Here is a 55,499-nt window from a genome sequence, read left to right on the forward strand (position 1 = left end):
TATTGGCGCGGCCGTGGGAATCCAGGTGGGTGAGCATGGGCCCGCTCCTTCGAAAAACAGGCCGCCAGTGTAACGCAAAAGGCCCCGCGGCAAGCCACTGGGGCTTGGCGCGGGGCCTCTTGTTAACCTGGTTCCCGGGCCTGGCTGGATGGCCGACCCGGTTCCTGCAGTTACTGAGTGATGGACTTCACGGAGACACCAACCGGGGTAGCGCTGGAGCGGCCGTAGATGTCTTCGAAGCGCTCGATGTCGTCTTCGCCCAGGTAGCTGCCCGATTGAACTTCGATCAGTTCGAGCGGGATCTTGCCCGGGTTGCGCAGGCGGTGAACCGAGGCGATCGGGATATAGGTCGACTGGTTCTCGGTCAGCAGGAACACGTTCTCGTCGCAGGTCACTTCGGCGGTACCGGATACCACGATCCAGTGCTCGGCGCGGTGGTGGTGCATCTGCAGCGACAGGCACGCGCCCGGCTTGACGGTGATGTGCTTGACCTGGAAGCGGCCGCCCTGGTCCACTGAGTCGTACGAGCCCCATGGGCGGTACACTTCACAATGGTTCTGGGTTTCGCTGCGGCCCATGTCGTTCAGGGTGGCAACCATGTTCTTCACGCCCTGGACCTTGTCCTTGTGGGCAATCATCATGGCGTCGCGGGTTTCTACCACCACGATGTTTTCCAGGCCGATCACCGACACCAGCTTGCCATTGCCGTGGATCATGCAGTTGCGGCTGTCCTGGATGACTACGTCGCCCTTGGTGACGTTGCCGTTGGCGTCCTTGGCGTGAACTTCCCACAGGGAGTTCCAGCAGCCTACGTCGCTCCAGCCAGCAGTCAGCGGCACCACGCAGGCGCGCTGGGTTTTTTCCATCACGGCGTAGTCGATGGAGTTGTCCGGGCAGCAGGCGAAGCTGGCTTCTTCGATCTCGATGTTGTCGCCATCACGCTTGCTGCGCTCAAGGGTGAGCAGGCAGTTGTCGTAGATGTCCGGATCGTGCTTTTTCAGCTCTTCCAGGAAGCGGCTGGCGCGGAACAGGAACATGCCGCTGTTCCAGAAGTAACCGCCTACGTCGACGAACTCCTGGGCGCGTTTTTCGTCCGGCTTCTCAACGAAGTGGGACACGCGGCTCACGCCTTCCGGCAGCAGGGCGTCGTTGGTGGATTTGATGTAGCCGTAGCCGGTTTCCGGGCGGGTTGCCGGCACACCGAACAGCACCATCTCGCCACGCTCGGCAGCCACAGTGGCCAGGGCCAGGGCGCGTTGCAGGGCTTTCTGGTCTTCGATCACGTGGTCGGCTGGCAGCACCAGCATCAGGTCGTCACGGCCTTCGTTGACCAGCTTCATCGCGGCCAGCGCTACGGCTGGGGCGGTGTTGCGGCCGAAGGGCTCGAGCAGGATGCCTTGGGTTTCCAGCTTGAGGGCCGACAGTTGTTCGTTGACGATGAACTTGTGGTCCTTGTTGCAGACCACCAATGGCTTATCCATGCCTTCGAACACCAGACGTTCCAGGGTTTGCTGGAAGAGCGTGTGCTCACCCGTCAGCGCCAGGAATTGCTTCGGGAACTGCTTGCGCGAAAGCGGCCAGAGACGGGAGCCGCTACCACCTGACAAGATCACCGGAATCATAGTGTTTCTCCAAGAATTACGTAATGAGATGACTGTGTTGTTCTACCGCTTCGTCTACTTGTTGTTCCATGCCGGCCGCCGTGCTGGCGGCCGCGCAACCCCCGCGATCAGCGGGTGGAAACAGGGCGCTTGACCCATACAGGGTTCAAGCTGCTGCCTTGGCCGGTTACATACAGGACCGTGGCGTCGCCGCGCTCCAGCGTGACCGCTGGAAGGTCCTTGACCTTGGTGGCGCCGTCGAACAGCGCGAACGTAACTTTGACCGGGTTGATTTCACGGTCGCCGCTGGCGTTAGGAGCAACGGCTGGAATCACTTCCTTGCCATCGGCGGTTTTCAGCGCGAGCGGCTTGTCGCTCAGGTTTTGCACGCGCACCAGGGCTTTCTGCTTGTTGTTGAACGCTTTCTCTTCAACCAGTTTGGAAGTGCCGGAAGCGCTCTTCACGATGGTGTAGTAATGGTCACCGGCCAGGTTTACCGGCAGGCTTTCGCTACCCAGCTTGGCGGTGTACTGGCCGCCTGGCATGAACTCGAAATCGTTGCTCCCCAGCGGGGCGATTTCCGACGGCTTGCCGGTACCGATGGTGGAAGTCACTTCCTGGTTGCTGGCGTTATATACCCGTACAAATGCAGAGCCTTTGGGCGCGGTTGGACCGTACAGCGCGCCGTCACCGGCCGCGAAGGCCTGGGTGGACAACAGACCAAACCCTACGGCCAGTGCACAGGCCTTGGCGATACGGGAAGTACGAAGGGCAGTCTTCAAAGTCTTTGCGGTCATGTGCGTTCCTCTCGGCTGATATGAAACGTGCGCCGTTTATTTAAAATTTTCAGTTGTTCTGGCCTACAGCCAGATTCTGATTGCTGTCTTGAGTTTTCTTCAGTTCCGCGACCCACGCAGGGTCGAAGCCGCTGAGATCATTCTTCATCGGCAAGTAACGCTCAGGGAATTCCCAAACGAGAACTTGCGGTGGGTTATTCTTGAAGCCGTCGCTCTGCAAGTATTTGAGCATCGGCAAGATCGGACCATGGCCTTCCTCGGCATAGTTCACGACATCGCTGTGCAACGACTCGCGCAGTGCGCCCAGGAAGTTCCAGTGCGGGTTGGCGCTGTAGCTCGTACCTACCAGGCCCACCGGAACTTCGGCATCACTGAAGAGGGCATCCTCGCTCTCCACAGCGCCTTCGACAGCGCGAGTTGTCTTTTGTTGCAAACTATCTGGCTGCGGAAGCAAATTTGTGAACAGCGGGTCGAGCGGCAGGAAAGATGTGAGGTCACCTTTGTACGGCTTGGGCTGCTCTGCCTCGGTTACATATTGAACCGGGGTAGTATTAATTGGCGAATGTGCCGAAATAGCGGCGCCAATATTACGTGCCACAACTTCCGCGCCCAGCGGTGTCCAGTGCGTATCAGTGCGCAGGAACACTTGCCCGGTTGGCTTGGCCTGCTGTAGCGGCGTCATCAAATCCGGAGCAAAGATGCCGGCCTGCTGCGCTTGCGCATGGAACTGTTCATACAGGTCCTTGTGCATGCTGGCAGGCTGAGTGTCGCCGAAGTGCTCTGGATACAAGCGGGCTTTGGCAGGAATGATTGCCATCACCAGCTTGATACCTTGTTGTTGCAAACGGTCGCGCACGCCACGGATCAGCTCGAAGTTTTCTTTCTCGATCTGATCCCCGTTGGCGACCGGCTTGAACTCTTCGTCAGTGAACAGCCACTGGTCCTTGCCCAGCACTACCCCCGGGCGGCCTTCATTGAACAGCTTGTAGTCCACTGCCGCCCACAGGTTGGTGCCCAGGCGCTTGATCGGAAACTCCTCGTCGTAGTGAGTTTCCACGGCTTTGGTCAGCTTGCCATTAAGGAAGGTCATTTGGGCCGTTCGCTCGAAGCTGCCGAACGACACCAGAGACCAGAGCCCCATCAGCACCAGAATGCCGAAGAAGATTGCGATGTAGAGAATGCGTAATGAACGTGTCATGGGCGGCTCGCTCAGAACTGGAAGTAAAGGAAAGGCGAGAAGCTCTGCGCCGACAGCTTCAGGATCGAAGCCACGAACAACAGCAGAACCAGCGTACGCATGAGATAGCGCGGCCAGTCAGCGACCCAGTACGCCGCTTGCACCTGGTGCCCCGCCGAATGCGCCTGCACGATGGCGGGCTGGTCGCCCGGTACAGCCTTGATCTGGCCAGGTTGCGCGGTGGCGGGGCCATTGGCCTCGACGCTGGCTTGCTGGGCAGCGGCTTTCTGGGCGCGGGCGTTGATCGGCGCGTAATAGAAGTCACGCAGGCCAAAGAAGGCCATGGTGATGTAAGCGACGATCAAGGTAGCGACTTGCAGGCCGGTGAGGCTGGCGCTGTTGAGCTCGGACAGTTGCCATTCGCCGAAGCTGAACATGGCGTGATACATGCGCATGGCGACATGCATGTTTTCTGCGCGGAAGATCACCCAGCCCAGTACCACCAGCAGGAAGGTGAAGATCCACTTGATCGGATTGAAACGGCGAGGCGCGGCATCGGTACCCAGCGCGCGTTCGATGGCCAGCCACAGGCCGTGCCACATGCCCCAGATGATGTAGGTGAAGTTCGCCCCGTGCCACAGGCCACCGAGCAGCATGGTGAGGAACAGGTTGCGATAGGTGGCAAAGGTGCCGCCACGGTTACCGCCCAGGGTGATGTAGAGGTAATCACGCAGCCAGGTGGACAGGCTGATGTGCCAGCGCCGCCAGAACTCGGTAATCGACTGGCTGATATACGGCTGCTTGAAGTTCTCCATGAAGCGGAAGCCCATCATCAGGCCCAGGCCGATGGCCATGTCGCTATAACCGGAGAAGTCGAAGTACAGCTGCGCGGTGTACGCCAGCGCACCCAGCCAGGCATCGCCCGTGGTGGGGTCTGACAGCGCGAAGGAATGGTCTGCCACCACCGCAATGGTGTCGGCGATGAACACCTTCTTGATAAAGCCCTGCATGAAACGTGTCGCACCCTCGGAGAATTTATCCAGGGTGTGCGTGCGGTGGTTGAACTGGTCCACCAGGTCCTTGAAACGCAGCACGGGGCCGGCGATCAAGTGCGGGAAAATAGCCACGAACGCCGCGAAGTCGATCAGGTTGCGGGTGGCCGGGGTATCGCCGCGGTACACGTCGATGATGTAGCTGATGGACTCGAACGTATAGAACGAGATACCGATCGGCAAAATGATGTGCGTGAGGATGAACGGCTCAAGACCGAACGAGGTGATGATTTCGTTCAGGCTGTCCACGCCGAAATTGGCGTACTTGAAGTAGCCCAGCACGATTAGGTCTACCCCGACGCCCAGCAGCAGCCAGCGCTGAGAGGTTTTCGTTCGCACGCCGTTGGCGCCGATGCGAAGGCCAATGAAATAGTTCCACAGCGTCACGGCTGCGAACAGCGCGAGGAAGTCGACGCGCCACCAGGCGTAGAACACATAGCTCGCCACCAGCAGCAGCAAGTTGCGATAGCGCGTTCCGCTCAGATAGTACAAGCCGAAGAAGATCGGCATGAACAGGAACAGGAACACGTTGGATGAGAAAACCATCCCGATCTCTCCTTGTTTTTCCTACACTGGGAGCCGCTATAGCCCCCCCATACCCCCCCGGCCGAAGCCAAGGGGAAAGTGCGAAGGGGGCAGACGCCTTAACTGCCCCCTCCCGCATTCACGCGACCAACCAGGCCTGTCAGAGCCCGTCGTCGTCGTTGTCACCCTTGCCGCCCTTCTCCCCTTTTTCATGTTGAGGGTCGAACGTGCGGGTCAGGTCGCCGCCGAGGCGGAAGGTCTTGAACGGTTCCATCTGCCGCTTGCGCGCGATGGTGTCCGGGGTGCAGTCATAGAGCGTGCAGTAGGGTTCGAGCCAGGCATACTTGCTGTCGATCTTCAGATCGGTCATGTCCTGGGTTTCGCCGTTTTTCTGCGCGAACTCTTGCGGCTCCTTCGAGCCTTCCAATACCCGGTCACCCAGGCGCTTGAGCGCGCCGTTGTTTTCAGGGCGCAGGTCCACACCGTTGGCCTGGGCGAAACTGGCGATCATGGCCAGCGGCGGCAAGGCGTAGTTGTGATAGGCCAGCGCGCGCTGCTTGCGCTTGAGTTCGTTTGGCAGGAAGCCCTGGTTGTCCACCTGGCTGGCGGCCACCTTGAACTCCTTCACCGACCAATCGAACAGGTCGCGCCGGTTGGTGACGATGGACGTCGCCATCACCGACCAGGCTGCCCAATAGGAGTGGTTGTTGATCTGCTCCAGCGGCAGGTTGCTCCAGTCGCTCACCACCTGATCGGCCATGCGGCTGAACCAGGCTTCGATCTTCTGGGTTTGCGCCTCGTGGCCTTGCAACGGGTGAGACTCGGAGAACTTGAGCCGCAGGTACGAGGACGACATGCTGCCCAGTGCCCACTTGCGCATGGATTTGCCGGTGTGGTTGAAGTCTTTCGACATCAGCGCATTGGCGTCCGCCCAGGTGCCCAGCCACTGCAGCGTGCAGTCCAGCTCGGCCGGCTTGCCGTCGCGCATGAACTGCATCACCTGTTTGCTGATACCACGCTCCAGCGTGGTGATCGGCTTGGTGGCATCACGGAAGGCTTCTTCCGAATCCTTGTTCAAGGTGGCCCGGGCCTTGTCCGAACCTTCGTACTTGCTGCGGAATTGCAGCGAGCCGGTGAACGGGGCCGGCACTGCCGGGCACTCGAAATCTCCGCCTTTCCCTGGCTTCTCGATGCCCTGGTAGTATCCCTGAGGTGGCACCAGGCCCGCGGCGTGCGCCGCGGAGCCGAACATGGCAAGGCCCAGCAAGGCCGGCGCCAGCAAGCGGCGAGCGGCCCGGGGGGTAAGACGAGAAGTCAACATATGCATTCAGCCCTCAGAGCCCGACTTGTGCGTTGCGCGTGGCAACACCGGGGAACACGTTGCGTTTGCAAAGCTTCGCTTCAACTTTCTGGGGCCCGGCCTTGGCGTCTTCCGGCCCGTGGATTTCCACGGCCAGCAGGTTCATCTTCGGCCAGTCCTCGTCATCGCGCAGTTCGAAAGCGAAGCGCCCATCCGTATCGGAAGTGGTCGGTTTCTCGATCTTGATGTCCTCGTGGCGGCCGTTCATGTACCACAGCGTTGCCTTGAGGTCTTTTACCGAAGGGTCGGCGAACTTGATGTCAACCTGATGATTCCAGTTTTCCAGGTCCTTGATGCCGTTCTGGCCGTTCACCAGCAGTTCGGTGGTCTGGTTAGGCTTGACCACGCCACTGGCTGCGAGCTCCGCTGGCTTGCCTTCGCAGCCATTGCCCATCAGCGCCATCATCTGGCGGTAGATGGTTTCCTGGTCCAGCGGGTACAGCGGGGAGAATTCCCACACCAGGATCTTCGGCGGCTTCTTCTGGAACTCTTCGCTGCCCAGGTATTCGAGCATCGAGCCTTCGAAACCACCGCCCGGGAAGGCTACGTTCAGCACGTCGGCACCGCTGTACTGCTGCAGGAAGCCCGCGAAGTTGTAGTTCTTGCCGCTGTGGCTGGTACCCACCAGGGTCACGTCCGGGCTGGCGGTGTCGCCGAACAGGTCGCCGTCGCCGGCCTCGCCCTTGGGCTCGGTGGTGAAGGTGTCCATGTACTGGATCGCATAGCTGCTGTTGCACAGCTGGCCGGCCATGTTCTGCAGGGTGCCGGTCTTGCCCATGCGCCCGGAAACCTTGGTCTCGTACTCTTTCTTTGGAATGCTGGCGTAGCCCGGCACCTTCTTCATGGTTTCGGCCACGATCTTCGCGGTGCGCTCGGCGCCATACGGCGTCCAGTGCTGGTCACCACGGAAGTAGAAGTCATGCGCCTGTTGCTCGTTGGTGAGCGGCGACAGGTCCGGCACGTGGTAGCCCATGGCCTGGAAGCGGCCCAGCATGTCTTTGTAGTTCTTCAGCGCGGTGTTGTAGTCGAAGCGCTCGCGGTCAGCCGGCAGCATGTGCGCGCGGTCTACCAGGCCACGGGTGGGCTGGTACACGATCACCACTTCCACGCCGCGGGCCTTGAAGGCGTCGTGCAGTTCTTTCATGCGACGGTAGCCTTCGGGCGACGTTTTGAACTCGGTGCGCAGGTCTTCCACGGTACGGAACAGCCAGTCACCCTCCCCCTTGATCAGGGTGGTGAAGTTCTTCTGGTACCGGGTTACGTAGTTGCGTGCATCGGCCGCGGCCGGGCACAGCTGGCAGCAGGGCTGCGCGGTAAACGTCGGCGGCTGCACCTCGGCGGCCTGCGCGCTCCCTGCGGCATACAGGGCGGCGGCCAGGCCTGACAGGCTGAGCAGCTTGATCAAATGTGAATGCATGGAAATGGTCCTTAATCCTGCGCCATGTCTGTCTGTTTCTCGACCGGGTCGATCAACACTGCTTTTTTCTGGCGAATCAGCAGGTCCAGAATTTCGGTTTGATGATCACCCAGGATCCCGGTCAGGCTGATGCCACCCTGCTTGGTAGGGGCCAGCATCGCTACGCGATACAGCTCGATACTCAGCGGGGAGTCGATCGCCAGCGGGTTGGTGCCGTTACCGGACAGCTCGCCGCCAACCACGATCATCGACACTTCGGCGTCGAAGGGGTCCAGGGCGATGTCGCGGTCGGTATCGCTGAGGTCCTTGATGTGGCCGTATACGCCAGTCAGCCCGTTGCCCATCGCCATGTTTTCGTACAGGCGGATGTTGGTGCTGTTGCGCACACGGATGCCGTGGCGCTTGTTGGCCACCAGCTTGTTGCCCCACAGCAGGTTGTCCCCGCTCTCGTACAAGGTGATACCGTCGGTGTGGTTCTGGTAGATCTCGTTGTAAGCCACCAGGTTGCCCACGCTGTTACGGTCAAGCACCACGCCCGAGAGGTGGTTGTCGTAGCTGCGATTGTTGATGATGAAGCTGTCGTTCACTTCCCGCGAAACGATGATCCCGTGCTTCTTCTTCGTCCCGTACACCGTGTTGTCGGCAATGATCAGCCCGTGCGAACGGTCGTGGGGGTCGATGCCGTAGATGATGTTGTCGTGGTAGGTGTTGCTCTTCACCACGAAGCCCTGGGTTTCGTAGCAGTAGTAGCCGTACCACATGTCCGAGAAGGTGGAGCCGATGATCCAGCCGGTAGGTTCGCTACGGCCCATCTGCACCTTCATGCTCGGGGTGTACTGGGAAATACTCACACCGTAGGACTTACTCTCGTTGTAACCGAAGCTTTTCATTTCGGTATTGACGATGTAGGTCTCGGTGCCGCCCCAGCTCACCAGGAACGGACGGAACTCATCCTTTTCCTTGAACCAGGCCTGGTCGTTCTTCGCTTCGCTCCAGCCGGTCACCTTGGTATCGAAGGTGAACAGCTTGCCGTCGTTGACGATGAACGAACCACCGTCCTGGGACAGGCGCAGCTCTTTCACGCGGCCGTCGATCTCAAGGGTGCCCTTGTGAGCGACCACGATCGGGACCCGTGCCAACCACACGCCTGGCGAAGTTTCGCGCAGGTATTGCTTGGGTACGGTTTTGCCCAGGTCGGCGAAGTTGACGTAGCCGTCATCGATGAAGATGGCCTGCGGAATACCGCGCTGCTTGCCAACCCACGCCATCATCTTGTTGTCACCGCCGATGAACGCCTTGAGCGGAAGCTCCTGCATCATACGGCGCATGCTTACCTTGCCCTTCTTGCTGCGGTCGACCTTGGCATGCGCGGCCTGGGCGGTATAACCGCTCAGGTCGGGCAGCTTGGGCGGCGCCAGGTCCAGGGGCTCGGTGGGCGCGCTGGCCACGCTGTAGTTCTGCGCGGCCTGCAGCTCCTTGGTGGTACCGGCTTTCACCACCGCCTGGGTCGCAGGCGCGGTGGCGGCCAGGGCGGAGCCACCGGCGATCAGCAGTGCTCCGGCCAGCACAGCGACTGGCCAGGCGTGCTTGCGCACCTGCGGCCGCACCTTGCTGTATGAATGCTTCATCTCATTGCACTCCCTTGGCGGTACCCATCAGAAACGCCAGATGACGTCGACGATGGCGCGATGCATGTAATTGTCCACGCCACCGGCATAGGCATCGCCGGGCTTGAACACACCGGCGCGCAGGCGCACCAGCGCGGACGGTTCGTCGAACGACTGGCTCAGGCTCGCGGGCAGCAGGCCTTGCTTGAAGTACTTGGTCACAACCAGGTCCATTTCTTGGCCCAGGTCTTTCTCGCCATCGTTGAGCGGCAAGGTGGACAGCGAAACATCACCGGTGGTGGCGTCCGTGGATTCGTACGCCGCGTTGATGTTGCTGCCGCCGATCGGCGAGCTGCCGTCCACACGCCAGAAGCGGTGGTAGATCAGGCTGGCGTCGTAGTCTTCCTGCATTTCCCAGGAGGCGAAGATCGAAGCGGTCTGCACGTTGGCCAGCTCAGCCTGGAAGGCTTCGCCGAAGCGGCTGATGCGCGAGCGGGTACCGGTCCAGCTGGAGCGGTTGCTCTGCAGGCCGTTCTGCTCGTAGTCCTTGCTGGCGCGGGCGTAGGCAGCACCTACTTGCCACTGAGGGTCCAGACGCAGGCGCACGCCCAGGTCGGTCGCCCAGCCATTGACGTTTTCGCCATAGGTGTCGCCCGCAGTGACGATGCCGTTGGTATCGGTGCGGTTGAACGTATCGCGATTGCCGGTGAGCCAGGTCAGGCTGCCCCAGTAGTTGATCTGGTTGGTGTTGCGATGGTTGTAGGCATCGCTGGTCGCTTCCAGGCCCAGCCAGGTCAGCTCGCCGTTGCTGGTCTTGTCCAGGTCGTCGATTTCTTCCCCGGCATTGGCCAGGTCGCCATCGTCATGCACATGGTGCGCGCGCAGGCCTACCCACTGGCTCGGCGCCCACTGGTAGGACACGTCGCCCCACACGTGGGTACGGTCCTTGTCATTGGGCGACAGGCGCGAGTAGTCGGTACGGTAGTCGCTGAAGCGCTGCCCTACCCCCACGTCTGCCTTGAGCAGGGTGGTGTCCAGGTTCCAGGTGAGCGACTCGATGTAGTTGTCGTGCCACTGGCCGTCATCCTGGCGCAGGCGCTGGCGGCCGAACTTGGTCAGCTCGCCCGGGTATGGCGTGAGCAGGCGGCTGTAACCCACCCAGAACTCGCGCAGGGCCAGGTAGCTGTCGTCCGCTTCACGGTCCTTGCTGTAGTAGCGGCTGTTGGTGGTGCCATTGACGTTGTCGTCGGGCTGCAACAGCGGGTCGGTCTGGATGGTGTCCGAGGCCGCCACGGCCTGGCCCATGAAGTACGCGCTCCAGTTGCCCCATTCGCCGTAGGCCCAGGGGCGCAGGTCGATACCCACACCCGCCACATCGCCGCCGGAGCGGGTGCCCAGGTCGCGGTCGTCTTCGGACTGGCCAGTGACTTTCACTTCCAGGCCGAAGTTATCGGTGGCGGTCAACGCCGCCAGGGTCGGGCAGGACCAAAGTGTCGCAAAGCCAAGGCCGATACCGGCCAGCATGAATTTGTTGAGCATCATAGGGATTGGTCCTCACCGACTGCTGTTTCTGGCAGGGCATGCAGCGCTACGGCGGCATTGTCCTGGCCGGAAACCGCGCCACGGGCGGCGGTTTCCTGCTGCAGCAGTTGCTGGGCTTGAGCCCGCATTTGCGGTGGTAGTTGTTCTTCGATTGTTTTGGCCAGGTCCAGTACTTCCTGGCGTGGCTGCGGTTGGAGCATCGCCTGGTTCTTGGCCAGTTGGCTGAACACATAAGCGTTCACCGGGTTCGGCAGGGTGCCCCGCCCGTTGAAATACAGCTGAGCCAGGGCGAAGTCTGCGCTGATCTGGCCACGGCGGGCAGCGACCAGGAGGTTATCCACGGCCTTCTGCGGCTCGACCATGCCCAGGTAGCCACGGCGGTAGATCTGGCCCAGGTAGTAGTAGGCGCTGACCTGATCCGGAAGCGCCTTTTTCAAGTGCTCCTCGGATTTGGCGGCGTCCGGCAATACCACCTTGCCTTCGTAGTAGATCTTGCCCAGCAGCAACTCGGCACGGCTCGGGTCAGCGTCATGGCCCTTGTCGATGTAGCCCATCAGCTGGTCGGTGTCGCCCAGGTCGGGGTAGTCGTATTGCAGCTGTGCCAGGCTGATGTAGGCGCCCGGGTAGGTACCCGAGGCGCTTTCAAGCAGGGCCTGGGCGGTTTTCGGATCAGGCGTGCCCAGGTCCGGGTTGGCCAGGATGCGGGCCACCGCGTCTACGCGGTTAGGCTGTACACGGCCAACGGCAAAGCTGTCTTGCAACCGCTTGACCAACGCAGCCTGGTCGTCCGTGCGGTTCTGCTTCTGGTAAACCGTCGCCAGTTCCACGTAGCACAGGTCGGTGGTATCGAGTGCAGCCTTACAGATGCGCTCTACTTCCGCCAGGTTCTGGTCGTAGGTGTTTTGTACGCGATACAGGATGATCTGGGCCAGGCCCGCTTCAGGATAGCCAGCGGCTTTCCATTCGTTGATCTTCTGTTGCGCGTTCACCTTCGGGAAGCTTTGGGGGTACTGGATGTACAGCAGCGCCAGGGACATCAAGGTGCCGCCCTCGCCACTGGCGAAGGAGTTCTTGAGCAGCCCTTCAGCCTCGTGGCGCTCGGCCTCGGTGCTGTTGGGCTTGGCAGCCAGCAGCTTGCCCAGGCGAGCGGCGGCGCGTGGCGAAGTAGGCGCGGCGGCGCGGTAGGTCGCCTCGGCCTTGGCCAGCTGCGCGGGGTCGCCGCTTTCAACCCAGATGTCAGCCAGGCCAACCTGGGCATCGGCGTAGCCCAGGTCTGCCAGCTGCTGGTAGTTCTTCTGCGCCAAAGCCACGTTGCCGTTTTTCATGGCTTCCTGGGCAAGGCGTTGGTCCGGCAGGCCGGCACAGCCAGCCAGCGCGAAGGCCACGGCCAGGCCCAGTACGGCAGGCCGATGCAGATGTCGTAGAGTGTCAGCCACGCTCATTCTCCTGACGCTCACTTAGAAGCCGTGGGCCATGGCTTTGTCGATCAGCCAGTCGATCGAAGGGCCGTGGGTGCTGGAAACATCCACAGGGCGGCCAGCGTATTTCACGTCCAGCGGCTGGTCTGGCTTGATGGTCACGCGCATGTCGGTGGACAAGTCGTCGGTCTTCAGGTTGGTGGCAGACACTACCTGGCCCGAACGCAGCTGGTCATCACCGGCTACACGGAAGTCAACCTTGGTGCCTGGGCGAATGTCGTCGATCTGGCGGTAGGTGTAACGGGCTTCGATGTTGGCGCTGGAGTTGCGTGGCACCAGGTTGAAGATCACGTCACCCTTGCTGGCGTACTGGCCGTTGGCAACCAGCTGTTGAGCCACGATGCAGTCGCATGGCGAGGTCAGGGTGCCGGTCATTTGCTTGCCGAACAGCTCGGTCACTTTCTGTGGGGTCAGGTCCTGTTCTTCCAGGTGGCCCTTGAGCACGTCCAGCATGCTGGTGCTGAAGCTGGCCAGCGGCGAGCCTTTTGGAGCCAGGCCGTTGGCGCCTACCAGGCTGGATACAGTGCCGTCACGCGGCATGGTGATGTTCATGCCTGGCGCGGCCACCACACCCGACTCAGCGTGGGTGACGAAGTACAGGTTGTAGACCGACTTGAAGATGTAACCGAAGGCCACCAGCCCGACGATGAAGATCCCCAGGCTGAAGGTCACGGCGCGCAAGCGGCCGAAGAACGACATGTCGTTGCCAGCGGCCTTGCGCTTGCGGGCCTTGGTGAAGTTGTCGCGCTGCAGGGTACCGAGCACGTCGCCCATGGTGACCAACTCACCACTCAGGTGAGAGGTGATCAGGTGACGCAGGGTAGCGATGTCGGCCTGTTCCAGGTTCTGGAACTGTGCGCCGACGCGGCCGTTGCCCTCGACCGAACGAGCCTGGAACTCGATGTCCATGCCCAGGCCCAGGTTGTCGATGACGAACATCAGGCGGCCACGGTAGATCTGCCCCTCGACCAGCGGGTTTTTAGGCATGAAGGAGAAACCACCGGCGGAAAGCTCTTCTACTTTCGCTTCCTGGGTTTCGCGGTTCGGCCCGATGAAACGGATCTTCGCTGGCAGGCGAACCCGTGCGAATTGGCGCTGGGCTTCGGACTCATGGACCACATTGGGGTTGACGGCTGTATTCATGGTTAATTTTCCTACTTAATCCATTGAGGGCTGGTCAGACGATCGCAAACAGGAACGCAACGAAGACGCTGCCTGCCGAGAACGTCATGGTCCGAGAAGACCAGGTGTTGAACCATTGTTGAAAACTGGCCAGATCGCGTTTCGTGGACGTGGGTTGCCGCGTCCAGGACTGGCGGTCGAGGCGGAAGAACACGTAGATCTTCATCAGCGCGCCGACGATCTGGTTGTAATAAAGAATGATCGGGTAGGCCGGCCCCACGGAGTGCCCGCTGAGCGACAGCAGGATGGTGAGAATCAGGCGGGTGATGCCGATCCACAGCAGGTACGCGAGCAGGAACGTGACGCTGTACTTGAACGTCGCGATCAAGGCCGCGGTCAGCCCCAGCAGGGAGGTCCACATGGACACGCGCTGGTCGAACAGCACCACCATGGTGAACAGCCCGAGGCGACGGATACCCAGGCCCATGGCGCGTGAGTTCTGACGCAGGTTGTTGCCGTACCAGCGGTACATCAGCTTGCGGCTGGCCTTGACGAAGCTCTTCTCCGGCGGGTGTTCGACCGTGTTGATGGTCGCATCCGGCACGTAGAAGGTGTCGTAACCCAGGCGCATCAGGCTGAACCAGCTGGACTTGTCGTCACCGGTCAGGAAGCGGAAGGTGCCCAGGCGCCAGTGCTTGAGCGAATCGCTCTCCACGTCGGCGATGAACAGCGGGTCGGTTACCACCGAGGCGCGGAACACGGACATCCGGCCGGTCATGGTCAGCACGCGCTTGGACAAGGCCATGGAGCACATGTTGATGTGGCGCTGGGCGAACCGCAGCTTGTGCCACTCGCTCATGATGTAGCTGCCACGCACTTCGCAGAACTCGTTGGTGGTCAGGCCACCCACGTTCGGCCACAGGGCGAACCAGGGCACAGTCTTGCGCACCACGCCTTCGTTGAGCACGGTGTCGCCGTCGATCACGGCCACTACCGCATGCTCGTCAGGCAGGTGCCGCGAAATCGCACGGAAGCCATACGCCAACCCGTCCCGCTTGCCGGTACCGGCGATGCGCACGAAGTCCAGGCTCACCCGCTCAGGCGGGTTCATCTTGGCCCAGAGGGACTTCATCAACAGCTCGTCCGACATTTCCACCAGGGACGCGACGATGGTGGTGGGGTAGCCGCTGTCGATCGCTTCGCGGATCACCGACTGGTACACGGCCGCCGTGGTGCTGGCGTCGATACGGAAGCTGGTGACCATCAGGAACACGTGGGAAGGATCTGCGTCAGTGCCCAGCTTCATCACCTTGCGGCGCAGCAGTGGGTAAACGACATAAAGGAACAGCATGCCGCGCACGAAGTGCATGGCACCCATCGAATAGCGCCAGATACCCACGGCGCCAATCAGGAAAATGAAATCCTTGGAATCAGAATTGAACAGCGATGGGGGCAGCGCAAGCGCCAGGCCCATCAGCAGACACAAGTAAAACAGCCATCCAGCAGCCTGGAGCAGGCCGTGCTTTAGCCTCGACATATCCGCATCCGTCTCTTCATCGACCGCCCGGATCGGCGTTCGAAAGTGTTAAGGCAGGCGTAAAGAACCGCGGGGGCCGTAGGCCCACCGCGGTCACGGCTGTTACCAGCAGATACCTTCGTAGTTCGTGTTCGAATCGGTCGCTTCTTTCTTCAGGAAGCCAACCAGATCGAATACTTGCTTGCCCGCTGGCGGGTTTTGCAGCAACTCGCCGAAGGCCTTGTCACCGTTACCCAGGATCAGCACTTCAGCACCGTTTACAACGGCATCGAAGTCAGACTTGAGCAAGGACGACACGTGAGGGATCTTGGACTCGATGTATTCCTTGTTCGCGCCCAGGATGCGAGCGTGTTCTACGTTCTTGTCGTAGATGCTCAGCTCGAAGCCTTTGCCGATCAGGCGCTCGGCCAGCTCTACCAGCGGGCTTTCACGCAGGTCATCGGTGCCGGACTTGAAGCTCAGGCCCAGCAGGGCAATCTTGCGCTTGCCGTAGCCGTTGATCACGTTGAAGGCGTTCTGCACTTGTTGCTCGTTGCTGACCATCAGCGAGTTGAGCAACGGAGCCTTCACGTCCAGCGAGCTGGCGCGGTAGGTCAGTGCGCGAACGTCCTTGGGCAGGCAGGAGCCGCCGAAAGCGAAGCCTGGGCGCATGTAGTAGGCGGACAGGTTCAGCACGTGGTCCTGGCAGACCACATCCATCACTTCACGGCCGTCCACGCCGCATGCCTTGGCAATGTTGCCGATTTCGTTGGCGAAGGTGACCTTGGCCGCGTGCCATACGTTGCAGGTGTACTTGATCATCTCGGCCACTTCGACCGGCTTGCGGATGATCGGAGCGTCGAGCTCTTCGTACAGGCCTTGCAGCACGTCGCCGGACTGTTTATCGAACTCGCCGATAACGGTCATGGGCGGGTGGTCGTAGTCTTTGATAGCGGTACTTTCGCGCAGGAACTCTGGGTTCACTGCTACGCCGAAGTCCACGCCAGCTTTTTTGCCGGAGTACTGTTCCAGGGTAGGAATGACCACGTTCTTCACGGTGCCTGGCAGCACGGTGCTGCGCACGACCACGGTGTGGCGCTCGGATTTCTCTTTCAGCACTTCACCGATGCTCTTGCATACGGCTTCAATGTAATTGAGTTCGAGGTCGCCGTTCTTTTTGCTTGGCGTAGGTACGCACAGCATCGAAACATTGGTCTCGCGGACCGCTTTAGCGAAGTCAGTGGTACCGCTCAACTTGCCTTTGCTCACTGCGCTGGCAAGGAGTTCTTCCAGGCCAGGCTCGACGATTGGCGACTTGCCGTCGTTGATCAGATCGATCTTGACTTGCGAAACGTCAACCCCAACCACGTCGTGACCACGAGCTGTCAAGCAACCCGCACATACCGCGCCAACATAGCCCAAACCAAAGATGCTGATACGCATCGCTTCACCTCATGTGTTTATCACGCCAGCTCACTCAGGAGCCAGACTGGGGGTTAATTAACCAGCAGTATTCGGGCACTCGGATGCGTGACAACTAAATGTGTCATTCCGATTGTCGCACAACCTAATGCAGGCATAATAAGTCCGAGTGCCCCAGAATGTGCACTCAACAAGGGCATATGGAACCCTGTTTTTCAGGTCCGCCCTGGAATGTAGCCAGCCTTTATGACAGAACGGCTCACTTACTTTCGCTACTTGCCTTCGCGGGGTATTGTTATGCCTTGCGAATCAAGCATTAAGCCGCATGCATGAGTTTGCCGTGCAAACTCGGGACTGGCCTTGCGCTGAGGGTAGTTATGGTGCGTTCTCTCCTGAGATTAACTTTCGGGCTGCCTTCACAGTTCCCTTCGAGTCACACGCCTGGATCACTACATCCAGCCGCTTCGATCTCCTGCCGTGTACGTCATCTCTCACACGCTGAGTGATTCAGTACGCGTCGTATGAGCTACAGATACCCCGGGAAGTTCCTGAGCGCTAGCACCGCTCATACAATTTTCCAGTGGATTTTTCCTACAAAACGTAGTGGCACAAAGCCATAAAATCCAGCCATTTCCCTTTAAAATCAATGCCTTGTAGCACCAAAAACCCAAAGCGCCAGCACCCAAAAAAATTTTGGCTTTTTTGGACTTTTTTCAAGCTGGGAGACACTAGCGTCAGTTTGACTCCGACACTTTGACCGGTATTTGGCGCCGGACTTCCGTCAACTTGCAGCTTGCACGAGCTGCAAGCCCGGAAAACGTCACTGAAATGAGGCAAATACGCAGTGTGACTGCGATCACAGTTTAGCTATCGCGCAGGAAAACCAGATTATTGGCACTCGAACGCTCCGGCGCATAGCGGTAACCGGCCTCGTCGAACGCTGTCATCGCCTCAGGGTGCTCCAGGCGATTGCGAATCACGTAACGCGCCATCAGGCCCCGCGCCTTCTTGGCGTGAAAGCTGATGATCTTGTACTCGCCGTTCTTGAAGTCGCGGAACTCGCAGTCGATCACCCGCGCTTTCAATGCCGGCCGCTTCACGGCAGAGAAGTACTCCTTCGACGCCAGGTTGACCAACACGTCATCACCCTGCTCTTTGAGTGCCAGGTTCAGCCATTCGCTGATACGATCTCCCCAAAAGGCGTAAAGGTCTTTACCGCGTGCGTTCTTGAAAGCCGTACCCATTTCCAACCGGTAGGGCTGCATGAGGTCCAGCGGCCGTAACAGGCCGTAGAGGCCCGAGAGCATTCGCAGGTGCTGCTGCGCGTAGTCGAAATCCGCTTCGGAAAATTCCTCGGCCTGCAAGCCCGTATAAACGTCACCTTTAAAGGCCAGAATGGCCGGGCGGGCGTTTTCCGGGGTAAAGCTGGGCGACCAGCTGCCAAAGCGCGCTGCGTTAAGGCCGGCGAGCTTGTCCGAGATGCCCATCAGCTCACTTAACCGAGCCGGTGAAAGCTCGCGTAGCCCAGCGATCAATTCCTTCGAATGCTCGATAAAGGCGGGCTGGGTATGGCGCCGGGTTGGCAAGGGGCTTTCGTAGTCGAGGGTCTTTGCAGGCGAGATCACCAACAACATGAAGGGCGCTCCAGAAAAAAGGAGCGAGCTTGGCGCGTTAACGGCCTCGCTTCAACACTGTTGTGGCTATCTCCGTGATTGATTCGCCAGCGGCCGGGTGGGTGGCTATCATGCGCGCATACTGCTCAAGGAGGACTTTCGTTGCGCCTGCTCCCATTGATGCTTGCCTTTGCCCTGCCCTTCGCGCCTGCCGCCGTGCAGGCCGCGCCCGCCGAAGTGGCCCTGATGGACCGTAGCCAGTGGCCAGAAGCGCTGAGTACGCCTGCGCTATTCGATGTGGCATCCCGGGCACAGATCCTGAGCTTCTCCCGCGAGCTACTGGCCAGCGAGGCTCTGGACGAAGCCGCGCTGGCCGATCGCCTCGGGTTGCATCAAATCAACATGGCAGCGATCAACGCCCTACGTGAGCAATGGTGGCAACGCCTTTGGGCCAATTTCGACCATGCTCAGCAAAGCTGTGCCGAGGATGCGTCCTTCTGCTACGCCGTAGACAACCTGGACGACCTCAAGGCCCAGGCGGGCCAGTTCAAGGTAGAGTCCGACTCCTTTTATGCGCCCTGGGCCGAACCCGGCCGCGCCTTCAGCCGGGCCTACCTGGACGAGCAACTGCACATGGCGGCGCTGCTGCCGGAAATCAGCAGCGAGGTGGTGAAGTTCTCCAAGGCCGAGCATAACGGTGATGAACTTGAAGACCGGGTGTTCCTGCTGTCGTTCGATGGAGGCCCTGGCCCGGCGGAGGGCAACACTGACTGGATTGCGGACTTCCTGCGTCGGCAGAAAATGAACGCGACCTTCTTCGTACTGGGCAACAGTGTGCAGTTGCGCCGGCAAAGCGTCTCGCCCGAGGAGCTCGAAGCGCTATACCGCGATCAGTGCGTGGGGGTGGGGGGCTGGCAATACCGATCTCATAGCCAATGGCTGGACTGGCAGGATTCGGTACTGCGCAGCGTGGCGCTGGTGCAAAGCCAGCTGCCGGAAAGCTACGTACCGCAATTCCGCCCTCCTTATGGCCAACGCCGGCCAGACAGTGGCGAATTTTTCGAAAGCCAGCAGCTGGACGTGGTGCTCTGGGACATCGACTCTCAGGACAGCAACACTCAACTCAGCGCCGAGGACAGCGGCGATCGCGTGCTGACCCTCATGCTGCTATGGCGAAAAGGGATCATCGTGTTCCACGATGCCCAGCTCAAGGCGCGCACCGCCGTGCCGGCGCTGCTGGCCGCGACGGCACAGAGCGGGATTGCGTGGGAGGATTGTCGGGATTACCCGTGACGGCGAGCTGCAAGCCGTGAGCTGCAAGCTGCAAGCTGCAAGCTGCAAGCGGTTCGGCGGCTTGAAGCTTGAAGCTTGAAGCTTGAAGCTTGTAGCTTGTAGCCCCAAGCGAAGCGGCGCGTCAGCCAAGGTCGGTTGACTTCGGACTGTAACGGTGTGGCTCATGCGCGCCAAGCGCTATTCGTCACACCGAAAAATAAACATGAAACATCGTTCAAAAGGCTTTGTTCGGTCACAGGTTTTGGAGTACTAAGAAACAGACCGCCGAACCCTGCCGACACAGGTGGCGTCCACACCCGACCCCGCTTTTTGTCGCCAGGTCTCCCATTGGAGTAACGGCGGCCGTTCGAGGCGCAGCACCGCATGGGTATTGCGTCGACTGGCTCCCACGAAAGGTGACCGAGTATGGATGAACAAGGACGCACTCTCTCCACCCACCAGCCCATCCTGTATGTGCTGGACACCAACGTCCTGATCCACGATCCCAACGCACTGCTCAACTTCCAGGAACACCACGTAGCCATCCCGATGACCGTGCTCGAGGAGCTGGACAAGCTCAAGGACGGCAAGCACTCGGTGGCCGCCGAGTGCCGGCAGGCTATTCGCTTGATCGACAAGGTGCTGGGCGAGGCCTCTCCGCAGGATGTCGAACAAGGCGTGCCGATCCAGCGCGGAAAAGGCGATCCCAAGGGTTACCTGTCCATTCTCATGAACAAACGCGGCGCACTGGAGAGCCCGCTGCCGGATCACTTGAACGACAACGTCATCATCAATCAGTTGATCGACCTGCATGCGCGACGCCCTCAGCTGGACGTGGTGTTGGTAACCAAAGACATCAACATGCGGCTCAAGGCCCGCGCCTGCGGCATTGCCGCCGAGGATTACAGCACCGACCAGCTGGTCGACGACGTTTCGCTGCTATCTCGGGGCTATCACACGGTGTCGGGCTCCTTCTGGGACCGTGTTCAGAAAGTGGACACGCGTCAGGACCATGGCCGTACCTGGCACCGGGTGCAGCTAGCCGAAGTATTGCCCTCCGCGCACATCAACGAGTTCATCATCGATGAGCAAGGTTTCGTCGGCTGGATCAAGGCTGTACGCAACGACGAACTGATGATCCTTGACATGCATCAAGAGCCACTGCTGCACCAGGAAGCCTGGGGGCTCAAGCCCAGGGACATCCACCAGGCGCTGGCGCTCTTCGCGCTGCTGGACCCAGACATTCACCTGGTAAACCTCTCTGGTGCGGCAGGCTCGGGCAAGACGATTCTTGCCTTGGCCGCGGCGATCGAGCAGACCATGGTGAGCAAGCGCTACCGGCGCATCATCGCCACCCGCAGCGTGCAGGGGCTGGACCAGGAAATCGGCTTTTTGCCGGGGACCGAGGCCGAGAAGATGGAGCCGTGGCTGGGAGCCATCACCGACAACCTTGAAGCCTTGCACATGGACGACGAAAACACCCACGGTAGCGTGGACTACATCCTGAGCAAGGTGCCGCTGCAGTTCAAATCCCTGAACTACATCCGCGGCCGCAGTTTCCAGCAGAGCCTGATCCTGATCGACGAGTGCCAGAACCTCACGCCACACCAGATGAAAACCATCATCACGCGTGCCGGTGCGGGGTCCAAGGTGGTCTGCCTGGGCAACCTGGCGCAGATCGATACACCGTACCTGTCTGCGACGAGTTCGGGCCTGACCTACCTGACCGAACGCTTCAAGGACTTCCCGCACGGCGTTCACATCACCCTGCAAGGGGTGCCGCGCTCGATCCTGGCCGAATACGCCGAATCCCACCTGTAATCGCACGGCCTGGCGGTTTCGCCAGGCCTCTTCCTTGGCTAGCATGGCCGCTTCCATTCACTGGAGGCGCCCATGCCTGTTTCTTTGATCACCGGTTGCTCAAGCGGCATTGGCCTGGCGCTGGCTCACGCCCTGCGCGCGGCCGGCCATCATGTATGGGCCACCGCCCGCCAGCCGGCAGATGTTGCCCAACTGGCCGCGGCGGGCTTTTCGGCGCAGGTACTGGACGTAACGGACGAACAGCAGTGCCAGGCCCTTGCGGCGCGGTTGACCGCCGAAGGCAAGGGGCTTGATGTGCTGGTCAACAATGCAGGTTATGGCGCCATGGGCCCGCTGCTCGATCAAGGCGATGCCCTGTTGAGGCGCCAGTTCGATGCCAATGTGGTGGGCCTGGTAGGCGTAACGCGGGCATTGTTTCCACTGCTTCGGAAAAACCGCGGCGTGGTGGTGAACATCGGGAGTGTAAGTGGTGTGATGGTCACGCCGTTCGCCGGGGCCTATTGCGCGTCCAAGGCGGCGGTGCATGCGCTGAGCGATGCCTTGCGTATGGAGCTGGCGCCCTTCGGGGTGCGGGTGATGGAGGTGCAGCCGGGGGCCATCGCTACCCGCTTCGCCGATAACGCCAGCGCGGCAGCCGAACAGGTGATCGCTGAAGGCTCGCCGTGGTGGCCCATGCGTGACGGCATTCGCCACCGGGCCCGCGCGTCACAGAACCACCCTACCCCAGCCGCCGAGGTGGCCGACCGTATCACCCAGGCCCTGGCCCGCCCTGACCCGCCTCGCCTGCTAAGGGTAGGCCGCGGCAGCCGAACGCTGCCGCTGCTGGCGGCGCTGGTGCCCAAGGCGTTGCTGGAATGGGGCTTGCGCCGGGCATTCGGGTTAACGAAGCGCAATCACTCGCGAGATCACTCTTAACCTGCACCGGTTTCCATTCCCAGGCTACGCCGGGTCCCACACGGCTGAACCCGCTGCCAGGAGGGGCGGAGGTCGCGAATGGGAGATCAGTGGATGAGAACGGTGCAGGTTGTGCCCGCCGCCAGCAACATGCCTTCGGGTACTTCATCCAGATGGATGCGCACTGGCACGCGCTGGGCCAGGCGCACCCAGTTGAAGGTAGGGTTCACGTCGGCGAGCAGTTCGCGGCTTTCCGGGTTGTCGCGGTCGTAGATCCCGCGGGCAATGCTTTCAACATGCCCCTTGAGGGTTTCGCCGCTCATCATCTGCATCTCGGCGGCATCGCCTACATGCACATGGGGCAATTTGGTTTCCTCGAAAAAGCCGTACACCCAGAACGAGTGCTCATCCACCACGGCCATCTTGGCCTCCCCTGCGCGGGCATAATCGCCAGCATGCACATTCAGGTTGGTCACGTAACCATCGACCTGGGCCACCACCCGGGTGCGCGCCAGGTTCAGCTCGGCCGCCGCCAGCGCGGCCTGGGCCTGCTGGTATTGCGCCTGGGCGGCGTCGGCGATGCTGCCGGCGTCTTCCTGGTTCTCTTTGGAAATCACCATGGCGTCGAGGTCGGCGCGGCGGCGGGCGTTGAGCTTGCGCATGTCCCAGGTTGCCCTGCGGGCGGCCACCAATGCCTTGGCCTGATCCACCGCCACCTGATAATGCGCCGGATCGACCTGGATCAGCAGGTCGCCCTTGCGCACGCGCTGGTTGTCTTTCACCGGCACCGCGACTACATAGCCGGACACATCGGCGGCCACATTGATGATATCCGCCCGCACGCGGCCGTCCCGGGTCCACGGGGTATCCATGTAATCGACCCACAGCAGGCGCCCGAGGAACACGGCCACGCCGAATACGACCAAGGTGCCAACCAGGCTGAACAGCTTTTTCATCGCGTCGATCTCAACGGTAAACGGTTAGCGCCAGCGCGCCGAAAATACAAAAGAACAGGCTCAGGCGCAGCAATGCGGGGTGCCAGAACCAGCGGTACACGTCCAGGCTGGCGAGCACGCGGTCCAGCACCCAGGCCAGGCCCATCGCCAGCAGCAACAGCACGGTCAAAACGGGCATATACACGCCATGGAAGGCTATTTCACGCGGCATGGGCGGTTCCTGACGAAGCTGGCAGTTCGGCCAGCGGTGAGCGGGGGTCAAGCAGGCTGCTGCGAATGAAGTGCAGGTAGCTCTGCACACGCCGCAGCACCGAGGTATCGAAATGCCGGGCGAAGGGCTCGTCTGCCTCGCGCACGCTGCCGATGGCCTGGTCCACCGCCGCCAGCGCTCGCTCGCGGTTCGCAGCCACCGGCTGGATGAACAACCGGATCAAGGCCCGCCCCATGGCGCGGATTGCCTGCCGCCACGGCTGGTTCTCGGCATACGCCGGGTGCACGAACAGGTCATCCTGCTCCCGGCGGATCTCGATCACCGCATGGCCTATCTCGAGCACCAGCAGCATCCAGCGCATCAAGTCACGCTGCACCCGCGGCTGGGCCGCAGCCAGCCCGTAAGCGTGGTGCACAATATCCCGCGCGCGGCTTTCGAAGCTGCTCGCCAGCCGCCGCGACTCACCACTGACCGCGAACACCATCAGGCGCCGTAGCTCGGATTCGAGCCGGCGCCACATCCAGCCGGCATTGGGCGGCAGGATGATCGCGCCCGCGGCGGCGCAGATCAGCATGCCGATCACCATGGCGATGTAGTCATTGATAAAGCCATAGGGGTTGTACACGGTCAGGTTGTCGGGGACCGAGCCGATCGAGAAGAAAATCAGCAAGCCCAGGCCATACCCTGCCAACGGTGGGCGCGAGGCGAGAAACGCACCGAAGGCGAATACCGGGGCCAGCACCAGGCACAACAGCGCGAACCCATCGATGTGCGGGTAAATGAAGAAGTGCTCGACAAAGCCTGTGCAGGCGCCGAGCAAGGTGCCGCAGGCCATCTGGAACGACATCCTTCGGGGGTTTGGCGTGGCCGCCGACAGGCCTACCGTCGCGGCCGCTACCAGCGTCATGGTGCCGCCGCTGGGCCAGGCGGTGGCGATCCAGTAACTCCCCAACCCCACCAGCACCAGCGCACCGCGGAACCCCGCCGCCAGGGAAGCCAGCCAGGATGTGTGCGTTGCATAGGGCTGGTCCCATTGTTCGCGCTCATGCCGATGGGACGCCAACGAGGCATGGGTCAAGGCGTAGCCGTGAAGGGTATCGGCAAAGCGGAACAGCAATTCGAACGCGGTGTGAAAGTCCAGCAAGTCTGCTTCGCTGGGGCTGGTCTCCAGAAAGCCGGCGCGCAGCGTGCGTACCTGCTCGGCGAAACCAGCCTGATGGTGCTCCAGCGCAACCGCCAGGCGGCTGGCATCGTCCACGGTCAGCGGCCGGCCACTGAACGGGGCGAGGCACGCGGCGAAACGCTCCAGCCCCGGCACGATGAAGTCGCGCACCTGGCCGTTATCGCGGGTGCGGGCGAGCAGCTGGTGCAGCGCATTGAAGCGGGTGGTCAGGGCCATGAATTCGCTGTTGAGCCGGCTCACGCGGCCGCTGCGCCGGCGCATATGCGGGTCTTCGAATGCCGTGGCGCTGCGCAGGCCTTCCAGCCCCACGGCCTCGGCGAGGAAGCGTACGTTGCTGGCTTCAAGCCCCTGATCGGTGGCCACCCCGCGCAAACCGTCCACCACCACGGCCGCGAATACGCCGAAGCGTTGATACAAGGCGTTGCGCATGGCAGCGCTCGCCGATTGGGGCAATACCGCGGCGCTTACGCTGGTGGCCACCAACAAGCCCAGACAGATCTCCAATACCCGCCAGGCGGCGGCGAAAAATGCGCCCTCCGGGTGGGCCAACACCGGCAGGCCGATCATCGCGGCGGTGTAGCCCGCCAACACAAAGCCATAACCACGGAAATTGCGCTGACGCACAGCCCCGGCCGAACACAGCCCTACCCACAGCGCCAGGCTGGGCAGGAATAGTTCGGTATTCTGAGGAAACAGCGCTATCAGCAGTACCGTCACCACAGCGCCAGCCAAAGTGCCCAGCAGCCGGTAAAAGCTTTTGGCGAACACCTGCCCGCTTTGCGGCTGCATCACGATAAACACCGTGATCATGGCTGTGCGCGGTTGGGGGAATTCCAGGCGCATGGCCAGCCACAGCGTGAGAAACGCTGCCAGCAATACCTTGAAGATGAACACCCAAGTCACACCATCGCTGCGTGCCCATTCCAGCCAACCGCGGTGTAACTGTTCGCCCAGCGGCATACGCGCTGTGGTCATGGCTGCACCGCGCCACGCACGGTATCAAGCCGGGTAAGCACGGCGGGCGTGGCAGGCGGGTTCAAGCGGTCGGCGGCGGGGGCATCCCGGCCAGCCTCCAAGCCACCTCCCAAGGCGGTGATCAGGTCGGCCTGGGCGGCGAGCCTGGAAGCCTGAACCTGCTGCTGTATGGTTTGCTGGCGCAGCAATGCGGTTTGCGCCTGCAGTACGTCAAGGTAGCCGGTAAGCCCGCGCTGCCAGCCCACCCGTGCCAAATCGTAGGCGCGCTGGGCATTGGCGACCGACTCATCAGCGAACGCCGCCTGATGCGTCAGTGATTCACCCCGAATCAACTGATCAGAAACGTCCCGCAACGCATCGGCCAGCACCTGCTTGTATTGCGCCACGGCCAAGTCATAGCCCGCCGCCGCTTCGCCCAACTCGGCGCGCAGGCGCCCGCCATCGAAGATCGGCAAGCTGAACGCAGGCCCCACGCTGTAACCCAGCTTGTTGCCGGTGAGAAATTCCAGCATGCCGCCGCCGGTGGTCATGTAGGCCAGGCTGGCGCCAAGGTTCACGTTCGGATAGAAGCCCGCGCGTGCCACGTCGATCCCGCGGGCCTGTGCCGCCACTTGCCAGCGACTGGCAACCACGTCCGGGCGCTGACCCAGCAATTGCGCAGGCAGGCCACTGGGCAAACCAAGGGGCGCGGCCAACTGCAAGCGGGGCCGCACAATAGCAGAGGCGTCTCCTGGCCCCTTGCCGGCCAAGGCCGCCAATTGGTTGCGGGCCTGGGCGATCTGCTCGTCGAGTTCGTCCAGCTGACGATGGGTTTCCGGAATCACGGTTTGCGCCTGGCTCACTTCCAGCTGAGTACCAATCCCCGCCCGCAACCGCTTGTTCGCCAGGTCCAACACCTGGGATTGCTGCGCCAACGTCGCCTGCAAGATGTCCTGCCTGGCATAGCTCAGCGCCATGCCGATGTACACGCGCACCACATCATGGGTCAGCGCCAAGTGGGCTTGCCGTACTTCGGCGGCGGCCTGGTGGGCGAGGTCCAGCGCACGCTCGCTGGCATTGCGGTCGCGGCCCCACAAATCGAAGTCGTAGCTCAGGCTGAGCCCGGCGTTGTTGTCCCAGGTGGTTTGATTGGCCAGGTCGCCCGGCCCGTAAAAGCCATCGGTTGGCCAGTTGCGACGGTGCAAGGCACCCTCGGCACTTAACTGCGGCGCCTCGCGTGCTTCGGCCAGCCCCGCGGCGGCGCGGGCCTGGCGCAATCGCGCGGAGGCTACCGCCAGGCTCGGGCTACCCTCAACCGCCATCGCCACCCATTGGTTCAATTGCGGGTCACCGAAGCCTTGCCACCACTGCGCGCTCGGCCAGCGTGCCTCTGTGGCCGCAGCGCGTATCGCTTCGTCGGTAGCCAGCTGATCAGGCGCGGGCACCTTGGCGTTCGGGGCGATGCCACCGGTGCCGACGCAGCCGCTTATACAGGTTGTAAACGCACAGGCAATAAGTGCTTCAAGCGCACGAGAAAAGCGACGCGGCACAGCGGCGGGTTCCGAAGAAGGGGGTTGGGCAGGGTACTTAGCGAGGCCATTCTAGGGTGCGCTTGAGCGGGCGATAAGCAGCACTTGTGGCGATTCTTTGTTACGCGCCTTGAGACAATCCAAGGCGATATCGAACCTTTGTAAAAAGCGGGCGCTAGCTCGCGTAAAAGGAAAAAGAACATGCGCAAGCTGCCCGGCTGGCCGGCCGCGCCGCTTCCCACAAGGTGGACAGCATATACAGCGCATGAAACCGTTAATGGATAAGCCAGGCAAGGGTTACGATTGTGTAACTTCATGCGACAATCGGCCGGTTCATTCAGAGAGCGAGCCATGGACACCCTGCAAAACATGCGCGCCTTCACCTGCGTGGCTGAAGCTGGCAGCTTCACCGCGGCGGCCGTGCAGCTGGACACCACTACTGCCAACATTTCCCGCGCCATTTCCAACCTCGAAGCACATTTGCAAACCCGGCTGCTTAACCGCACTACCCGGCGTATCGCCCTGACCGAGGCGGGCAAACGTTACCTGCTGCGTTGCGAGCAGATTCTGGCCTTCGTGGAGGAAGCGGAAGCCGAGGCGAGCGATGCGCACGCCCGCCCGGCTGGCCAACTGAAAGTGCATACCATGACCGGGATCGGCCAGCACTTCGTGATCGACGCCATTGCCCGGTACCGCAAGGTTCATCCGGACGTGACGTTCGACCTCACCCTGGCCAACCGCGTGCCGGACCTGCTTGACGAAGGCTATGACGTGTCCATCGTGCTGGCCAGCGAGCTGCCGGATTCAGGCTTTGTGTCGCAACGGCTGGGAATTACCTACAGCATCGTGTGCGCATCCCCCGACTATGTGAAAACCCATGGGGTGGCGCGTAAGCCCGGCGACCTGCGCAATCATGCCTGCCTGCGCCTGGTAAGCCCGGTGGTGCAACTCGAACGCTGGTTCTTCGATGGCCCGGAAGGCCAGGAGATGATCAACATCACCAACGCGCCCTTCCAGGTGAACTCGGCCGACGCCATGAAAACCGCAATTTCCAGCGGCATGGGCGTTGGGGTGCTGCCGATCTACGCGGCCATCGAAGGCCTGCGCAACGGCACGCTGGTGCGGATGATGCCCGAGTACCGCCTGCAAGAGCTCAACCTGTATGCCATCTACCCCTCGCGACAGTACCTGGATGCGAAGATCAAGACCTGGGTCGAATACTTGCGCGGCTCATTGCCCGACATCCTCGCCGCCCAGGACGCCGACCTGCGCAACCACGAGCAGGTCTTGAGCGGCAAGCTGTAAGCCACAAGCCGCAAGCTGTACGTTTCAAGCTGCAAGTGGCTTCACCGCGCACCGCTTCAAGCTTGCAGCTTGAGGCTTGCAACTTGTAGCTTTCCATCTCCCAGACAACCGGAAACCGTGCCCGATGAGAAAGACCGTACTCGCTTTCAGCCGCATCACCCCGCAGATGGTCGAACGCCTGGAACAGGATTTCGATGTGATCGTGCCTAACCCGAAACAGGGTGATGTGTCGGCACAGTTCAACGAGGCGCTGCCCAGGGCTCATGGCCTGATCGGCGCGGGCCGGCAGTTGGGTGAAGCCCAGCTCAAGGACGCCGCACAGCTGGAGGTGATTTCCAGCGTGTCGGTGGGTTACGACAACTACGACGTGGGCTACCTGACAGGCCGCGGCATTCAGCTGACGAACACACCTGATGTGCTGACCGAGAGCACGGCCGACCTGGGCTTTTCATTGATCATGGCCAGCGCGCGCCGCACCGCAGAGCTGGACGCCTGGACCAAGGCTGGTCAGTGGAAAGCCACTGTTGGCCCCGACCTGTTCGGCAGCGATGTGCACGGCAAAACCCTGGGCATCGTCGGCCTTGGCAATATTGGCGCAGCCATCGCACGGCGGGGCCGCCTGGGCTTCAACATGCCGGTGCTGTACAGCGGTAACAGCCGCAAGCCCGCCCTGGAAGCGGAACTGGGTGCAACCTTCTGCGAGCTTGATGAACTGCTGGCCAAGGCCGATTTCGTGTGCCTGGTGGTGCCGTTGAGCGAAAAAACCCGCCACCTGATCAGCCATCGCGAACTGGGGCTGATGAAAAAATCGGCGTTCCTGATCAACATCGCCCGCGGCCCGGTAGTAGACGAACCCGCGCTGGTCGAAGCCTTGCAGAACGGCACCATTCGCGGTGCCGGGTTGGACGTGTACGAGCGCGAGCCACTGGCGGAGTCGCCATTGTTCGCCTTGAAGAACGTTGTGACCCTGCCCCATATCGGTTCGGCCACCGGCGAAACCCGTGCCGCCATGGCAGAGCGGGCAATGGCGAACCTCACCGCCGCGCTCAAGGGCCAGCGCCCCACCGACCTGGTGAACCCTGACACCTTCAAAGGCTAGGTTCTGTACGAAAGAGTGGGGGCGGCTGGCTTGGCCACCCTCCCCTTGCTGAACACCAGTACGTTCCCACCCAGTACCAGCACCAGCCCGAACAGGGCCGGTGCGCTCCAGGTATAGCCTTCGTATCCGGCGGACACGTTCAAGGCCACGATCGGGAACAGCACCGTGCAGTACGCTGCCCGTTCCGCACCCAGGCGACCGACCAAGGTGAGGTAGGCGGTAAAGGCGATGACCGAGCCGGGGATAGCCAGGTACAGCAACGCCCCGACATACGCGGGTGCCAGGTCGAAGCCGAAGGGCGTACCACTGGCGACGCACCATGCGGCCAACATCATTGCGCCGTAACCCATGCCCCAGGCATTGCTGGTCGCGGGTCGAATGCCATTCTTCTGATGAAGGGTGGACAGCAGATTGCCCGCCGAAAAACACAACGTACCGAGCAGCGCCAGGCCCACGCCCATCAGTGTCTGCTGACCTGCGCCATGGCCGGCCACCTCAGGCCAGAACAGCAAACCAAGCCCTGCCAGGCCCAGTGCGCCACCGACTATCACCCGGGGGCTGATGCGCTGGCCGAACCACAGCCGAGCGTTCAGCGCATTCCAGACCGTAGAGGTAGAAAACACCACGGCCACCAGCCCGCTGGCGATGTATTGGCTGGCATGCAGGAAGCACACGAAGTTAAGGCAGAACAGGCACAGCCCCTGAGCAACGGCCAAACCGTGGCCACGCCGGCCCATGGGCTGCAACCGTCGGGTGGCCAGCAACACGGCAAACAACACGACAGCGGCCAGCGCGAAGCGGTAAACGATCGACGCGGCGATGGCTACCTCGCCCAGTTGCAGTTTGAGGGCGATCCAGGTGGTGCCCCAGATCAGCACCGTAAGCAGATAAAGCGCGATAGTCATTACCACCTCCATAATCTGGCGGCCAGTGTGAGGGTGTGACTGGAAGGCGCGCTTTCAGATTCCTGCGCTTTTGATTGGCGTGCTGCTGGTAAACACGCCGGGCCGCGTTAGGATGAACCACCCGGAAGGAGTGCCCCATGAAAGCCCTGCACGAGATCGACGTATTCGAAGCGCTGCGCCAGTCGCCGCACGCGCGCCTGGAGCAGCGGGCCGGGCTGGGCGATGGATTGGTGGCGGCAGTGTGGAACAACCGCAACGACGCGCGGCATTACCAGGGCCCCGGGCACCATACGCTCTCTTGCTACCTCGCCGGCGGCACTGGCACCCACCGCCGCGAGCGCCCGCAGCGTAACGGCGCCCCCGGCAAGCTCTGCGTATTGCCCGCCGGGCACGACTCGGCGTGGGTCATCAATGGGCCCATTCGGCTGGCGCATCTGTATTTCAGCGAGGAGCAATTCGCACTTGGGTGCATCGCTTTGTTCGACCGCGAGCCCCGTGCCCTGGCGTTGAACGAGCGCACCTTCGTGGATGACGCCGAACAGGCTCGCCGTTTCGCCCGCCTGGTGGCGCTGGACTGGAACGAGCCCGCCGAGCGCCTGCTCACCAGCAGCCTGGCCCATGAAATGCTGGGCCATGCCCTGCATACCCAGATAGCGCCGCGCAAGGTGTTCGAATTCAAAGGCGGCCTGGCGCCCGCGCAACGCCGCCACGTGCTCGAGTACATCGAAGCGAACCTTTCGGCGCCGCTAAGCCTGGGCGAACTGGCTGCGGTGTGCTGCTTGTCCGAATTCCATTTCGCCCGCATGTTCCGCCTCAGCCTGGGGGTGCCACCTCATCGTTTCGTGCTGGCGCGGCGCATTGCCATGGCCAAACGCTTGTTGGCCAACCGAACCCCGTTACTTGCTGATATCAGCCTTGCGTGCGGCTTTGCCAGCTCCAGCCACTTCAGTACTCGCTTCAGCCAGGCAGTGGGCATGGCCCCGGCGGCCTATCGCGCAGCGTTGGGCACGCCCACGCTTCAATAGGTACCGAACACCAGCGTGGCCGGCACCCCGCCGGTGGCCAGCGCCAATGCCATGCGCGGCCAGTAAGGTAACAACGCTACCAGCACCCCTGCGCTCGCCATCGCCAGCCCCACCGCGCGAACCAGCCCCATGGCCCAACCGGAAGAGGCAATCATCAGCGCCAACGCGACAGCCAGCAGCAGCACCCCTGACAATCGCAGCAGCCGCTTCCGCTGGCGGCCGGGCTTGGCGCCAAGCAGGTCCTGATGGTGGCGATCCATCGCCAGGCACAAGGCGCTGAACCCGGCGTAGCACAGTGAAGCCCCAAGCAGCATCAAGGCATCACCCGCGCAGGCCGAACCGGCGAGGCCTGCGCGGCCGAACGGCGCGCGACCTTGCGCGCCAGCCAGGCCAGCAGCACGGCAACCAGTACAGAGGTGAGGTCCACCCCGGCGGTTGCCCAGTCACCCTCGGCAACGGCAGTGGTCAAGCCCCGGCCTGTGTAGAAAATTCCAAGCACGGGCAAGGCCGCGAACATTACCGCCGCGGCACTGAGCTGCTCGACCCAGCCCCGCTGCTGCCCTTGACGCAGAACGGCATGGGCCAAGGTCAGGAGCCAGGTAAGGAAGAACACCCGAACCTCCCAGCCCGCGCGCTCCTGCAGTTGAACCGAGAGTAAACGATTGGCGCAGAAGAACGCCGCAACAGCCAACACCAGCCCCGCCATGCTTGCAAGGTTAAGCGTGGCGACACAGCGCACGCCAAACGGCGACTTCGGTTCGCGTGCGTACTTGAGCTGCCGCTTGCTCAGCCACAACACCAGGCCGGTACCGATCATCGCGGTGCCGCCCAGGCCGAAGATGAAATACAGCCAGCGCTCCGCCATATTCGCGAACTGCCCCATGTGCAGGCCATAGAACCCACCTGCCACCAACAAGGCCCCCTTGTCGGCAACGCTGCTGCCCAGCAGGGCCCCGGTAACACCGTCGAATGCCAGGCTGGCGCCAGGTACATAAGCGATGCGGTCGCCGGGATGGCGATAGAACACCACACGCGCGGCACCGTCGCCCGGGTTTTGTACCTCTACCCGGGCAAACCGCGCGCCAGGCCACTCGGCCATCGCCTCGTCATACAGCCGGGGCAGCGATGCCGCCGAAGCTGGCTGCCCGGATGCGGCCCCTGGGAACGCGTTAGGGAACACATCCTGATAAAAAGCGGCGGGCGCCCCTTTATAGACAGTGAACAGGGTGGCGGGCAGCAGCATTGCCATGAATATCACCAACCCGCTGTACGTGATCATCAGGTGAAACGGAAGGGCCAGCACGCCCACGGCGTTGTGACCGTCAAGCCAGGAGCGTTGCCCCTTGCCGGGGCGGAAGGTGAAGAACTCCTTGAAGATCTTTTTGTGGGTAATGATGCCGCTCACCATGGTAACGAGCATCGCCAAGGCGGCAAAGCTCGCGACCCAGCGGCCAAACGGGTAGCCAAGCTCCAGTTCGTAATGGAAGCGGTAGAAAAAGTCGCCGCCTTTGCTGTCCCGAACCGCCAGTAACTGCCCAGTGGCCGGGTCCAGCAACTTGCTGATAAAGGCCCCGCCCTGTTCGGCTGGCGCCTGCCACATCACTTCCAGCCCCGGGCGGCGATCGTCGGGGGGCATGATGTACCAGTTCGACGCGCCAGGCGCCGCCTGCTGCATGAAGGCTTGGGCATACCCAAGCGCCGCACGGGTGTCGAGCGGGCGCACGGGTACTTCCGGCTGCGCCCAATGGGTGACTTCGTCCTTGAAATAGCTGAGCGTACCGGTAAGAAACATCGCGAACAGCAGCCAGCCAAAGGTCAGCCCCAGCCAGGTATGCAGCCAGGCCATCGCCTGCCGAAAGCTTTCTCTCATGCGGTCGCAATCCGATACAAGCCGATGTCTGCCACTGCGAGCACCAGCGTGCCGGCGCCTATGCCCAGCCAGGCCCTGGCCGCGCTGCGGCAGGCGAATACCCAGAGGGTTGCGGCCACATAGATCACCAGGCCCAGCATCATCGCACCCGCTGCTGCCTGCGCCGGCGGGCTGGGCCATACCGCGCCCACAAAAGCACTGGCGGCGGTGGTGAGCGCGTAGCCACCGAGGCTGGCGGCCAGGCAGCGGGACAACACACCCAGCCGATAACGGGCGGGAACGGGGGCAGGCTTTTTCATGGGCAGCCGATCAAGGCGGAGGCGGAGCGTGCGATTCTATTGATAAACATTCTCATAAGCAAAGAAACCTCATGCGCGCGCACCGCCGCAGTGCGGATCCTTGCCAAGGAGGGGGATAGATGCCCGAAGGGTAGCGTGCTAATAGATGTTAAATAGCCATACCGCTCAATGGCTTAACGCCACTTTTCAAGGCAGGGCCCCATGGAGCCGGCCATTGCCGAGGGTAACGTAGATAAAGGCCAGGCCACGGCACGCGCCTTGCACATCACGGGTACAAGCTAGCAGCAAGGGCTTGAGGGTTGATCGTGGGGTTGAACCGACGGTCAGGATCGCGAGAACTATCACTGGCCGCCCCAGTCAATAGGTGCAGTCTCGACCAGTCAGGTGAAGTATGGACAACCCCTTTCAGATCATCAGCGAAGCATTTCAACCCGACTACCGCGTGAACCTGAGTATTCAGGGCCTCGACGGGACTATCATGCTCACCTTGTCCAACGAGACGGGGATGGTCGCCAAGCGGATGATCAGCCCTGCCCAGCGCAACGATCCCAAGCGCTTGCAGCGGTTGATCGAAAGCATCAAGTTCGGCATTGCCATCGAGCACGGTGGCAGCGCGATGGAGATGCTCACGGCAATGACCGACGGCAGCCGCCAGCCTCTACTTCCTCAAGGCACCGGCGCCACCGCCTGGCGCGCCGAACACACAGCGGCGCGCGGCGCGGGCTTGTAACCCAGCCCGCAAGGCACTGGCTGAAGGCTGACTCAGGTTTCGCCCTTCTCCAGCTCCACCACTTCGACCTTGCCCGCTCGCTTGCGCTGAGGGCCCTCGATCTTGATCGACGGGAACCGCGACGACGCGTAGCGCACCACCAGAATCGCGAATGCCAGCAGCAGAATCGCGCCTGACAGGTACACCACCCCAAGGTCTGCTGGCGCGTGGTGGGACACGTCGGAAATCAGCAGGCGGGTGAGTGCGGTGATCGCTACGTAGATCAGGAAACGCACAGGCATGTGGTTGGTCTTGAAATAGATCCCCACCATGGCGCCCAGCTCCAGGTAGATGAACAGCAACAGGATGTCGTCCACGCTGATCGAGCCCTTTTCGAGCATCTGCAGGAACGCCATAACCGCCGCCCAGGCGGTGACCCCGCCGATGGCGAACAACGCCAGGTAATGAAACCCTTCTACCAGCAGGTTCCCCAGCGACTCCGCGCAGTCATGCACGCGCCCTCGCAACGCGTCGGCCCAATTGATCTTCACTGTCTATCATCCTTCTGCGGTGACCCGGGCAGCGTGCCCGACCGGTGTTACAACAGATGGCGCATGCAGAATCAAGGCCACAGGCTTGCCTGCGCGCTCATGACACTGTATAAATAACCAGCATATGCACCTACACGCTTGAGAGGCCCTCATGGCTGTTGAAGTCCTGTACCGAAGTACTCGTGACCTGGAGACCATATTCTTGGATAGGAAACTCGCAGACGCTCACGATCAAATGCTGGAACTGGCCGAAGTGGTCGGCCAGGTTCTGGAAAAGAACATCGAAGGCCTGAGCGAGAACCAGGCCGAGGAAATCGGTATTTTCCTCGCGAAAAACCGCGCCGTCTTCGCCGCGGCGTTCAAGAGCAATGTCGAGGCACTCGCAGAGCTCAAATAGCCCCTGGCTTCATGCCTTGGCAATGCTCGCCCGCAAGGGGGTGCGCCTGGCCATTGCCGCCAGCAGCGCCAAGGTGCCGAGCGTCAAGGCGCCTCCGAACGCCCAGAGCCCGCTTGCCGGCGTAAAGTGGTCCGCGATCAGCCCGGTGAACACCACGGGCACGCTGAAGCCTGCATAGGCCAACAGGAAAAAGCCCGCACTGGCACGGGGCATTTCCGCGCCAGCCTGGGCGGCAATCGCGCCCAACCCGCCGAGGTAAATGAACCCGTAGCAGGCACTACTGGCCGCGACCGTACCCGCCAGCACCACCGCCAGTTGGCCATTCAGTGCGCCCCAAGCAATCAGGGCGTAACTCGGCGGCAGTATGGCCAGGCCAAGCGCCACGGCACGGCGTGCAGGCATTCGCCGCGCCAGCGGCTGGAACATCAGTCCGCAGCTGATCACGCTGAATGTCGAAAAGCCCGCCCACGCTCCCAATCCGGCCGCCTGCAATACGGAGGGAAGAATGGCGATCACCACGCCCGATGTCGCCCAGGCCAGCAGAATGGCAAGCCCATATCCCACGCACCCCGCCGGGTAACAGGGCAGGCGTACCATGGCTGAAGCGCGACGGGGCGCGGGGTCGGGCAGCTTGAGCATTAGCATCAGGGCCAGGCCGGCGAGCACCAGCTGTATCCAGAAACTGGCAGGTGCCAGCCCTGGCGTGTGCAACAGGCATACGCTGGTTGCCGCAGCGCCCAAGCCAAACCCCAGCGATGTGCTGGCCGTGACCCAACTGGCGGCACGGGCCGCGCCCTGGCGTTCCAGCGCCAGCAGTTCGGTCATATAGGCAATGCCTGTGGCCGATGCAAGCGCGGTGCCTAGCCCCAGCAAGCTGCGGGCGATAGCGAGGCTGTAAAGGCCAGGCGCCTGTAATAGCAATAATGTCGCCAGCATCGACAGGGCGAGCGCAGTCACGATCAAAGGTTTACGGCCCACCCGGTCCGCTAGCCCGCCCAACAGGAGCAACACCAGCAACACACCTAATACGTATGCCGCAAATGCAACGGCCGTAGCCCCGGCGCCAGCGCCCGACAGCTGCGCATACGCAGGGTACAGCGGCGCTGGCAGGTTGACCGCAGCCGTGATCAGGCATAGCGCTATACACAACAGGCGAGCAGGCAAGCGGGTCATCGAGGCGTTCCAGTAACAGGGGACTGCAGGCTAGCGCCGGGGTGTTTTTTAACAAGGCACAGTGGTGCGAGATCGTGATTAACTGTGTGGCGAAAACTTCCGTACAGTGGATGACGCATGCAGCTAGGCCTTGATCGCGAGTCTGATAATCCCCTCGTCGAGCAGATCGTTCGCGCACTTGCCCGCTGGCTGATGGAGGGCAAGGTCCGTGCTGGCGCGCGCATGCCCTCTATTCGGCAACTGGCCACGGACAATAAGGTGAGCCCTTCGAGCGTGGTAGAAGCCTATGCCCGGCTGGTAGCGCAAGGCGCAGTGGTGCCTCGCCAAGGCAGTGGCTTTTTCGCCAGTGAATCGCCCGCCAGCGTCGTCAGCGAACAGCCTGGCAACCTTGAAGACCCTCGCTGGGCTCAATTCGACGCCTCTCCTGCCCTGCTCCGCCTGGGCTGTGGATGGGTGCCGACTGACTGGCGGGACGCCGACTGCCTCGGCCATGCCATCCGCCGCGTCACGCGTGAAGACCCAACCGCCCTGTTCAGCTACAACTCGCCCATGGGCCTTCCGGCATTACGCACACAGTTACAACGGCGCCTGTCGCAGGTGCATATCCATGCCCAAACGCAACAAATACTGACCACCCAAGGGGCCAGCCATGCGCTCGACCTTATCGTGCGCACGCTCCTTCGCCCCGGCGATACGGTGATCGTGGAGGATCCGGGCTACTACAACCTGTTCAACCTGCTGGCGCTGCATCAGGTTCAAGTGCTAGCCGTTCCTCGCGGAAAAGAGGGCCCTGACCCCGACAGGCTGGAAGCTCTCCTGCGCGATCATCGGCCGAAGCTCATGTTCGTGAACAGCATGTATCAGAACCCCACCGGGACGAGCCTGTCTCCTCGAGTGGCGCATCGCCTGCTGAGGTTGGCCGAGCAACGCGATTTTCTGCTGGTCGAGGACGATATCTATGCAGATTTCCAGAACGGCCCAAGCACCCGGTTGGCTGCGTTGGATGGCCTGAACCGCGTGATTTACCTCGCCAGCTTCTCCAAAACCCTCAGTTGTTCGCTGCGGGTAGGCTATGTGGTCGGCCCGCTGACGGTAACGCCACGGCTGGCGGAGGTAGCCCAAGCCACCGGCCTGGGCACACAGCGTTTTGCCGAGAGCGTGGTAGCGACCCTGCTCGCGAGCGGCGCCTGGCGCAAGTCACTGGAGCGCCTGCGCCAGCGCCTCGCCAGCTCCATGGCGCATACGCTGAAATGCCTGGCGGAGCACCGCTGGGAGGTGTTCGCCGAACCCCAAGGGGGCATGTTCGTGTGGGCCAGGCACCCGGGGGCCACGCCTGGGGAGTACATGGCCAAGGCGGCTGCACTGGGCATACTGCTTACCCCGGGCGACGCTTTCCGACCCGCCGGGCAACCTACCGAGTGGTTGCGATTGAACGTTGCCTATTGCGCGGACCCGCGGGCCCGGGCGTTCTTCAAGGCAGTGGCGACGCCCAGGCGCGGCTGACGCTACGCTAGCCTTCGCCGCCGTACACCAGCCGCTCGGCGATCTCTTGCGCCACCCGGGCAGGCGAGCGATGCGTAGCCTGTGCCTGGGAGTAGATATCGGTCAGCCGCGCACCGATCCGGCTGAGGTGAGGGGCAATCGCGGTGAGGTCGACACTCTGGTATTGCAGCGCTACCTGGATCAGGCCGCCCGCGTTGATGACGTAGTCAGGCGCGTACAGAATGCCACGGCTTTCCAATTGGTCGGCCACCTCAAGCGACGTGAGCTGCGCATTGGCCGAGCCGGCGACCGCGGCACACCTCAGCTGGGCGACGGTCTTGGGGCTGAGCAAGCCGCCATTGGCACAGGGTGCGAAGATGTCGCAGGGGGTAGTAGGCAGCGCATCGCCAGCAATCGGCCGGGCGTTGAACTGCTCTACCGCCAGCTGCACTTTGCCAGCGTCCGTGTCGCAGACCAACAGCTCGGCGCCTGCCGCGTACAGGTGTTCGGCCAGGCTGTAACCCACATGCCCGAGGCCCTGGATGGCCACCCGTAGCCCTTCGAGGTTATCGCTGCCCAGCCTGGCCATGGCCGTGCTGCGTATGCCGGCAAACACACCCAGGGCGGTGTGCGCCGAGGGATCGCCGGCTGCCGTGGTACTCGTCACATACTTCGTGGCCTGCGCCACGCAGTCCATGTCAGCCGTACTGGTGCCACTGTCCACGGCCGTGATGTAACGCCCTTGCAGGCTGTCGACGAAGCGTCCGAAGGCTTCGAACAGCTTCGCACGGTCCTCTACATGGGGCCCACGCAAGATCACTGCCTTGCCGCCATTGAACGGCAAGCCCGCCAGCGCAGCCTTGTAGGTCATGGTTTCGGCCAGGCGAATGGCATCGGTAAGTGCACTTTCGTCGTCGGGATAGGCCAGGTAACGGCAGCCTCCAATGGCTGGCAACGGCCGCCCGGCATGTACGGCGATGATTGCCCGCAGCCCTGTAACCGGATCGACGGTCAGGTGCACGGTTTCCACGCGGGTGCGTTGCATCAGCGCGAGCATGGGAATGCTTCCGAATAGGCGGTATTGGCAAGAGTATAGGTGGCCCGCGACAGCTTGCCCGGCCACCACATGACACTGGACGAAACCGCCGCCGAGGGCTACAAAAGCTGAAGCACTGTACGCTGGCACCCGCTGGCCGTGCCGTCGGAGGAACGGAGCGTTCATCCATGAACCCACGCCAAGCTTGCCTCAATTGCATTGCCCGCCAGCCCGCCGCCCCGTTCGAGGCCGCGCTGTGGGTGGCCGCCGAGCACGATCCCGGCGTTACACCCGCCCAATTGCTCAGCGACCTGCAAACGCTGCAATTGACCGTCAGTGCGGGCTTGCCGCTGCTCCCGGTTCGAGAGCTTGCGCAGCCGCTGCTGCGAAAACTGAACGCCCTTGGCTACGCCCAGGACGAGTTCCATCCGCTGCGCCCCGACGCCGCCTTGTTGCATAAAGTACTCACGCGCAAACGTGGCCAACCGTTGGCGCTGGGCCTGCTGGCGCTGGAATTGGCCAGGCGCCTGGACATCCCATTGGTGGGGGTTAACTTCCCCGGGCACTTCCTGCTTCAGGTGCCCGGTGCCGACCACCTGCTCGACCCCTGTGGAGGGCGCCGGTTGTATCCACAGGATTGCCGGGAACTGCTGGCCCGGCAGTTTGGCACTGGCATGGAACTGCGTGCCGAACACATGGCTACAGCTTCGGCAGCCCAGATGCTGCAGCGGCTATCGCGCAACCTGCGCCAGTTGCATAGCAGCCAGGACCTGTATATGGCTGCCCTGAAAGACGCCGAACGGGTATTCGAACTCGGCCCGGCGACGGCAGCGGATTACCTGGCGCGTGCCGGGTTGTACCAGCGGCTGGATTGCCCTCAGGCCGAACGCTTCGATGTGGAGCATGCGCTGCTGTTGACCGATGATCCCGTACAACGACTGCGCCTGGCGGAGCGCTTACAGGGCTTGCCCGGCGCGGTGCAACGCCTGCACTGACTACCTGCCGCATTGTTACGCTCATCGCAACGGTGATTGTCAAACAATCCAATTTATCCAGGCGGCGCGGGGCCGTATCCTTCGAAGGGTCGAACATCGTTCAACTTAATATTGGCTTAAGCCTTTTACGCCAATATTGCTCCAGTGGTGTTCAACGTACCCCCGACGTTGTTTGGTAGCTCCTGAACCAATGTCTTGCTTGGCCGCTGTGTGCGCAGCGGCCTTTTTTTCGCCTATTGCTCCAACCGCTGCATGAATTCAGCCAGCCATGGCTCGGCATCGGTTTCGGGGGTGACGCTTTCGCTGGCGTCCAGCCGTAGCATTGGGGTTGTCTGCCGTATCCCCAACTCGTCGAACAGTTCTGCAAGCAGTTCGCCGCCTCCACAAAAACTGTCGCTGTAGCTTGAGTCGCCCAGGCCGATCACGCCGCCAGGCAACCCACGCAAGGGCGCCGGCAACTGGTCTCGCAGCTCACTGTAAAGCGGCAGCAGGTTGTCTGGAAGTTCGCCCATGCCGGTAGTGGAGGTGATACCGATCAGGGCGTCGGGCTGCGAAGCCAGCAAAGCGGCGAGATCGCCCCGGGGGTTGTAATAACACTGATGCCCAGCGGCTTCGAGCAGCTGAACCACATGGCGGGCGACGTCTTCGGCAGCGCCGTAGACAGAACCGGAAAACAGGGCAACCTTCATGCCGGGCTCCTTTTGGACGAGGCAGGCAGTTTACCAGCGGAACGAAAGCGGTTCCCGCATGCCAGAGCCCAGCGGGTAAGTTAAAATGCCATCTCACCGAGGCGGCCGCCGGAGCACCTATGATTGGCCCAAACTTGTTGCAACTCGTGGTCGATGCGTCCAATGACGGCATCGTTATCGCTGAGCAGGAAGGCTCGGATAATATTTTGATTTACGTGAATCCGGCCTTCGAACGAATGACCGGCTACAGTGCTGACGAAATCCTTTATCGCGACTGTCGCTTCCTGCAGAACGGGCAGGCCGAAGAAGCCATCCGGCAGAAGGTGCGCGACGCCATCGATACCGGGCAGCCCTGCCGGCAGATCATGCGCAACTTTCGCAAGGATGGCAGCGAATTCTGGAATGAACTGTCGATTGCGCCCGTTCACAATGACGGAGACGGCCGACGTTATTTTATCGGAATCCAGAAAGACGTCACCGCGCAGGTGGCAGGGCAGGAACGAATAATGCAACTGGAAGCAGAACTGGCAGAGGCGCGCCAGGAAATTGTCCGCCTCAAAGACGCTGAACGGTGAAACGCTACGGCAACCCCGAGGGCCTCATGTTTACTACTTCGCTCTTGCGACACTAACCGGGCCGAATCATGCAACCTGACTCTCTGCTCACTCAGGACGAACTTGATTTCCTTCAGGGCATCCATCACAGCCTGGCGGCCGACAATAGTGACGCCTCTACCGGCCTGATGGTGAACGGCGGTACCCAACTGCAGGAACTGCTGACGCGCCTGGTCGCGCACGAGCACGTCACCATCCAGGCCCAGTATGAGAACCAGCAGCTGAGCTTCCCGTTGCGCCTGGAAGAAGACGAATTCCACGCACAGCACATCAAGCTGGGCGCGCCCACCATCTACGAAGACGGCCCGATGATCCGCCCATGGCGCCTCGCCCTGGCCGATGCCATCGCGTTGCAGGGCCGGCGCGGCAAGCCGGTGTCGCTGTGGGTGGTGGAAATTTCGGTCAGCGGCGTGGTGCTGCAACTTAGGGATGGCATCGAGGCGCCGGAGGTGTTCTCCCTGTGGTTCGCGCCCGAAGGCTACGCGCCGATCGCCCTGCGCGGCAGCCTGGAGCGTGAGATTGCCGAGGGCCTGATGGCTTACCGGCTGATCCCGCACGATGCCCAGGAAGCCGAGCGGTTGCGCCATTACATTCTCGAGCAGCATCGGCTGGCGCACCCTGATCTGCATGCCTGAATCAGGTATCCAGATGGCCCGCGATGTATTGCAACAGCCGCCGCTTCATCAGGTACCCGCTAGCCCCCAGGCAGGCCACCGACGAATTCACCAGCTGGTCCTGAATCAGCTCGCTCATCTCCCCCGCCAGTAGCAAAGGGCATTCAAGCGTCAATCCCAGCTTGACGAACCGCTTGGCGGCGTCTGCGCCCGGGGCGTGGTTGGAAAACAGCACCACGGCGTGAGGTTGAATACGCTCGGTCACCAGCCCCAGCTCTTCAAGCGGTTGCCCCTTGCCCAACGGCTGCACCCAAACCTGGTCGCTCCCCAGCAACATTGCCGTTACCAGCAGTTCGAGCTCGTGGCACTGGCCTGGCACGCCACAAAGCAGCACATGGCTGTCTACCGCTTCTCGCTGAACGAACTGCAGGCGCTTGAGCACCTGCCCACGTAGAAAGTGATCGAGGAATGCCCATTCGCTGGCCAGCCCGAAGCTCTCCTGGCGAAGCCGCGCCTGCTCCCACACGGGTATGAACACCTCCTCGAAGGCCACGGCCAAGGGATAGGTCGAGAAGACCTGCCCGTAAAGCCGCGTGAGGGTGAGCTCATCGAAACGATGCACGACAGATGCGATCCGGTCACGCCACTGCCCATATTCGTTCAATGCCGACGCCGGCTCGGTGGGGGCTGGCACCCTGCCTTCCTGGCTGCGGGCCAACAGAGTGCCTACCTTGCTCACCGCTACGCCGCGCTCCAGCCACCCCAGGACCGCCCGCACTTCCGCCACGTCGGCCGCGGAATAGAGCCTGTGCCCGCTTTCGGTGCGAGTGGGCTGGATAAGCCCATAGCGCCGCTCCCAGGCACGCAGCGTTACGGGATTCACACCTGTGAGGCGCGACACTTCGCGAATAGGAAACAGCTCCTGTTCGCTATGGGCGCGGCTGGTGGCCGCATAGTGTTCGTTGTCGCTCATACGAAGGAAAACCGGCGGTTTCAGGCTGTTGAACGATTGTAACTGTTTGTTGAGACCTTATGCGCGATGGAACATGCACCGCAGCGATGGTTCCCCCGACAGGCGTGGCGCATGGGAGCAGACGGCTCGGTTCGAATAAGGAATAATCCTTGCTTGAATTCCATTGCGCCCCACCACCCCGGGGCGCGATTGCGACGCCCTTACCCTGGGCGGTTGCCTGCAGCCGGGAGATACACAATGTCTACGCCACCTGTGACCATGCTGGTCGCGCGCCGCGCCGCCAAAGGGCGGTACCCTGAATTGATCGCCTGGCTGCAGGAAGGCGAGCACCTCGCTACTGACTTTCCGGGCTATCTGGGCTCGGGCATTCTTGCGCCGCCTGAGGGCGATAACGAATTTCAGATGATCTTCCGCTTCGCCGACCCCATTACACTGCATGCGTGGGAGTTTTCCGCGTCCCGACAGGCCTGGCTTGCGCGTGGCAATGGGCTGTTCGCTCAGCCTTCGGAACACCGCGTGCATGGCATGGATGGCTGGTTCGCTACCACATCCAGCTCGGCACAACCGCAGCGCCCGCCTCGCTGGAAACAAGCCGTGGCGATCTGGCTGGCGTTCTTCCCGGTGTCGCTGCTGTTCAACTTCGCTTTTGGTGCATGGCTAGGGGAGTTGACGCTGGCGCCTCGTATCCTCGTCAGCACGCTGGCGCTTACACCGCTGATGGTGTTTATCTTCATTCCGCTTTCAACCCGCTTGCTCGCGCCCTGGTTGAACGCGCCCCCGCGCACTACTGCAGTGGCCAAGCCCAGCGCCCAGGCAAGGTAGGCGGTTGGCGCAGCGTCCCGGGTACGCTACTGTCGCTGCTCAGCCGCCGCGGTGAACGGGGCGGCCACACAGCGACCCTTACATGCCTGAACATTTCCCAGTCCTCATTACCGGCGCCGCGCAGCGGCTAGGCTTGCACTGCGCGCTGCGGCTGCTGGATGACGGCATTCCAGTAGTGGCGACCTACCGCCGGGAGCACCCGGGCATCGAATCGCTGCGCGCGGCGGGCGCAATGACCCTGCTGGCAGACTTCACCGACGAAGGCGGTATCCGGGCCTTCATCGGGACGCTCAAGGCCAGCGTCAGCGGGCTACGGGCCATCGTGCATAACGCTTCGGCGTGGCTACCTGATAACGGTGGGGCCGACCCCGACGCGTTCCTCGGTATGTTCAATGTGCACATGCTGGCGCCGTACCTGATCAACTTCGAATGCGAAGGCCTGCTGAAGGCAAGCCCGGTTGCAGATATCATTCACATCAGCGACGACGTCACCCGCAAGGGTAGCGCCAAACACATCGCTTACTGCGCCACCAAGGCGGGCCTCGACAGCCTGGTATTGTCCTTCGCGGCGCGCTTCGCGCCGGCGATAAAGGTCAATGGCATCGCCCCTGCCCTGATTCAGTTCAACGAGGGGGATGACGAGGCCTACCGACGCAAGGCGCTGGCCAAATCCGCCATGGGCATCGAGCCCGGCGCGGAGGTTATCTACCAAAGCCTGCGCTACCTGATGGACAATGCCTACGTGACGGGAACCACCCTGACCGTGAACGGCGGTCGGCATCTGAAATAGCCCTGGGAGTTTGCACCATGCCACATCTGGAGCCAGGAATGGCCCGCATCCGGGTGAAGGACCTTCGCCTGCGCACCTATATCGGCATCAATGAGGACGAGATCCTCAACAAGCAGGACGTGCTCATCAACGTGACGATACTGTACCGCGCCACTGATGCCGTGCGTGATAACGACATCGACCACGCGCTCAATTATCGGACAATCACCAAAGCGATCATTCAGCACGTGGAAGGCAACCGCTTCGCGCTGCTGGAGCGCCTTACACAGGAAATCCTGGATCTGGTGATGAGCTATGAGGCTGTAGACTACAGCGAAGTGGAAGTGGACAAGCCCCATGCGCTGCGCTTTGCCGAATCGGTGTCGATCACCCTGGCGGGCCGTCGCTGACGCCGTGATTGCCCACGGCGGGCACGCCTTTTATCATCGCCGCCCTACTATCGGAGGAGCCCGAACATGAACGAGCAACAGCGCCTGGAGCTCGAGGCCGCGGCCTTTCGCCGCCTGGTTGCACACCTGGGCAACCGTACTGACGTGCAGAACATCGACCTGATGAACCTTGCCGGGTTCTGCCGCAATTGCCTGTCGAAATGGTACAAGGCCGCCGCAGACGAACGCGGGCTGGAACTCACCCAGGACGCCGCCCGCGAGGTGGTGTATGGCATGCCCTACGACGAGTGGAAACAGCGTTACCAGACCGAAGCCAGCCCGGCCCAGGCCGCTGCCTTCGCCCAAGGAAAACCCCATGACTGATTTGAATGCGTTCCGGGCCAGCCTGGAAACCGGTGAAAACCTGTTCGCCGATACCCTCGCCTTTGTGGCCGACCATTACGATTACAGCCCACAAGCTTTCACCAATGGCCCGGTGACCAATGCCGCCGGCCAGAACGAAGGTTCGTGCAAAACCCTGGGGCTGGCCCAACTGGAGGGCTTCAGCGACCAGGAAGCACTACTGGCCTTCGGTGAACATTACCGTGCCGTGCTGGCCACGCCGGAAGGCAGCGACCACGCCAACATCCGTGCGCTGATTGCCAACGGAATGAGCGCTGTGCGTTTCGAGGCCGCTCCGCTGGTGCGCAAGGTGCCGGTAGCCTGATCCCGCCTGAAATGAAAACGCCCGGCCATTTGCCGGGCGCTTCGTATCACGCTGCGCTTATTCGAACGTTGCGTTCTGCAGGCCGTCGAGGTAGCGCTCCACATCCAGTGCGGCCATGCAGCCGGCACCCGCAGAGGTGATGGCCTGGCGGTACACGTGGTCGGCCACGTCGCCAGCGGCGAACACGCCTTCGACATTGGTGGCAGTCGCATTGCCTTCACGGCCACCCTTGACCACAAGGTAACCATCCTTGAGCTGCAGCTGCCCTTCGAACAGCGACGTGTTGGGGGTATGGCCGATCGCAATGAACACACCGTCCACGTTCAGCTCGGAGGCGCTGCCATCGTTGTTCCTCAAACGCGCCCCGGTCACGCCCATATTGTCGCCCAGCACTTCGTCCAGCACGGCATTGAGCTTGAGCTCGATCTTGCCCTCGGCAACCCGCGCATGCAGCTTGTCGATCAGGATCTTCTCGGCGCGGAAGGTTTCCCGACGATGCACCAGGGTGACCTTCTTCGCGATATTGGCCAGGTACAGCGCTTCTTCCACCGCAGTGTTGCCGCCCCCTACCACCGCCACGTCGCGGTTACGGTAGAAGAACCCGTCGCAGGTGGCGCAGGCGGAAACACCCTTGCCCATGAACGCTTCTTCGGAAGGCAGGCCCAGGTAGCGCGCACTGGCACCGGTGGCGATGATCAGGGCATCGCAGGTATAGGTACCGTTGTCGCCAGTGAGGGTGAACGGCTTGGCAGCCAGATCCACCGCGTTGATATGGTCGAACACGATTTCGGTCTCGAAACGCTCGGCGTGTTCTTGCATCCGCTGCATCAAGGCCGGGCCGGTAAGGCCGTGGGGGTCGCCGGGCCAGTTGTCAACTTCGGTCGTGGTAGTCAGCTGGCCACCTGCTTGCATGCCGGTGATCAGCAGCGGCTTGAGGTTGGCACGTGCCGCATATACGGCGGCGCTGTAACCGGCTGGGCCGGAGCCGAGGATGATCACTCGGGAATGACGAAGCTCAGACATGACACACTCCTGTCGACCGGCCAAAGGGCGCCGCGTCGTAGTGCCGGCCTAGCCGGCTGAAAATGACAGGCCACTGTTGCGGCCCGGTAAATCGAAGTGGGTGAAGCTTAACGAGGAGCGGCCATATAGGGAAATACCCTTTGGCAATTCTGCTGATAGGGGGGCGCTATGCGCAGAGGGCTATTACGCACTCTTGGTGTCATGATGTTGCTGCGGGGCATTTCAGGGTTTTACCGTAACGGCAAAGTCGGTACCGTGCGGCAACTTCATCGCTTTGGAGAGCTCATTCCATGCCACTACCTGCATTGTCCGGGCCAGACTACCTGCGCCAGGGGCTCAAGCTGGTTCTCAGCCCAGGGCTGCGGCTGTTTGTGTTGTTGCCGTTGGGCATCAACCTGGTGCTGTTCGTGGGCCTGATCTATTTCGCCGGCCACGAATTCAGCCTGTGGGTAAACCAGCTGATGCCCGAACTGCCCTCGTGGTTGAGCTTCCTCAACTACATCCTCTGGCCGCTGTTTGTGACACTGGTGGTGTTGATGGTGTTCTTTACCTTCACCATGGTCGCCAACATCATAGCCGCCCCGTTCAACGGGTTCCTGGCAGAAAAGGTAGAAGTAGTAGTGACAGGCAAGGATGAATTTCCTGCCTTCAGCTGGGCCGAGCTGCTGGCCATGGTGCCGCGCACCCTAAGCCGCGAAATGCGCAAACTGGCCTATTACCTGCCCCGGGCGGTCGGGCTGCTTGTGCTGTCGCTGATCCCGGGGGTGAACGTGATCGCGGCGCCTTTGTGGCTTATGTTTGGCGTGTGGATGATGGCTATCCAGTACATCGATTACCCCGCCGACAACCACAAGCTGAGCTGGCAGGACATGCTGGCCTGGCTGCGCCGCAAGCGCTGGGCCAGCCTCAGCTTCGGAGGCAGTGTGTACCTTGTACTGCTGATACCGGTCGTGAACATCCTGATGATGCCTGCGGCGGTCGCTGGCGCTACCTTGTTCTGGGTTCGTGAACGAGGCGACGCCCGTCTTGTCCCGGCGTAGTTATGTACACCCTTGGCAATGATGAGCTCCTTTTAAATGGCCCTGCCGGCGAGTGGCGCCGGCGAAAGATTTAAAAGGGCATAGCCATGATCAACGAAACAACCGAGAACAACGGGGCGCATGAGGGCACTGATGAACTGGCCGCACGCGTGCGCACCGAACTGGAAACGGTGCTGGCCGAGCAAGGCCTGAATAACCTTCCGGCCCCTGACCGGATTTACCTCAATGGCGTCAATAACCTGGAAGAGCGTCTGGTCATTTACTCCCAGACACTCACCGAAGAAACCACTCGGCGGATCCAGGAGCAGGACCCGCCCTCGGCTTGGGTATCCGACACCTTCGGGGTTTTTTTCGTCGCGTACAGCTTCGAGGACGAACACCGGATCCCTGATGTCAGTGGGTTGCTGATGGGCGAAATCGTGGGCGAGGTGTATCAGCGGCTTGTATAAGGGCCGGCCGCTTCTCTTCCGTTCAGCTCAATTGGCCCAGCGCCTCGCGACTGAACGGAAGAATGTCCTGCTCACGCCCGTCGCGCACCTTGGCGGCCCAGTCAGGGTCTACCAGCAATGCCCGCCCTACCGCCACCAGGTCGAACTCGTTCTGGGCCAGGCGCGCAACAAGGTCATCCAGGCTCGCGGGCTTTGCCACCTCGTCGGTCTGCACCATGAATTTCAGAAATTCGTCATCCAGCCCTACACTGCCTACCGTGATCACGGGCTTGCCGCTGAGCCGGCGGGTCCAGCCCGCGAGGTTGAGCGCCGCACCGTCGCCTTCTGCCTCAGGAAATTCCGGCTCCCAGAAACGGCGGGTGGAGCAATGGAAGATATCCACGCCCGCCTGTACCAACGGTTGCAGGAACGCGTCGAGCGCTTCGGGCGAGGTGGCCAGCCGAGCGCTGTAATCCTGCTGCTTCCATTGGGAGAACCTGAAGATGATCGGGAATTCCGGCCCCACGGCCTCGCGAACCGCACGCACGAGTTCGATGGCGAAGCGGGAGCGGTTCTCGTGCGACCCGCCATAGGCGTCTACGCGCTGATTGCTGGACGCCCAGAAGAACTGGTCGATCAGGTAGCCGTGCGCACCGTGAATCTCGATAGCATCCATGCCGATGCCTTTGGCGGCTGCGGCGCCACGGGCGAAAGCAGAGATCACCGCGTCGATATCTTCCTGGGTCATGCCATGGATAACCACACGGCCGTCCTTGCGCTTCTCCATCGGGCCGTACCCTGGCACCGTGCCGTCGGGCTCCGTACCCAGGCGCCGAATGTTACCGACGTGCCACAGCTGCGGAGCGATCTTGCCACCCGCCTGATGAACCGCCTCGACCACCTTGCGCCAGCCGGCCAGTGCGTCTTCACCATGGAAGCGGGGAACGTTGGGGTAGCCATTGGCGGCCGGGTGATCGACCGTGGTGCCTTCGGTAATGATGAGCCCTACACCGCCCGCCGCGCGGCGGCGGTAGTATTCCGCCACTTGTTCGTTCGGCACGCCGCCTGGGGAAAAGGATCGGGTCATGGGCGCCATCACGATACGCGACGCCAACTTGAGTGGCCCTGAAACGAATGGTTGGAACAATGCGTGTACTGACATCTGCGCGCCTCCGTAAAGTTCAGCGCCACAGCTTAGAGGCAGCGTATCGGAGGGCACAGCACTATTGATGGGCTTGATTTCCCCGGTCAGGGTTCAGCCAAGGGCCCGTTCGATGGCCTCGAGCACGGCAGGATCTTCCGGTAGCGTGCGCGGCGAAAAGCGTGCAAGCACTTGCCCGTCCTTGCCGATAAGGAATTTTTCGAAGTTCCAGGTGATATCACCAGGATGCGCTGCTGCCTCGCCGGCCAATAGCGTGTAGAGCGGATGACGCTGAGCGCCATTCACCTCGACCTTGCTGGTAAGAGGAAAGCTTGCGTTATAGCGGGTGGTGCAAAAGGCCTGGATCTCGGCCTCGGTACCTGGCTCCTGCCCGGCGAACTGGTTGCAAGGCACACCGAGTACCGTGAAGCCACGAGGGCCGAAGCGCTGCTGCAAGCGCTCCAGGCCTTCGTATTGGGGGGTAAGGCCACACTGTGAGGCAACATTCACCACTAGCACCACCTCGCCGGCAAAACCGCTCAGTGGCAGTGGTGCGCCATCAATGGCCGTGGTCTGTAGCTCGTGAAACGCGCCCATGTGCCTTCCCCCCTTCGGATCAGTGGTGGTGACCGCCTTCGCCGTGAACGTGGCCGTGCGCGACTTCTTCTTCGCTGGCATCACGTACGTCGATGACCTTGACCTTGAAGTTCAGACGCTGGCCGGCCAACGGGTGGTTGCCGTCAACGGTGACGTCATCGCCATCCAGGTCGCGGATGGTCACGATCTGCATCTGGCCATCCGGCGCGGAGGCATGGAACTGCATGCCGACTTCGAGCTCGTCGACGCCTTCGAACATGCTGCGGCTGAGGGTGCTGACCAGCTCTGCGGAATATTCGCCGTAGGCGTCTTCCGGCTCGATGGTCACGTCCACTTCATCCTGAGGCTGCTTGCCTTCCAGGGCTTTTTCCAGGCCAGGGATGATGTTGCCAGCGCCATGCAGGTAAACCAGCGGCGCACCGCCGGCCGAGCTGTCGATGACCTCACCAGCATCATTGGTAAGGGTATAGTCGATGGACACAGCCTTTTTGGCGGCAATGAGCATGGGGTAAGACCTTTGCACAAGAGATTGGAAGACCTCAGTGTAAACAAGCACGGGGACGATTGCGAATGTGACGGGCCGCGCACTGACGACTGCATGATCCTCGGGTTCGACCAGGATGCACAGGGCGACTGGTTCGCGCGCCTGAGTTGCGGGCACACCCAGCACCTTCGCCATGCACCCCCTTGGCAGTCCCGCCCGTGGGTCGTGGACCCCGACGAGCGCCAGCGCCGTATCGGCAAGCCCTTTGCCTGTGGCTGGTGCGCACGGGGCGGCTTTGGCGGTAACCTTGGCTGATCCGGCCATCGCGGCGAAGATACGCCGCCGCCTGTTTCGCTGACCGAGACATACCATGCAAACCTTTTTCATCGCGCCGACCGATTTCGGCGTAGGCCTGACCTCCATCAGCCTGGGGCTGATACGCACCCTCGAACGCGCCGGCCTCAAGGTGGGTTTCTTCAAGCCCGTGGCGCAGCATCATCCGGGCGATACCGGCCCGGAGCGTTCCAGTGAGCTGGTTGCCCGTACCCATGGGCTCAAGCCGCCCGCCCCGCTTGCGCTTGGCCACGTGGAGCGAATGCTAGGCGACGGCCAGCTCGATGAGCTGCTGGAAGAAATCATCACCCTTTACCAGGCCGCAGCCGTTGGCAAGGACGTGCTGGTGGTAGAAGGCATGGTGCCCACGCGGCAGGCCAGCTATGCGGCGAGGGTGAACCAGCACCTGGCCAAAAGCATGGATGCCGACGTGATCCTGGTGTCGGCCCCGGAAAACGAAGCCTTGGCGGAACTGTCCGGGCGGGTCGACCTGCAGGCACGGCTGTTCGGCGGTGCGAGCGACCCCAAGCTTATCGGTGTCATCCTCAACAAGGTGCGCACTGAAGAAAGCATCGAGCAGTTCTCCTTGCGGCTGCGAGAACATTCACCGCTGTTCCGCGGCGGGGATTTCCGCCTGCTGGGCTGCATCCCCTACCAGCCCGAGCTCAACGCGCCACGTACCCGCGACGTCGCCGAGCTGCTTGGCGCGCAGGTATTGAACGCCGGGGACTACGAGCAGCGGCGCATGTCGCGCATCATCATCTGCGCGCGCACCGTGCTCAATACCCTGCAGCTGCTCAAGCCAGGCGTGCTGGTGGTTACCCCCGGGGACCGCGACGACATTCTGTTGGCCGCCGCCCTGGCTTCGCTCAACGGCGTGCCCCTGGCAGGCGTACTGCTTACCAGCGATACCCGCCCCGACCCACGTGTGATGGAACTGTGCCAGGGGGCCTTGCAGGCGGGCCTGCCGGTGTTGTCAGTGAGCACCGGTTCCTACGACACCGCCACACGGCTCAACCAGCTGAACAACGAAATCCCGGTGGACGACCGGGAACGGGCGGAGCACATCACGGATTTCGTTGCCAGCCACCTGGACGCCGCCTGGCTGCATCAACGCTGCGGCACCCCGCGGGAATTGCGGCTTTCGCCCGCCGTGTTCCGTTACCAGCTGATTCAGCGCGCGCAGCACGCCAACAAGCGCATCGTGCTACCAGAGGGCAGCGAGCCGCTTATGGTGCAGGCGGCTGCAATCTGTCAGGCCCGAGGCATCGCGCGCTGCGTGCTGCTGGCACGGCCAGCGGATGTGGAAGCGGTAGCGCGTGCCCAGGGGCTGGAACTACCATCGGGACTGGAGGTTCTCGACCCGGATGCTATCCGTTCGCGCTACGTGGCGCCTATGGTCGAGTTGCGCAAGAGCAAGAACCTGAATGCGCCCATGGCCGAACAGCAACTTGAAGACCCTGTGGTGATCGGCACCATGATGCTGGCCCTGGATGAAGTGGACGGGTTGGTGTCCGGGCTGGTGCACTCCACCGCCAATACCATCCGCCCTGCCCTGCAGCTGATCAAGACCGCCCCAGGCTGGAGCCTGGTTTCGTCGGTGTTCTTCATGCTGTTCCCGGATCAGGTGGTGATGTACGGGGACTGCGTGATGAACCCTCACCCGAATGCCGCCGAGCTGGCCGAGATCGCCCTGCAAAGCGCCGATTCCGCCCAGGCGTTGGGTATTGCACCCCGGGTTGCCATGCTCAGCTATTCCAGCGAGCAGTCCGCCACGGGCGAGGAAGTGGAAAAGGTGCGTGAAGCGACCTTGCTGGCACGGGAGCAACAGCGTGGGCTGCTGATTGACGGCCCGTTGCAATATGACGCGGCAGCGAACGAGGCGGTGGCGCGGCAGCTGGCGCCTGACAGCGACGTGGCGGGCCGCGCCACGGTGTTCGTGTTCCCGGACCTGAACAGCGGCAACACCACCCACAAGGCTGTTCAGCGCAGCGCCGACTGTGTGAGCCTGGGGCCGATGCTGCAAGGGCTGCGCAAGCCGGTGAACGACCTGCCACGTGGCGCGCAGGTCGATGACATCGTGTACACCATTGCCCTCACCGCCATCCAGGCCAGCCGCGGCCTGGAGGGCTAGGCGAAAGGCGAGCGGTTACTGCTGGGCCGGCTGCTGGTACTGCTGGCCCGGGATGGGCTTGAGGTTGACCTCTACGCGGCGGTTCTGCGCGCGCCCATTGGCATCGGCGTTGCTGGCGATGGGTTGGTCGGGGCCGGCACCACGCACTGTCAGGCGCGAGGCATCCACGCCCTGGGAGCTCAGGTAGGTGCTCACCGCCTGGGCACGCTGGAGGGACAGGTCCATGTTGTGCTGGCGGCTGCCGGTGCTGTCGGTGTAGCCCACGATCTCGATGGTGTTTTCGTTGAATTGCTTGAACGAGCCCGCCAGGTTGTTGAGCGGGGCATAGAAGCTTGGCGCGATAGCCGACGAATCCGTGGCGAAGGTGATGTTACCCGGCATGATCAGCTTGATCTGGTCGCCCTGCCGCTGCACTTCCACACCCGTATTGGCCATGCTTTCGCGCAGGGCTTTTTCCTGACGATCCGCGTAATAGCCGTAACCGGCGGAGGCCGCACCCACCACGGCGGCACCGATCAGCGCGCCTTTGCCGCGGTTGTCGTGGCCGATGGCGGCGCCCGCCACTGCACCGGCAAGCGCCCCGAGGCCACCGTATTTGGCGGTGTTGCTGACACCACCGCCCTGGCTTCCCTGCCCCTGATCAGCGTACGGGTTTTGCCCGGCGCACCCGGACAAGATGGCGGCGGCGGTGGCGGCGATGATCAGTCGGCTTGGGGTAAGCATGGCGAACTCCTGGGTTACACATTCAAGTAGCAGGCAGCAAATACTGCGTAAGGGGCAATTTGAGCGCGGTGAGCTGTGTGAATTCCAATGATATTTGTTTCACGGTCTTTCTCAGCGCCTGAACCGCTGTGTCAGAGGGGTTCAACCGTACCGCTTGTCAGAATGCCATCAAGCCCGGCCGCGCCATGCCGTTAACAGCGAGTAGCGCCACGGACGGCGGAATAGTGCTACGTATCGCCCGGCTGAATACCTCCAGAGTGAGGCACAGCCCACCCGAGCTTTCTACGCATGATCGACCTCGCCCCCTGGAACCTGACCCTTCCGATTGAAACGCCTGCGCTGACCGTGGCCACTGCCGCGTTGCCGGGCCTGCAAACCTCCTATTTCACTAATACCGGCGACAAGATCGTTTTCTGGGCGCCAGTGACGGGCTCGCATTCCGGTAGCAGCGACTACCCCCGTAGCGAGCTGCGCGAAACCTCGACCGACGGCAAGGCACGCAACTGGCTGTACAACAGCGGCCAGAACACCCTCAAGGGTACCCTTAGCGTGAACCAGGTGCCGTCCGCCGGCCGTGTGGTGGTTGCGCAGATTCACGCCAAGAACGCTACCGCGCCGCTGCTCAAAGTGGTGTACCGCTACGCCAACGGCACCGGCAATATCGACCTGGAATACCGGGTCAATCCCTCGGACGTGAAAAGCCCGGTGGCCTATACCGTGCCGAACGTGCCGCTGAACAAGGCCTTTGCCTACGCTATCCAGATGAACAAGCAGGGCAAGCTGACTGTACTGATCAACAACGCCGGCCCGCAGATCCAGCTGGCGCCGTCCTGGTACGGGTATGCGTTCTACTTCAAGGCAGGTGTGTATACGCTGGATAACGTGGGCTATGCCACCGAAGGCGGGAAAGTGACTTACACCCGGCTGGAAGTAAGCCACTTGTAAAAGCCTTGTTCGCGAGCTTAACCAAACCGACCGGTGATGTAGTCCTCGGTCTGGGTTTTGTTCGGTTTGGTAAAGATGGTGTCGGTGTCGCCGTGTTCGATCAGTTCACCCAGGAACATGAACGCGGTGTAATCGGAGCAGCGCGCGGCCTGTTGCATGTTGTGGGTCACGATGATCACGGTGAACTGTTCTTTGAGTTCGGTGATCAGCTGCTCGATCCGGCCGGTGGAGATCGGGTCCAGCGCGGACGTAGGCTCGTCGAGCAGCAGCACCTGTGGCCGCAGGGCGATGGTGCGAGCGATGCACAGGCGCTGCTGCTGCCCACCGGACAGGCTTTGTGCGCTCTGCTTCAGCTTGTCCTTCACCTCATCCCACAGGGCTGCCCCGCGCAGTGCCTGCTCTACCCGCTCTTCCATTTCCCGACGGTTCAGCCGCTCATGGTGGCGTACCGCATAGGCCACGTTGTCGAAGATCGACATCGGGAAGGGCACGGGCTTCTGGAATACCATCCCTACATGGCTGCGCAGGCGGTTCATCGAGTACCCGGGCGCGAGGATGTTCTCGCCATTGAGCAGCACTTCTCCCTTCGCCTCTTGCTTGGGGTACATCGAATAGATGCGGTTGAACACCCGCAGCAGGGTGGACTTGCCACAACCGGACGGCCCGATGATAGCCGTGACGTGTTTTTCCGGGATGTCCATGTTGATGGACTTCAGCGAGCGATGGCTGTCGTAGAAAAACTCAAGGTCGCGCACCTGGATCTTGGTTCGTTTCGGGGCGAGGTTATTCATCAGTTGGACCTGTCGCGCAAAAGAATGAGGCGGGAGAGCAAGCTGAGCGTGAGTACGAACATGGTCAGTACCAGGGCACCGGCCCAGGCCAACGCATGCCAGTCATCGAAGGGGCTCATCGCGAATTGGAAAATCACCACTGGCACGCTGGCCATGGGCTTGAGGATATCGCTGCTCCAATACTGGTTACCAAACGCGGTGAACAGCAGCGGCGCGGTTTCACCAGTGATTCGAGCCAGCGCCAGCAACACACCGGTTACCACACCCGCGCGAGCGGCACGCAGTACGATCTGCAGGGTCAGCTTCCATTGCGGCACACCCAGGGCCAGCGCGGCTTCGCGCATGGTTGAAGGCTGCAGCTGGAGCAT

General features: G+C 61.8%; 56 protein-coding genes (2 of these 56 cut by a window edge). 22 read left to right on the top strand and 34 right to left on the bottom strand.

Annotation, left to right across the window (positions count from 1 at the left end; genetic code table 11):
- The 14 genes from moaC to yaaA all read right to left on the bottom strand — a co-directional run.
- Positions 1-37, bottom strand: partial view of a cyclic pyranopterin monophosphate synthase MoaC gene (gene moaC / locus LG385_RS17000; protein WP_181121840.1) — the start only. It extends 437 nt beyond the left edge of the window; the window shows 37 of its 474 coding nt (coding positions 1-37); its start codon is at positions 35-37; the stop codon falls past the left edge of the window.
- Positions 38-170: 133 nt separating this feature from the next.
- The gene (locus LG385_RS17005; protein ID WP_181117088.1) at positions 171-1,622 is read right to left on the bottom strand and encodes a mannose-1-phosphate guanylyltransferase/mannose-6-phosphate isomerase; all 1,452 of its coding nucleotides are present in this window, start codon (positions 1,620-1,622) and stop codon (positions 171-173) included.
- A 107-nt stretch (positions 1,623-1,729) separates the two neighbouring features.
- A complete protein-coding gene (locus LG385_RS17010; RefSeq protein WP_225775215.1) occupies positions 1,730-2,398 on the bottom strand; it encodes an alginate O-acetyltransferase AlgF in 669 nt (222 codons plus the stop codon).
- Positions 2,399-2,447: 49 nt separating this feature from the next.
- Entirely contained in the window at positions 2,448-3,596 is a 1,149-nt protein-coding gene (locus LG385_RS17015) for an alginate O-acetyltransferase (RefSeq protein WP_225775216.1), read from the bottom strand.
- Positions 3,597-3,607: 11 nt separating this feature from the next.
- Positions 3,608-5,173 carry an MBOAT family O-acyltransferase gene (locus tag LG385_RS17020; protein ID WP_225775217.1) on the bottom strand — a complete coding sequence of 522 codons (1,566 nt, stop codon included), beginning with the start codon at positions 5,171-5,173 and terminating at the stop codon, positions 3,608-3,610.
- 139 nt (positions 5,174-5,312) lie between these two features.
- Complete coding sequence (locus LG385_RS17025; protein WP_225775218.1) at positions 5,313-6,473, bottom strand: mannuronate-specific alginate lyase; 1,161 nt, start codon at positions 6,471-6,473, stop codon at positions 5,313-5,315.
- Between the two features lie 13 nt (positions 6,474-6,486).
- Positions 6,487-7,929 carry an alginate O-acetyltransferase gene (locus LG385_RS17030; RefSeq protein WP_225775219.1) on the bottom strand — a complete coding sequence of 481 codons (1,443 nt, stop codon included), beginning with the start codon at positions 7,927-7,929 and terminating at the stop codon, positions 6,487-6,489.
- An 11-nt stretch (positions 7,930-7,940) separates the two neighbouring features.
- Positions 7,941-9,557, bottom strand: a complete 1,617-nt coding sequence (algG, locus tag LG385_RS17035; RefSeq protein WP_225775220.1) for a mannuronan 5-epimerase AlgG — start codon at positions 9,555-9,557, stop codon at positions 7,941-7,943.
- Between the two features lie 27 nt (positions 9,558-9,584).
- Positions 9,585-11,078, bottom strand: coding sequence for an alginate export family protein (locus LG385_RS17040; protein WP_225775221.1), 1,494 nt, complete (start codon positions 11,076-11,078; stop codon positions 9,585-9,587).
- A complete protein-coding gene (locus LG385_RS17045) occupies positions 11,075-12,520 on the bottom strand; it encodes an alginate biosynthesis protein AlgK (protein WP_225775222.1) in 1,446 nt (481 codons plus the stop codon). The genes LG385_RS17040 and LG385_RS17045 overlap by 4 nt, the downstream gene beginning before the upstream one ends.
- Before the next feature lie 15 nt (positions 12,521-12,535).
- Positions 12,536-13,699 (bottom strand): alginate biosynthesis protein Alg44, encoded by a 1,164-nt coding sequence (locus LG385_RS17050; protein WP_181117080.1) that lies wholly within the window; start codon positions 13,697-13,699, stop codon positions 12,536-12,538.
- Between the two features lie 34 nt (positions 13,700-13,733).
- Entirely contained in the window at positions 13,734-15,215 is a 1,482-nt protein-coding gene (gene alg8 / locus LG385_RS17055; protein ID WP_181121826.1) for a mannuronan synthase, read from the bottom strand.
- Between the two features lie 102 nt (positions 15,216-15,317).
- Positions 15,318-16,637 (bottom strand): nucleotide sugar dehydrogenase, encoded by a 1,320-nt coding sequence (locus tag LG385_RS17060; protein ID WP_181117078.1) that lies wholly within the window; start codon positions 16,635-16,637, stop codon positions 15,318-15,320.
- A gap of 842 nt (positions 16,638-17,479) precedes the next feature.
- Positions 17,480-18,250 carry a peroxide stress protein YaaA gene (gene yaaA, locus LG385_RS17065; protein WP_181121824.1) on the bottom strand — a complete coding sequence of 257 codons (771 nt, stop codon included), beginning with the start codon at positions 18,248-18,250 and terminating at the stop codon, positions 17,480-17,482.
- Between the two features lie 141 nt (positions 18,251-18,391).
- Here yaaA and LG385_RS17070 point away from each other — a divergent pair, with 141 nt between their 5' ends.
- From LG385_RS17070 to LG385_RS17080, 3 genes are all read left to right on the top strand, one after another.
- The gene (locus tag LG385_RS17070; RefSeq protein WP_413247333.1) at positions 18,392-19,522 is read left to right on the top strand and encodes a polysaccharide deacetylase family protein; all 1,131 of its coding nucleotides are present in this window, start codon (positions 18,392-18,394) and stop codon (positions 19,520-19,522) included.
- A 405-nt stretch (positions 19,523-19,927) separates the two neighbouring features.
- Positions 19,928-21,322: a PhoH family protein gene (locus LG385_RS17075; RefSeq protein WP_181117076.1), complete on the top strand. Its 1,395-nt coding sequence runs from the start codon at positions 19,928-19,930 to the stop codon at positions 21,320-21,322.
- 72 nt (positions 21,323-21,394) lie between these two features.
- Entirely contained in the window at positions 21,395-22,237 is an 843-nt protein-coding gene (locus LG385_RS17080; protein ID WP_225775223.1) for an SDR family oxidoreductase, read from the top strand.
- Between the two features lie 86 nt (positions 22,238-22,323).
- Here LG385_RS17080 and LG385_RS17085 read toward each other — a convergent pair whose 3' ends face one another.
- Genes LG385_RS17085 through LG385_RS17100 form a run of 4 tightly spaced genes read right to left on the bottom strand, consistent with a single transcriptional unit; the run spans position 22,324 to position 27,070 of the window.
- Positions 22,324-23,172 carry an HlyD family secretion protein gene (locus LG385_RS17085; protein ID WP_225775224.1) on the bottom strand — a complete coding sequence of 283 codons (849 nt, stop codon included), beginning with the start codon at positions 23,170-23,172 and terminating at the stop codon, positions 22,324-22,326.
- A 10-nt stretch (positions 23,173-23,182) separates the two neighbouring features.
- A complete protein-coding gene (locus LG385_RS17090) occupies positions 23,183-23,383 on the bottom strand; it encodes a DUF1656 domain-containing protein (protein WP_181117073.1) in 201 nt (66 codons plus the stop codon).
- Positions 23,373-25,541: an FUSC family protein gene (locus LG385_RS17095; protein WP_225775225.1), complete on the bottom strand. Its 2,169-nt coding sequence runs from the start codon at positions 25,539-25,541 to the stop codon at positions 23,373-23,375. The genes LG385_RS17090 and LG385_RS17095 overlap by 11 nt, the downstream gene beginning before the upstream one ends.
- On the bottom strand, positions 25,538-27,070 hold the full coding sequence (locus LG385_RS17100) for an efflux transporter outer membrane subunit (RefSeq protein WP_225775226.1): 1,533 nt from the start codon (positions 27,068-27,070) through the stop codon (positions 25,538-25,540). The genes LG385_RS17095 and LG385_RS17100 overlap by 4 nt, the downstream gene beginning before the upstream one ends.
- 330 nt (positions 27,071-27,400) lie before the next feature.
- On the opposite strand from LG385_RS17100, the gene LG385_RS17105 reads away from it, so the two are divergent.
- The gene (locus tag LG385_RS17105; RefSeq protein ID WP_181117070.1) at positions 27,401-28,354 is read left to right on the top strand and encodes a LysR family transcriptional regulator; all 954 of its coding nucleotides are present in this window, start codon (positions 27,401-27,403) and stop codon (positions 28,352-28,354) included.
- A gap of 124 nt (positions 28,355-28,478) precedes the next feature.
- Complete coding sequence (locus LG385_RS17110; RefSeq protein ID WP_225775227.1) at positions 28,479-29,453, top strand: 2-hydroxyacid dehydrogenase; 975 nt, start codon at positions 28,479-28,481, stop codon at positions 29,451-29,453.
- Here the strand turns inward: LG385_RS17110 and LG385_RS17115 are convergent.
- Entirely contained in the window at positions 29,450-30,358 is a 909-nt protein-coding gene (locus LG385_RS17115) for a DMT family transporter (protein ID WP_225775228.1), read from the bottom strand. The two genes, LG385_RS17110 and LG385_RS17115, sit on opposite strands and share 4 nt — an antisense overlap.
- 137 nt (positions 30,359-30,495) lie before the next feature.
- Between LG385_RS17115 and LG385_RS17120 the strand changes: the two genes are divergently transcribed.
- Positions 30,496-31,383, top strand: a complete 888-nt coding sequence (locus LG385_RS17120; protein ID WP_225775229.1) for a helix-turn-helix domain-containing protein — start codon at positions 30,496-30,498, stop codon at positions 31,381-31,383.
- Here LG385_RS17120 and LG385_RS17125 read toward each other — a convergent pair.
- The 3 genes from LG385_RS17125 to LG385_RS17135 are packed head-to-tail and all read right to left on the bottom strand — an operon-like array spanning position 31,377 to position 33,552.
- Positions 31,377-31,697, bottom strand: a complete 321-nt coding sequence (locus LG385_RS17125) for a DUF3325 domain-containing protein (protein WP_225775230.1) — start codon at positions 31,695-31,697, stop codon at positions 31,377-31,379. The genes LG385_RS17120 and LG385_RS17125 overlap by 7 nt on opposite strands.
- Entirely contained in the window at positions 31,697-33,253 is a 1,557-nt protein-coding gene (locus LG385_RS17130) for a PepSY-associated TM helix domain-containing protein (RefSeq protein WP_225775231.1), read from the bottom strand. Before LG385_RS17130 ends, LG385_RS17125 begins: the two co-directional genes overlap by 1 nt.
- Positions 33,250-33,552 carry a DUF3649 domain-containing protein gene (locus LG385_RS17135; protein ID WP_225775232.1) on the bottom strand — a complete coding sequence of 101 codons (303 nt, stop codon included), beginning with the start codon at positions 33,550-33,552 and terminating at the stop codon, positions 33,250-33,252. The genes LG385_RS17130 and LG385_RS17135 overlap by 4 nt, the downstream gene beginning before the upstream one ends.
- 391 nt (positions 33,553-33,943) lie before the next feature.
- On the opposite strand from LG385_RS17135, the gene LG385_RS17140 reads away from it, so the two are divergent.
- On the top strand, positions 33,944-34,282 hold the full coding sequence (locus tag LG385_RS17140; protein ID WP_225775233.1) for a DUF3509 domain-containing protein: 339 nt from the start codon (positions 33,944-33,946) through the stop codon (positions 34,280-34,282).
- 32 nt (positions 34,283-34,314) lie between these two features.
- On the opposite strand, the gene LG385_RS17145 is transcribed toward LG385_RS17140, so the two are convergent.
- A complete protein-coding gene (locus LG385_RS17145) occupies positions 34,315-34,812 on the bottom strand; it encodes a phosphate-starvation-inducible protein PsiE (RefSeq protein ID WP_225775234.1) in 498 nt (165 codons plus the stop codon).
- A gap of 151 nt (positions 34,813-34,963) precedes the next feature.
- Here LG385_RS17145 and LG385_RS17150 point away from each other — a divergent pair, with 151 nt between their 5' ends.
- Entirely contained in the window at positions 34,964-35,209 is a 246-nt protein-coding gene (locus tag LG385_RS17150; RefSeq protein WP_181117061.1) for a YebG family protein, read from the top strand.
- Between the two features lie 9 nt (positions 35,210-35,218).
- Here LG385_RS17150 and LG385_RS17155 read toward each other — a convergent pair whose 3' ends face one another.
- Positions 35,219-36,382 carry an MFS transporter gene (locus LG385_RS17155; RefSeq protein WP_225775235.1) on the bottom strand — a complete coding sequence of 388 codons (1,164 nt, stop codon included), beginning with the start codon at positions 36,380-36,382 and terminating at the stop codon, positions 35,219-35,221.
- Positions 36,383-36,499: 117 nt separating this feature from the next.
- On the opposite strand from LG385_RS17155, the gene LG385_RS17160 reads away from it, so the two are divergent.
- Positions 36,500-37,885, top strand: coding sequence for a PLP-dependent aminotransferase family protein (locus LG385_RS17160; RefSeq protein WP_225775236.1), 1,386 nt, complete (start codon positions 36,500-36,502; stop codon positions 37,883-37,885).
- A 7-nt stretch (positions 37,886-37,892) separates the two neighbouring features.
- Here the strand turns inward: LG385_RS17160 and LG385_RS17165 are convergent, their stop codons facing one another.
- Positions 37,893-38,921 (bottom strand): Glu/Leu/Phe/Val dehydrogenase family protein, encoded by a 1,029-nt coding sequence (locus tag LG385_RS17165; protein ID WP_225775237.1) that lies wholly within the window; start codon positions 38,919-38,921, stop codon positions 37,893-37,895.
- 167 nt (positions 38,922-39,088) lie between these two features.
- Here LG385_RS17165 and LG385_RS17170 point away from each other — a divergent pair, with 167 nt between their 5' ends.
- Positions 39,089-39,895, top strand: coding sequence for a SirB1 family protein (locus LG385_RS17170; protein WP_225775238.1), 807 nt, complete (start codon positions 39,089-39,091; stop codon positions 39,893-39,895).
- A 233-nt stretch (positions 39,896-40,128) separates the two neighbouring features.
- Here the strand turns inward: LG385_RS17170 and LG385_RS17175 are convergent, their stop codons facing one another.
- Complete coding sequence (locus LG385_RS17175; protein ID WP_225775239.1) at positions 40,129-40,584, bottom strand: flavodoxin; 456 nt, start codon at positions 40,582-40,584, stop codon at positions 40,129-40,131.
- Positions 40,585-40,703: 119 nt separating this feature from the next.
- Between LG385_RS17175 and LG385_RS17180 the strand changes: the two genes are divergently transcribed.
- Together LG385_RS17180 and LG385_RS17185 are read left to right on the top strand one after the other, a co-directional pair.
- Entirely contained in the window at positions 40,704-41,159 is a 456-nt protein-coding gene (locus tag LG385_RS17180; RefSeq protein WP_225775240.1) for a PAS domain-containing protein, read from the top strand.
- 68 nt (positions 41,160-41,227) lie between these two features.
- Complete coding sequence (locus LG385_RS17185) at positions 41,228-41,833, top strand: hypothetical protein (RefSeq protein WP_225775241.1); 606 nt, start codon at positions 41,228-41,230, stop codon at positions 41,831-41,833.
- 1 nt (position 41,834) lies between these two features.
- Here LG385_RS17185 and LG385_RS17190 read toward each other — a convergent pair whose 3' ends face one another.
- Positions 41,835-42,785, bottom strand: coding sequence for a MerR family transcriptional regulator (locus LG385_RS17190; RefSeq protein ID WP_225775242.1), 951 nt, complete (start codon positions 42,783-42,785; stop codon positions 41,835-41,837).
- Between the two features lie 237 nt (positions 42,786-43,022).
- Between LG385_RS17190 and LG385_RS17195 the strand changes: the two genes are divergently transcribed.
- From LG385_RS17195 to LG385_RS17215, 5 genes are all read left to right on the top strand, one after another.
- The gene (locus LG385_RS17195) at positions 43,023-43,607 is read left to right on the top strand and encodes an antibiotic biosynthesis monooxygenase (protein ID WP_225775243.1); all 585 of its coding nucleotides are present in this window, start codon (positions 43,023-43,025) and stop codon (positions 43,605-43,607) included.
- 82 nt (positions 43,608-43,689) lie between these two features.
- Entirely contained in the window at positions 43,690-44,397 is a 708-nt protein-coding gene (folM, locus tag LG385_RS17200; RefSeq protein WP_225775244.1) for a dihydromonapterin reductase, read from the top strand.
- Between the two features lie 17 nt (positions 44,398-44,414).
- The gene (gene folX / locus LG385_RS17205) at positions 44,415-44,786 is read left to right on the top strand and encodes a dihydroneopterin triphosphate 2'-epimerase (protein WP_181117050.1); all 372 of its coding nucleotides are present in this window, start codon (positions 44,415-44,417) and stop codon (positions 44,784-44,786) included.
- 66 nt (positions 44,787-44,852) lie between these two features.
- Positions 44,853-45,149, top strand: coding sequence for a DUF1244 domain-containing protein (locus tag LG385_RS17210; protein WP_181117049.1), 297 nt, complete (start codon positions 44,853-44,855; stop codon positions 45,147-45,149).
- A complete protein-coding gene (locus tag LG385_RS17215) occupies positions 45,142-45,492 on the top strand; it encodes a HopJ type III effector protein (RefSeq protein ID WP_225775245.1) in 351 nt (116 codons plus the stop codon). The genes LG385_RS17210 and LG385_RS17215 overlap by 8 nt, the downstream gene beginning before the upstream one ends.
- Positions 45,493-45,549: 57 nt before the next feature.
- Here LG385_RS17215 and trxB read toward each other — a convergent pair whose 3' ends face one another.
- On the bottom strand, positions 45,550-46,515 hold the full coding sequence (gene trxB / locus LG385_RS17220) for a thioredoxin-disulfide reductase (protein ID WP_225775246.1): 966 nt from the start codon (positions 46,513-46,515) through the stop codon (positions 45,550-45,552).
- 290 nt (positions 46,516-46,805) lie between these two features.
- Between trxB and cysZ the strand changes: the two genes are divergently transcribed.
- Together cysZ and LG385_RS17230 are read left to right on the top strand one after the other, a co-directional pair.
- On the top strand, positions 46,806-47,555 hold the full coding sequence (gene cysZ, locus LG385_RS17225; RefSeq protein ID WP_225775247.1) for a sulfate transporter CysZ: 750 nt from the start codon (positions 46,806-46,808) through the stop codon (positions 47,553-47,555).
- Positions 47,556-47,641: 86 nt separating this feature from the next.
- Positions 47,642-48,004 (top strand): hypothetical protein, encoded by a 363-nt coding sequence (locus LG385_RS17230; RefSeq protein WP_225775248.1) that lies wholly within the window; start codon positions 47,642-47,644, stop codon positions 48,002-48,004.
- A gap of 22 nt (positions 48,005-48,026) precedes the next feature.
- Here LG385_RS17230 and LG385_RS17235 read toward each other — a convergent pair whose 3' ends face one another.
- The 3 genes from LG385_RS17235 to LG385_RS17245 all read right to left on the bottom strand — a co-directional run bounded on the left by LG385_RS17235 (position 48,027) and on the right by LG385_RS17245 (position 50,226).
- Entirely contained in the window at positions 48,027-49,145 is a 1,119-nt protein-coding gene (locus LG385_RS17235; protein WP_225775249.1) for an NADH:flavin oxidoreductase, read from the bottom strand.
- Between the two features lie 93 nt (positions 49,146-49,238).
- Complete coding sequence (locus tag LG385_RS17240) at positions 49,239-49,721, bottom strand: glutathione peroxidase (RefSeq protein ID WP_225775250.1); 483 nt, start codon at positions 49,719-49,721, stop codon at positions 49,239-49,241.
- Between the two features lie 19 nt (positions 49,722-49,740).
- On the bottom strand, positions 49,741-50,226 hold the full coding sequence (locus LG385_RS17245) for an FKBP-type peptidyl-prolyl cis-trans isomerase (protein WP_181117042.1): 486 nt from the start codon (positions 50,224-50,226) through the stop codon (positions 49,741-49,743).
- A gap of 12 nt (positions 50,227-50,238) precedes the next feature.
- Here LG385_RS17245 and LG385_RS17250 point away from each other — a divergent pair, with 12 nt between their 5' ends.
- Together LG385_RS17250 and pta are read left to right on the top strand one after the other, a co-directional pair.
- On the top strand, positions 50,239-50,520 hold the full coding sequence (locus LG385_RS17250; RefSeq protein WP_318781404.1) for a DUF3565 domain-containing protein: 282 nt from the start codon (positions 50,239-50,241) through the stop codon (positions 50,518-50,520).
- Between the two features lie 55 nt (positions 50,521-50,575).
- Positions 50,576-52,672, top strand: a complete 2,097-nt coding sequence (gene pta, locus LG385_RS17255; RefSeq protein WP_225775251.1) for a phosphate acetyltransferase — start codon at positions 50,576-50,578, stop codon at positions 52,670-52,672.
- A gap of 15 nt (positions 52,673-52,687) precedes the next feature.
- Here pta and LG385_RS17260 read toward each other — a convergent pair whose 3' ends face one another.
- Positions 52,688-53,395, bottom strand: coding sequence for an OmpA family protein (locus LG385_RS17260; RefSeq protein ID WP_225775252.1), 708 nt, complete (start codon positions 53,393-53,395; stop codon positions 52,688-52,690).
- A gap of 288 nt (positions 53,396-53,683) precedes the next feature.
- Between LG385_RS17260 and LG385_RS17265 the strand changes: the two genes are divergently transcribed.
- The gene (locus LG385_RS17265; RefSeq protein WP_225775253.1) at positions 53,684-54,340 is read left to right on the top strand and encodes a polysaccharide lyase family 7 protein; all 657 of its coding nucleotides are present in this window, start codon (positions 53,684-53,686) and stop codon (positions 54,338-54,340) included.
- 17 nt (positions 54,341-54,357) lie between these two features.
- Here the strand turns inward: LG385_RS17265 and pstB are convergent, their stop codons facing one another.
- Both pstB and pstA read right to left on the bottom strand, forming a co-directional pair.
- A complete protein-coding gene (pstB, locus tag LG385_RS17270; protein ID WP_181117037.1) occupies positions 54,358-55,131 on the bottom strand; it encodes a phosphate ABC transporter ATP-binding protein PstB in 774 nt (257 codons plus the stop codon).
- Positions 55,131-55,499, bottom strand: partial view of a phosphate ABC transporter permease PstA gene (gene pstA, locus LG385_RS17275; RefSeq protein WP_225776273.1) — the 3' end only. It continues 477 nt past the right edge of the window; 369 of the gene's 846 nt are visible here — the last part of the coding sequence; the start codon falls outside the window, past its right edge — the gene reads right to left on this strand; the stop codon is at positions 55,131-55,133. Before pstA ends, pstB begins: the two co-directional genes overlap by 1 nt.

The sequence above is a fragment of the Pseudomonas sp. Marseille-Q5115 genome, assembly GCF_916618905.1.
GTDB lineage: Bacteria > Pseudomonadota > Gammaproteobacteria > Pseudomonadales > Pseudomonadaceae > Aquipseudomonas > Aquipseudomonas japonica_A.

What these genes read in the sequence shown, in the direction of transcription:
- LG385_RS17105 (WP_181117070.1), top strand. Translation starts at nt 27,401, where the DNA reads ATGGACACCCTGCAAAACATGCGCGCCTTCACCTGCGTGGCTGAAGCT.
- LG385_RS17240 (WP_225775250.1), bottom strand. Translation starts at nt 49,721, where the DNA reads ATGGGCGCGTTTCACGAGCTACAGACCACGGCCATTGATGGCGCACCA.
- pta (WP_225775251.1), top strand. Translation starts at nt 50,576, where the DNA reads ATGCAAACCTTTTTCATCGCGCCGACCGATTTCGGCGTAGGCCTGACC.
- LG385_RS17155 (WP_225775235.1), bottom strand. Translation starts at nt 36,382, where the DNA reads ATGACCCGCTTGCCTGCTCGCCTGTTGTGTATAGCGCTATGCCTGATC.
- LG385_RS17030 (WP_225775219.1), bottom strand. Translation starts at nt 7,929, where the DNA reads ATGCATTCACATTTGATCAAGCTGCTCAGCCTGTCAGGCCTGGCCGCC.
- LG385_RS17210 (WP_181117049.1), top strand. Translation starts at nt 44,853, where the DNA reads ATGAACGAGCAACAGCGCCTGGAGCTCGAGGCCGCGGCCTTTCGCCGC.
- LG385_RS17095 (WP_225775225.1), bottom strand. Translation starts at nt 25,541, where the DNA reads ATGACCACAGCGCGTATGCCGCTGGGCGAACAGTTACACCGCGGTTGG.
- LG385_RS17165 (WP_225775237.1), bottom strand. Translation starts at nt 38,921, where the DNA reads ATGCTCGCGCTGATGCAACGCACCCGCGTGGAAACCGTGCACCTGACC.
- LG385_RS17120 (WP_225775229.1), top strand. Translation starts at nt 30,496, where the DNA reads ATGAAAGCCCTGCACGAGATCGACGTATTCGAAGCGCTGCGCCAGTCG.
- LG385_RS17075 (WP_181117076.1), top strand. Translation starts at nt 19,928, where the DNA reads ATGGATGAACAAGGACGCACTCTCTCCACCCACCAGCCCATCCTGTAT.
- yaaA (WP_181121824.1), bottom strand. Translation starts at nt 18,250, where the DNA reads ATGTTGTTGGTGATCTCGCCTGCAAAGACCCTCGACTACGAAAGCCCC.
- trxB (WP_225775246.1), bottom strand. Translation starts at nt 46,515, where the DNA reads ATGTCTGAGCTTCGTCATTCCCGAGTGATCATCCTCGGCTCCGGCCCA.
- LG385_RS17245 (WP_181117042.1), bottom strand. Translation starts at nt 50,226, where the DNA reads ATGCTCATTGCCGCCAAAAAGGCTGTGTCCATCGACTATACCCTTACC.
- LG385_RS17190 (WP_225775242.1), bottom strand. Translation starts at nt 42,785, where the DNA reads ATGAGCGACAACGAACACTATGCGGCCACCAGCCGCGCCCATAGCGAA.
- LG385_RS17180 (WP_225775240.1), top strand. Translation starts at nt 40,704, where the DNA reads ATGATTGGCCCAAACTTGTTGCAACTCGTGGTCGATGCGTCCAATGAC.
- LG385_RS17260 (WP_225775252.1), bottom strand. Translation starts at nt 53,395, where the DNA reads ATGCTTACCCCAAGCCGACTGATCATCGCCGCCACCGCCGCCGCCATC.
- LG385_RS17160 (WP_225775236.1), top strand. Translation starts at nt 36,500, where the DNA reads ATGCAGCTAGGCCTTGATCGCGAGTCTGATAATCCCCTCGTCGAGCAG.
- LG385_RS17195 (WP_225775243.1), top strand. Translation starts at nt 43,023, where the DNA reads ATGTCTACGCCACCTGTGACCATGCTGGTCGCGCGCCGCGCCGCCAAA.
- LG385_RS17015 (WP_225775216.1), bottom strand. Translation starts at nt 3,596, where the DNA reads ATGACACGTTCATTACGCATTCTCTACATCGCAATCTTCTTCGGCATT.
- LG385_RS17130 (WP_225775231.1), bottom strand. Translation starts at nt 33,253, where the DNA reads ATGAGAGAAAGCTTTCGGCAGGCGATGGCCTGGCTGCATACCTGGCTG.
- alg8 (WP_181121826.1), bottom strand. Translation starts at nt 15,215, where the DNA reads ATGTCGAGGCTAAAGCACGGCCTGCTCCAGGCTGCTGGATGGCTGTTT.
- LG385_RS17060 (WP_181117078.1), bottom strand. Translation starts at nt 16,637, where the DNA reads ATGCGTATCAGCATCTTTGGTTTGGGCTATGTTGGCGCGGTATGTGCG.
- LG385_RS17010 (WP_225775215.1), bottom strand. Translation starts at nt 2,398, where the DNA reads ATGACCGCAAAGACTTTGAAGACTGCCCTTCGTACTTCCCGTATCGCC.
- LG385_RS17080 (WP_225775223.1), top strand. Translation starts at nt 21,395, where the DNA reads ATGCCTGTTTCTTTGATCACCGGTTGCTCAAGCGGCATTGGCCTGGCG.
- LG385_RS17020 (WP_225775217.1), bottom strand. Translation starts at nt 5,173, where the DNA reads ATGGTTTTCTCATCCAACGTGTTCCTGTTCCTGTTCATGCCGATCTTC.
- folX (WP_181117050.1), top strand. Translation starts at nt 44,415, where the DNA reads ATGCCACATCTGGAGCCAGGAATGGCCCGCATCCGGGTGAAGGACCTT.
- LG385_RS17090 (WP_181117073.1), bottom strand. Translation starts at nt 23,383, where the DNA reads ATGCCGCGTGAAATAGCCTTCCATGGCGTGTATATGCCCGTTTTGACC.
- folM (WP_225775244.1), top strand. Translation starts at nt 43,690, where the DNA reads ATGCCTGAACATTTCCCAGTCCTCATTACCGGCGCCGCGCAGCGGCTA.
- LG385_RS17040 (WP_225775221.1), bottom strand. Translation starts at nt 11,078, where the DNA reads ATGATGCTCAACAAATTCATGCTGGCCGGTATCGGCCTTGGCTTTGCG.
- LG385_RS17140 (WP_225775233.1), top strand. Translation starts at nt 33,944, where the DNA reads ATGGACAACCCCTTTCAGATCATCAGCGAAGCATTTCAACCCGACTAC.
- LG385_RS17185 (WP_225775241.1), top strand. Translation starts at nt 41,228, where the DNA reads ATGCAACCTGACTCTCTGCTCACTCAGGACGAACTTGATTTCCTTCAG.
- LG385_RS17110 (WP_225775227.1), top strand. Translation starts at nt 28,479, where the DNA reads ATGAGAAAGACCGTACTCGCTTTCAGCCGCATCACCCCGCAGATGGTC.
- pstB (WP_181117037.1), bottom strand. Translation starts at nt 55,131, where the DNA reads ATGAATAACCTCGCCCCGAAACGAACCAAGATCCAGGTGCGCGACCTT.
- algG (WP_225775220.1), bottom strand. Translation starts at nt 9,557, where the DNA reads ATGAAGCATTCATACAGCAAGGTGCGGCCGCAGGTGCGCAAGCACGCC.
- LG385_RS17115 (WP_225775228.1), bottom strand. Translation starts at nt 30,358, where the DNA reads ATGACTATCGCGCTTTATCTGCTTACGGTGCTGATCTGGGGCACCACC.
- LG385_RS17215 (WP_225775245.1), top strand. Translation starts at nt 45,142, where the DNA reads ATGACTGATTTGAATGCGTTCCGGGCCAGCCTGGAAACCGGTGAAAAC.
- LG385_RS17230 (WP_225775248.1), top strand. Translation starts at nt 47,642, where the DNA reads ATGATCAACGAAACAACCGAGAACAACGGGGCGCATGAGGGCACTGAT.
- cysZ (WP_225775247.1), top strand. Translation starts at nt 46,806, where the DNA reads ATGCCACTACCTGCATTGTCCGGGCCAGACTACCTGCGCCAGGGGCTC.
- LG385_RS17235 (WP_225775249.1), bottom strand. Translation starts at nt 49,145, where the DNA reads ATGTCAGTACACGCATTGTTCCAACCATTCGTTTCAGGGCCACTCAAG.
- LG385_RS17150 (WP_181117061.1), top strand. Translation starts at nt 34,964, where the DNA reads ATGGCTGTTGAAGTCCTGTACCGAAGTACTCGTGACCTGGAGACCATA.
- LG385_RS17125 (WP_225775230.1), bottom strand. Translation starts at nt 31,697, where the DNA reads ATGCTGCTTGGGGCTTCACTGTGCTACGCCGGGTTCAGCGCCTTGTGC.
- LG385_RS17170 (WP_225775238.1), top strand. Translation starts at nt 39,089, where the DNA reads ATGAACCCACGCCAAGCTTGCCTCAATTGCATTGCCCGCCAGCCCGCC.
- LG385_RS17045 (WP_225775222.1), bottom strand. Translation starts at nt 12,520, where the DNA reads ATGAGCGTGGCTGACACTCTACGACATCTGCATCGGCCTGCCGTACTG.
- LG385_RS17265 (WP_225775253.1), top strand. Translation starts at nt 53,684, where the DNA reads ATGATCGACCTCGCCCCCTGGAACCTGACCCTTCCGATTGAAACGCCT.
- LG385_RS17005 (WP_181117088.1), bottom strand. Translation starts at nt 1,622, where the DNA reads ATGATTCCGGTGATCTTGTCAGGTGGTAGCGGCTCCCGTCTCTGGCCG.
- LG385_RS17085 (WP_225775224.1), bottom strand. Translation starts at nt 23,172, where the DNA reads ATGAAAAAGCTGTTCAGCCTGGTTGGCACCTTGGTCGTATTCGGCGTG.
- LG385_RS17050 (WP_181117080.1), bottom strand. Translation starts at nt 13,699, where the DNA reads ATGAATACAGCCGTCAACCCCAATGTGGTCCATGAGTCCGAAGCCCAG.
- LG385_RS17025 (WP_225775218.1), bottom strand. Translation starts at nt 6,473, where the DNA reads ATGTTGACTTCTCGTCTTACCCCCCGGGCCGCTCGCCGCTTGCTGGCG.
- LG385_RS17175 (WP_225775239.1), bottom strand. Translation starts at nt 40,584, where the DNA reads ATGAAGGTTGCCCTGTTTTCCGGTTCTGTCTACGGCGCTGCCGAAGAC.
- LG385_RS17135 (WP_225775232.1), bottom strand. Translation starts at nt 33,552, where the DNA reads ATGAAAAAGCCTGCCCCCGTTCCCGCCCGTTATCGGCTGGGTGTGTTG.